Source organism: Tateyamaria sp., from assembly GCF_039940735.1.
Lineage (GTDB): Bacteria > Pseudomonadota > Alphaproteobacteria > Rhodobacterales > Rhodobacteraceae > Tateyamaria.
This window is the reverse complement of the sequence record NZ_JBDVGB010000015.1, coordinates 1-42,573: the sequence shown is the minus strand read 5'-3', so window position 1 is coordinate 42,573 and position 42,573 is coordinate 1. Positions and strand designations below refer to the sequence as shown.

Annotated in this window: 42 protein-coding genes, 1 tRNA gene and 3 pseudogenes; 27 read left to right on the top strand and 19 right to left on the bottom strand. The window is 55.5% G+C overall.

The genetic code is table 11. From position 1 onward, the window contains the following. The coding region (tig, locus tag ABJF76_RS02855; protein WP_413822504.1) for a trigger factor at positions 1-1,127 on the bottom strand (1,127 nt) is incomplete at its 3' end. A gap of 764 nt (positions 1,128-1,891) precedes the next feature. On the opposite strand from tig, the gene ABJF76_RS02850 reads away from it, so the two are divergent. From ABJF76_RS02850 to ABJF76_RS02835, 4 genes and pseudogenes are all read left to right on the top strand, one after another. Then, positions 1,892-5,176, top strand: a complete 3,285-nt coding sequence (locus ABJF76_RS02850; RefSeq protein WP_413820715.1) for a chemotaxis protein CheB — start codon at positions 1,892-1,894, stop codon at positions 5,174-5,176. 8 nt (positions 5,177-5,184) lie between these two features. After that, positions 5,185-5,365: pseudogene (locus tag ABJF76_RS02845) on the top strand (transposase); the annotation flags it as partial. Between the two features lie 129 nt (positions 5,366-5,494). Then, positions 5,495-6,118, top strand: a complete 624-nt coding sequence (locus ABJF76_RS02840; protein WP_413820716.1) for a glutathione S-transferase family protein — start codon at positions 5,495-5,497, stop codon at positions 6,116-6,118. 82 nt (positions 6,119-6,200) lie between these two features. Continuing rightward, positions 6,201-6,920 carry a serine aminopeptidase domain-containing protein gene (locus ABJF76_RS02835; protein WP_413820717.1) on the top strand — a complete coding sequence of 240 codons (720 nt, stop codon included), beginning with the start codon at positions 6,201-6,203 and terminating at the stop codon, positions 6,918-6,920. A 137-nt stretch (positions 6,921-7,057) separates the two neighbouring features. On the opposite strand, the gene ABJF76_RS02830 is transcribed toward ABJF76_RS02835, so the two are convergent. After that, positions 7,058-7,432 carry a hypothetical protein gene (locus ABJF76_RS02830; RefSeq protein WP_413820718.1) on the bottom strand — a complete coding sequence of 125 codons (375 nt, stop codon included), beginning with the start codon at positions 7,430-7,432 and terminating at the stop codon, positions 7,058-7,060. A 95-nt stretch (positions 7,433-7,527) separates the two neighbouring features. After that, positions 7,528-7,603, bottom strand: a tRNA-Thr gene (locus ABJF76_RS02825). Between the two features lie 132 nt (positions 7,604-7,735). Between ABJF76_RS02825 and ABJF76_RS02820 the strand changes: the two genes are divergently transcribed. Then, positions 7,736-8,611 carry a hypothetical protein gene (locus ABJF76_RS02820; RefSeq protein ID WP_413820719.1) on the top strand — a complete coding sequence of 292 codons (876 nt, stop codon included), beginning with the start codon at positions 7,736-7,738 and terminating at the stop codon, positions 8,609-8,611. 39 nt (positions 8,612-8,650) lie between these two features. Here the strand turns inward: ABJF76_RS02820 and ABJF76_RS02815 are convergent, their stop codons facing one another. Then, entirely contained in the window at positions 8,651-8,914 is a 264-nt protein-coding gene (locus tag ABJF76_RS02815) for a DUF2312 domain-containing protein (RefSeq protein WP_413820720.1), read from the bottom strand. Positions 8,915-9,019: 105 nt separating this feature from the next. On the opposite strand from ABJF76_RS02815, the gene ABJF76_RS02810 reads away from it, so the two are divergent. Genes ABJF76_RS02810 through ABJF76_RS02795 form a run of 4 tightly spaced genes read left to right on the top strand, consistent with a single transcriptional unit; the run spans position 9,020 to position 10,570 of the window. After that, positions 9,020-9,262, top strand: a complete 243-nt coding sequence (locus tag ABJF76_RS02810; RefSeq protein ID WP_413820721.1) for a hypothetical protein — start codon at positions 9,020-9,022, stop codon at positions 9,260-9,262. Between the two features lie 15 nt (positions 9,263-9,277). Further along, positions 9,278-9,697 carry a YeeE/YedE family protein gene (locus tag ABJF76_RS02805; RefSeq protein WP_413820722.1) on the top strand — a complete coding sequence of 140 codons (420 nt, stop codon included), beginning with the start codon at positions 9,278-9,280 and terminating at the stop codon, positions 9,695-9,697. Then, positions 9,694-10,128 (top strand): DUF6691 family protein, encoded by a 435-nt coding sequence (locus ABJF76_RS02800; RefSeq protein WP_413820723.1) that lies wholly within the window; start codon positions 9,694-9,696, stop codon positions 10,126-10,128. Before ABJF76_RS02805 ends, ABJF76_RS02800 begins: the two co-directional genes overlap by 4 nt. Positions 10,129-10,138: 10 nt before the next feature. Then, a complete protein-coding gene (locus ABJF76_RS02795) occupies positions 10,139-10,570 on the top strand; it encodes a TIGR01244 family sulfur transferase (protein WP_413820724.1) in 432 nt (143 codons plus the stop codon). Between the two features lie 7 nt (positions 10,571-10,577). On the opposite strand, the gene ABJF76_RS02790 is transcribed toward ABJF76_RS02795, so the two are convergent. The 5 genes from ABJF76_RS02790 to ABJF76_RS02770 form a co-directional block, all read right to left on the bottom strand. Next, positions 10,578-11,894, bottom strand: a complete 1,317-nt coding sequence (locus tag ABJF76_RS02790) for a hypothetical protein (protein WP_413820725.1) — start codon at positions 11,892-11,894, stop codon at positions 10,578-10,580. A 105-nt stretch (positions 11,895-11,999) separates the two neighbouring features. Continuing rightward, a complete protein-coding gene (locus ABJF76_RS02785) occupies positions 12,000-14,675 on the bottom strand; it encodes an ATP-binding protein (RefSeq protein WP_413820726.1) in 2,676 nt (891 codons plus the stop codon). Beyond that, positions 14,676-14,972: a hypothetical protein gene (locus ABJF76_RS02780; protein WP_413820727.1), complete on the bottom strand. Its 297-nt coding sequence runs from the start codon at positions 14,970-14,972 to the stop codon at positions 14,676-14,678. It lies immediately after the preceding gene. Then, positions 14,969-15,343, bottom strand: a complete 375-nt coding sequence (locus ABJF76_RS02775; protein ID WP_413820728.1) for a response regulator transcription factor — start codon at positions 15,341-15,343, stop codon at positions 14,969-14,971. The genes ABJF76_RS02780 and ABJF76_RS02775 overlap by 4 nt, the downstream gene beginning before the upstream one ends. 89 nt (positions 15,344-15,432) lie before the next feature. Continuing rightward, a complete protein-coding gene (locus ABJF76_RS02770; protein ID WP_413820762.1) occupies positions 15,433-16,728 on the bottom strand; it encodes a short-chain fatty acyl-CoA regulator family protein in 1,296 nt (431 codons plus the stop codon). A gap of 234 nt (positions 16,729-16,962) precedes the next feature. On the opposite strand from ABJF76_RS02770, the gene ABJF76_RS02765 reads away from it, so the two are divergent. The 10 genes and pseudogenes from ABJF76_RS02765 (at position 16,963) to aat (ending at position 26,438) form a co-directional block, all read left to right on the top strand. Beyond that, positions 16,963-18,300 carry a substrate-binding protein gene (locus ABJF76_RS02765; protein ID WP_413820729.1) on the top strand — a complete coding sequence of 446 codons (1,338 nt, stop codon included), beginning with the start codon at positions 16,963-16,965 and terminating at the stop codon, positions 18,298-18,300. Between the two features lie 98 nt (positions 18,301-18,398). Next, the gene (locus ABJF76_RS02760) at positions 18,399-19,430 is read left to right on the top strand and encodes a branched-chain amino acid ABC transporter permease (RefSeq protein ID WP_413820730.1); all 1,032 of its coding nucleotides are present in this window, start codon (positions 18,399-18,401) and stop codon (positions 19,428-19,430) included. A gap of 3 nt (positions 19,431-19,433) precedes the next feature. Continuing rightward, complete coding sequence (locus ABJF76_RS02755; RefSeq protein ID WP_413820731.1) at positions 19,434-20,633, top strand: branched-chain amino acid ABC transporter permease; 1,200 nt, start codon at positions 19,434-19,436, stop codon at positions 20,631-20,633. An 11-nt stretch (positions 20,634-20,644) separates the two neighbouring features. Beyond that, a pseudogene (locus ABJF76_RS02750) lies at positions 20,645-21,163 on the top strand (ABC transporter ATP-binding protein); the annotation flags it as partial. A 15-nt stretch (positions 21,164-21,178) separates the two neighbouring features. After that, complete coding sequence (locus tag ABJF76_RS02745) at positions 21,179-21,409, top strand: hypothetical protein (RefSeq protein WP_413822505.1); 231 nt, start codon at positions 21,179-21,181, stop codon at positions 21,407-21,409. A 93-nt stretch (positions 21,410-21,502) separates the two neighbouring features. Beyond that, on the top strand, positions 21,503-22,258 hold the full coding sequence (locus ABJF76_RS02740; protein ID WP_413820732.1) for an ABC transporter ATP-binding protein: 756 nt from the start codon (positions 21,503-21,505) through the stop codon (positions 22,256-22,258). 169 nt (positions 22,259-22,427) lie between these two features. Continuing rightward, entirely contained in the window at positions 22,428-23,654 is a 1,227-nt protein-coding gene (locus ABJF76_RS02735) for a calcium-binding protein (protein WP_413820733.1), read from the top strand. A 108-nt stretch (positions 23,655-23,762) separates the two neighbouring features. Next, positions 23,763-24,263: an acetyl-CoA carboxylase biotin carboxyl carrier protein gene (gene accB, locus ABJF76_RS02730; protein WP_413820734.1), complete on the top strand. Its 501-nt coding sequence runs from the start codon at positions 23,763-23,765 to the stop codon at positions 24,261-24,263. Positions 24,264-24,273: 10 nt separating this feature from the next. Continuing rightward, positions 24,274-25,620 (top strand): acetyl-CoA carboxylase biotin carboxylase subunit, encoded by a 1,347-nt coding sequence (gene accC, locus ABJF76_RS02725; RefSeq protein ID WP_413820735.1) that lies wholly within the window; start codon positions 24,274-24,276, stop codon positions 25,618-25,620. 176 nt (positions 25,621-25,796) lie between these two features. Continuing rightward, complete coding sequence (gene aat, locus ABJF76_RS02720; protein ID WP_413820736.1) at positions 25,797-26,438, top strand: leucyl/phenylalanyl-tRNA--protein transferase; 642 nt, start codon at positions 25,797-25,799, stop codon at positions 26,436-26,438. Here aat and ABJF76_RS02715 read toward each other — a convergent pair. From ABJF76_RS02715 to ABJF76_RS02685, 7 genes are all read right to left on the bottom strand, one after another. After that, a complete protein-coding gene (locus ABJF76_RS02715) occupies positions 26,402-26,770 on the bottom strand; it encodes a DUF2155 domain-containing protein (protein ID WP_413820737.1) in 369 nt (122 codons plus the stop codon). The genes aat and ABJF76_RS02715 overlap by 37 nt on opposite strands. Beyond that, a complete protein-coding gene (gene mlaD / locus ABJF76_RS02710; RefSeq protein ID WP_413820738.1) occupies positions 26,767-27,219 on the bottom strand; it encodes an outer membrane lipid asymmetry maintenance protein MlaD in 453 nt (150 codons plus the stop codon). The genes ABJF76_RS02715 and mlaD overlap by 4 nt, the downstream gene beginning before the upstream one ends. Before the next feature lie 13 nt (positions 27,220-27,232). Then, entirely contained in the window at positions 27,233-27,616 is a 384-nt protein-coding gene (locus ABJF76_RS02705; protein WP_413820739.1) for an NADH:ubiquinone oxidoreductase subunit NDUFA12, read from the bottom strand. 80 nt (positions 27,617-27,696) lie between these two features. Further along, entirely contained in the window at positions 27,697-28,056 is a 360-nt protein-coding gene (locus tag ABJF76_RS02700) for a RidA family protein (RefSeq protein ID WP_413820740.1), read from the bottom strand. A gap of 126 nt (positions 28,057-28,182) precedes the next feature. Then, on the bottom strand, positions 28,183-29,451 hold the full coding sequence (gene clpX / locus ABJF76_RS02695) for an ATP-dependent Clp protease ATP-binding subunit ClpX (protein WP_413820741.1): 1,269 nt from the start codon (positions 29,449-29,451) through the stop codon (positions 28,183-28,185). 189 nt (positions 29,452-29,640) lie between these two features. Then, a complete protein-coding gene (locus tag ABJF76_RS02690; protein ID WP_413820742.1) occupies positions 29,641-30,279 on the bottom strand; it encodes an ATP-dependent Clp protease proteolytic subunit in 639 nt (212 codons plus the stop codon). Positions 30,280-30,540: 261 nt separating this feature from the next. After that, positions 30,541-31,578: a zinc ABC transporter substrate-binding protein gene (locus tag ABJF76_RS02685; RefSeq protein ID WP_413822503.1), complete on the bottom strand. Its 1,038-nt coding sequence runs from the start codon at positions 31,576-31,578 to the stop codon at positions 30,541-30,543. 94 nt (positions 31,579-31,672) lie between these two features. Here ABJF76_RS02685 and ABJF76_RS02680 point away from each other — a divergent pair, with 94 nt between their 5' ends. The 7 genes and pseudogenes from ABJF76_RS02680 (at position 31,673) to ABJF76_RS02650 (ending at position 37,062) form a co-directional block, all read left to right on the top strand. Beyond that, positions 31,673-32,158 carry a transcriptional repressor gene (locus ABJF76_RS02680; protein ID WP_413820744.1) on the top strand — a complete coding sequence of 162 codons (486 nt, stop codon included), beginning with the start codon at positions 31,673-31,675 and terminating at the stop codon, positions 32,156-32,158. Beyond that, positions 32,149-32,886 (top strand): metal ABC transporter ATP-binding protein, encoded by a 738-nt coding sequence (locus ABJF76_RS02675; protein WP_413820745.1) that lies wholly within the window; start codon positions 32,149-32,151, stop codon positions 32,884-32,886. Before ABJF76_RS02680 ends, ABJF76_RS02675 begins: the two co-directional genes overlap by 10 nt. After that, a complete protein-coding gene (locus ABJF76_RS02670) occupies positions 32,879-33,673 on the top strand; it encodes a metal ABC transporter permease (protein ID WP_413820764.1) in 795 nt (264 codons plus the stop codon). Before ABJF76_RS02675 ends, ABJF76_RS02670 begins: the two co-directional genes overlap by 8 nt. A 327-nt stretch (positions 33,674-34,000) precedes the next feature. Beyond that, positions 34,001-34,816 (top strand): annotated as a pseudogene (locus tag ABJF76_RS02665) (AMP-binding protein). Next, a complete protein-coding gene (locus ABJF76_RS02660) occupies positions 34,813-35,088 on the top strand; it encodes a hypothetical protein (protein WP_413820746.1) in 276 nt (91 codons plus the stop codon). Before ABJF76_RS02665 ends, ABJF76_RS02660 begins: the two are co-directional and overlap by 4 nt. Next, complete coding sequence (locus ABJF76_RS02655) at positions 35,025-36,863, top strand: phosphopantetheine-binding protein (RefSeq protein ID WP_413820747.1); 1,839 nt, start codon at positions 35,025-35,027, stop codon at positions 36,861-36,863. Before ABJF76_RS02660 ends, ABJF76_RS02655 begins: the two co-directional genes overlap by 64 nt. Then, complete coding sequence (locus ABJF76_RS02650; RefSeq protein ID WP_413820748.1) at positions 36,835-37,062, top strand: hypothetical protein; 228 nt, start codon at positions 36,835-36,837, stop codon at positions 37,060-37,062. Before ABJF76_RS02655 ends, ABJF76_RS02650 begins: the two co-directional genes overlap by 29 nt. A 919-nt stretch (positions 37,063-37,981) precedes the next feature. Here ABJF76_RS02650 and ABJF76_RS02645 read toward each other — a convergent pair. Genes ABJF76_RS02645 through ABJF76_RS02635 form a run of 3 tightly spaced genes read right to left on the bottom strand, consistent with a single transcriptional unit; the run spans position 37,982 to position 41,247 of the window. Further along, on the bottom strand, positions 37,982-39,166 hold the full coding sequence (locus ABJF76_RS02645; RefSeq protein ID WP_413822502.1) for a calcium-binding protein: 1,185 nt from the start codon (positions 39,164-39,166) through the stop codon (positions 37,982-37,984). Beyond that, positions 39,129-40,922 (bottom strand): beta-propeller fold lactonase family protein, encoded by a 1,794-nt coding sequence (locus ABJF76_RS02640; protein ID WP_413820750.1) that lies wholly within the window; start codon positions 40,920-40,922, stop codon positions 39,129-39,131. The genes ABJF76_RS02645 and ABJF76_RS02640 overlap by 38 nt, the downstream gene beginning before the upstream one ends. Further along, positions 40,870-41,247, bottom strand: coding sequence for a hypothetical protein (locus ABJF76_RS02635; RefSeq protein WP_413822501.1), 378 nt, complete (start codon positions 41,245-41,247; stop codon positions 40,870-40,872). Before ABJF76_RS02635 ends, ABJF76_RS02640 begins: the two co-directional genes overlap by 53 nt. Positions 41,248-42,017: 770 nt before the next feature. Between ABJF76_RS02635 and ABJF76_RS02630 the strand changes: the two genes are divergently transcribed. Further along, positions 42,018-42,374 (top strand): hypothetical protein, encoded by a 357-nt coding sequence (locus ABJF76_RS02630; RefSeq protein ID WP_413820752.1) that lies wholly within the window; start codon positions 42,018-42,020, stop codon positions 42,372-42,374. The last annotated feature ends 199 nt before the right edge of the window (positions 42,375-42,573 follow it).

The following is a 42,573-nucleotide window of genomic DNA, read 5'->3' as shown; positions in this document are numbered from 1 at the left end:
ATGGCTTGGCTCATCTCGGCATCGGTGACTTCGACCTTGGCAAGTTGACCCACTTCTGCAAGCAACAGACCCAGACGCACGCGGCGCTCGGCGAGTGTGGTATGCTCTTCGGTGGTTTCGATCTCGGGGTGATCGTGCCCTTCGACATCGGGGTTTTCTTCGTGCCACAGCTGGTGTGCGATCTGCTTGGCTTCGGCGTCCAGCAAGCTGGGTGGCAATTCAAACGAAACGGCTGTGTCCAGCTGATCCAGCAATGCGCGTTTCATCACTGCGCGGGCGGCACCGGCGTATTCGCCTTCGAGTTGCTCACCGATGCGGGTTTTTAGACCGGCAAGGTCGTCTGCACCGTAGTTTTTGGCCAACTCGTCGTTGACTTCAGCGGCTGCTGGTTCTTTGACTTCTTTGATTGAACAATCAAACACGGCCTCTTTGCCAGCAAGATGCTCAGCCTGATATTCCTCGGGAAATGTTACAGTTACAGCCTTTTCTTCATCCGCTTTTACGCCGACAAGCTGTTCTTCAAAGCCGGGGATAAACTGGCCAGAGCCCAGCACAAGCGCGTGCCCTTCGGCTGAACCACCGTCAAACAATTCGCCGTCCACTTTGCCCGCGAAATCGAACACAACTTGGTCGCCGTCTTTGGCTTTTGAGCCCTTCTTGCGCGCTGTGAAAGTCTTGGCGTTTTCGGCCAGCGATGTCAGGGTTTCGTCAATGGAAGCATCATCCGCTTTGACCACCAGACGTTCCAGCGTCAGCTTACCCATGTCCAGTTCAGGAATGGCAGGCAGCGCTTCGTAGGACAGGTCAACAAGAACGTCGTCGCCCTCTTTCCAGTCCTCGTTGGTCATTTTGACCTCGGGCTGCATGGCTGGGCGGTCGCCGGACGCTTCAAAGTGATCCGACATCGCGCCGTCGATGCTTTCTTGCATCGCTTCGCCCATCAGGCGTTGGCCAAATTGCTTTTTCAGCAGCGCCATCGGGACTTTGCCCTTGCGAAAGCCCTTCATTTCGATGCCGGGCTGTGCCTCGACCAGCTTTTCGTTGACTTTTGTCTCAAGCTCGGCGGCGGTTACCGTGATGGCATAGCCGCGTTTCAGACCTTCGTTCAGCGTCTCGGTGACCTGCATGTGTGCTCCCATGGGGTATAGGCCCCGCGTCAGGGGCTAATCGGAAATTCGCGCCCTTCTATGCAGGGCGTGAGCGGTGTGCAAGGGAATAGGGCGCATGCGGCCAAAAAGGCAATAATATCCGCGCGCAAATATAGCGCAAATACACGCAACGGCCGCACAATGGCCCTGCCCTTCTTACACGTACTTTAACTGCGCCGAAAAAACGGGACAGCACCGTCGCGCGACAGCATTAATGCGCGATCAACTTTGTAAGACACCACGCCCATGTCTCAATCCATCCACAACCGCCCTCAAACCGGGCTTGCGGCGCAAAAATGTAAGCTTCTGGCCAGAATGAATACCAAGGCGCTTGGACTAAAATTTAGCTTACGCCTTCGAACATGAAAGAGATCATTGATGATTTAGGTGTGGCCGCCGGAATCACGTCTAATGACTGCGAGGGCTGTCAAACTTTATGGGAAAATCCTGATGCGTATGGTCTGATACTTATGGACCTTCATGTGTCTGGCATCGACGCATCCGATGCCATTTGACGTTTTGAGACGAAACCATTTGATCAGGCGCCGATCATCGCGGCGACTGTGGAGGTGAGTTATTGCGACGACGCGCGGGTTGAGCCACTGGGCAAGAATGGTTTTGCCTGCAAACTTGTGTCCTCAAACCACTTGCCGAACTTGATTGATCTGTATTGCGCACCGGCATAAATCCGCCTATCCTCCCGCATAGCGTGAATTTTCTACACCCCACAGAGGTCTCGCATCGTGTCAGACAACCTGCCTAAACAAGACGCGCTGGCATCGCATCAGGATGAAACCGCCGATACCCCACTTCCCCGCATTATCGCCATTGCCGCCTCGGCCGGCGGGCTTGAGGCGCTGTCTTTAATGGCGCAAAACCTGCCAAAGTTTGCCAACGCGGTCTATGTGGTGGCGCAACACATGTCCCCCATGCACAAGAGCATTCTGTCGACGCTGGTCGCCCGCGAAACGGACCTGCCAGTGCGCGAGATTGTGGCCGAAACAACGCCTGAGCCTGACACCATCTATGTCACGCCGCCCAACAGCGATGTCACCTATGAAAATGGTCTTTTGCATCTGCGCGCACCTGCCGGGCATGCCGCTTCGCCCAAACCTTCGGCGGATCGGCTTTTCAAAAGCATTGCCGTCGAATGTGGCGAGCGCGGTATAGGAATCGTACTTTCCGGCACCGGTTCGGATGGCAGCGATGGCATTCAAGCCATTCGCGAAGTTGGCGGGATTACAATTGCCCAAGACCCTGCGACTGCCACATATGACGGCATGCCCGCATCCGCCATTGAAACAGGGTGCATCGACTTAACCCTGTCGCCCAAGCAAATTGGCACTCATCTCGAAAAGATCCTGACCCGACCGCGTGGCTTCAACAGCTTATGCGCTTTGTGGGACGAACCAAATCCGCTGGATGAGTTGTTTGAAATCCTTTTGGCCCGCACGCAGGTGGACTTTACCGACTACAAAGAAAATACTCTGAACCGCCGCATTACGCGCCGTATGACGGTTCTCGATATCGATAATTTTGACGGGTATATCAATTATTGCCGCTCAAACGTCAGCGAAGTGGACGCGCTGCACCGCTATTTGCTGATCTCGGTCACGCGTTTCTTTCGCGATCCAGAACAGTTTGAAAAGCTCGAAAACGAGCTGCGCGCCACCCTCAAGAACCACGGCGATGGCCCTTTTCGCATTTGGGTTGTGGGCTGCGCAACGGGGGAAGAAGCCTATTCCATCGCCATTACTCTGGCTGAAGTTCTTGGAGGCATCCATACGCTTGCGTCTAAACACGTGCAGATCTTTGCCACCGACATCGACCAAAAGGCCATCGAAGTGGCGCGTCGCGGCGTGTATCCGATTGCCGCCGCGCAAGACATTCCGCCCGAGTTGCTTCAGGAATATTTCATCATCAGCGACACCTATATAAAAGTGCGCCCCGAGTTGCGCGCAGCCACCCTGTTCTCGCATCACAACGTCTGTCAGGATCCGCCATTCATCGACGTTAATTTGGTCAGCATCCGCAACTTGCTGATCTATTTCAACCTTGCCCTACAAGAACACGTCCTTAGCCGCTTGCACTACGCCATGGGCAAAGGCGCGCTGTTGTTTTTAGGCACGTCCGAAACCGTTGGGGAAATGGGTGTCTTTTTTGAAGGCAGGCAAGACGCGGACAAAATATTTGTCAAACGCCGCGGGATGTCCGGCGAATTGTCGATCGATCCCGGCAATCGAATTCATCAACGCAAACGACGTGCAATGGGCGGTTCACGCAATCAACCCAGCAAGGAAGAGGCTAATTCGATTTCCGAAATGTCACTGGCCCGCGTTGTCGCGCCCAATGGCATGATCTGCACCAAAAATGGCAATATCATCGAAGTATTGGGCGATCTGAGCCCTTTCATGGAAATCCGTGCGGGGGCTTCAACGGCGCTAAACCTAAGGATGTTGATCGAACCGCTGCGCGCCGAAGCCAGCAGTCTGATTGCCGTGGCGCTACGCAGTCAATCGCGCCGCATTGGGCGTTGGCATTCTGTGTCCCTGCCAGTGGGCAACCGCATTCAATTGCAAGTGTTTCCCTACAACAGCACGAAACGCGGCGAACCCCATTGCCTTGTCGGCATCGATGCACGGTTTGAGGATGCGAAAGACGCCAAGATCGACGACATCACAGACGAAGAACATCGCGCCTATGTCGGACAGATGGAGCATGAAATTCGCGCGACCCAAGAGGCTTTACAACGAACAATTGAAGAATTGCAGACCGCCAACGAAGAACTGCAATCGGTCAATGAAGAACTGCAATCTACCAACGAAGAATTCCAAGCCACCAACGAAGAACTTGAAACTTCAAACGAAGAGCTTCAGTCCAGCAACGAAGAACTGACGGCCCTCAACGAAGAACTGCAAATCAGTTCAGCGGAACGTCAGGCGCTGGCCTCTGAACTTGAGGCCACCATGACTTCGGCCCCATACGCCGTCGCATTGGCGGATCAGGCATTGATGGTGCGCCGCCTGTCACGGGTTGCCCTTGATCTGTTCGGCTTAAACGACATTCCTCCGACGGGTATTCATCTAAGCCAGTGCAATCTGCCCGTGGGCTTCCCTGCCCTCGTCCCGCTTGCCAACACCGTGTTGCGCGTGCAGGAAAATCGGCGTGTGCCGATCGTGTCGCGTGGCAAATACTATGCACTTGTGGTGTCGCCTGTGCACGATCAACACCGCAAACTGATTGGCCTGTCGATCACCGTCACCCAATATGACAGTGAACCGCTGTCGCGGATTGTCGAAATGATGTGCGATATCAGCCATGTCGCGCATTGGTCCTACAACCTTGATACAGGCGAACTGTTCTGGTCCCCCGAAATGTTTGCCATCTACAAGCGCCCCGAGTCTGGGCATATGCCGTCTTGGGAAGACACGTTGAACATGATCCACCCCAAGGATCGCGAAAGCGCAATGAAATCGGCCGATAAGCTGATCGCCGAAGGTGGCAGCATCGAATATAATCGTCGGATCTTTGACAGCTCGGATAATATCATTTCCGTCAGCGGAAAAACGACCCTCGTCCGCAGTTCCGAAGGTGACCCGACCCAATTGGTTGGCGTTGTGTGGGACACTGCCAACGAAACCGAACGCAGTATCCGCCTTGCCAGCCTTGAATCGGTTCAAGAAGACCTTGGTATCGGCTTTTTCTCGTTCGATGTGGAAAACAAAGCACCGCGCTGGAACCAATCTATGTACAATATCCTCGGCTATGACCGAGAACACCACCACCCCTCGCTCGAAAGCCTTTTGTTGCGGATGGAACCCTGCCAGCGCAGCCGAATTGGTTCATATTTTCAGGCCGCATTAGAGCATGGCAAATCGTTTGACATCACGTTGTCGGTGATGCGCAAGGATGGTTCGATGCACGCATGCGAGTGTAAAGGTCAGGTCCATCGGCGCGAGGACGACGGCAAGGTCTCTCATATTTTTGGCAGCCTAAGGCAAGTGGTGTCGCAACAAGAGGTGGCCTAAGCCCCCCCCGCAAGACGCGCCAAGCCTATCCGGCGGAAGTGAAGATCCGCATCGTTCTGACGGGGCAACGTGGTGAAGAAAGCCTCAGAACTGTGTCGTCGTAAAGGTATCGCGGAAAGTCTTTATTACAGCTGGTCGAAGGAGTTCTTCCAAACTGGCAAGCGTCGGTCGTCTGGCGTTATGACGCGGTAATTCAACAAGCAAACGACCTCGGCAAACTGATGGGCTTTGTGCCTTTTCGCTGCGCTTATGCAAATGACTGGTTTCTAAACAGGAGCTATATAAACCAGTAAGGCCCGAAACGAGGAGACACCCATTATGCCTGCGCTTTTGTATCATTGTCCGTTCAATTGTTCTCTCGCAGTGCGTTTTGCCGCAGCAGAGGGCGATGTTCCCTTGGACATCGATCTTGTCGACTTTACGACCAAGGCGTTGGCCTCAGGCGGGTCACTCCTTGATGTGAACCCTTTAGGGCAGGTATCGACCCTGCGGCTTGAGTCAGGAGAGCTACTGACGGAAACCTCCGCCTGCCTGCTTTGGGTGCAATCAAAAACACAGACGGATATGCAGATCGCCGCGGACAATCCGGCATATTTTCAATTGGTCCGATGGTTGAGCTTTACGGCCACGGAACTACACAAACAGATTTTACGCGTGGTGTTTTACCCGGAAGCAACCGATCCAGTAAAAGACAACTTTCGCGCCCTTGCACCAGATCGTTTCGCGCTGATGAACGAGCACCTGAGCAAACGCGATTTTCTTGTCGGCCATCGCTTTACAGCGGCAGATGCCTATCTTGTCTGGTTCCTCGTGCTCTCGGCGCGCGCACAGGTGCCGATAACAGGTTATCCGCAACTCGAGGCCTATTTTGCAAAGCAGGTAACCCGCCCAAAGATCGCGGCGTTGATTGCTGAAGATCAAGCGACGCGCGCCAAAGCGTAAGTTCATCGCGCCTCGCACAATCGTTATTCGCGGGTCGCAGCGTGGCTCTTTAGGCTGACCAGCAACACCGAAAGGATCTATCATGAAACGTCTGCTTATTGCGCTTACATCGGCACTTTTGCTCAACACTCCCGCACAGGCTGAGATTGTGCGGTTTCCCGCGTCCGATGGTGTAACCGTTACCGCTGACTTCAACACACCCAGTGCTGCGGCCAAGACGGTGATTGTGCTTTATCACATGGCTGGGGCCAGCCGGGGGGAATACCTAAAGACTGCCGAGAGGTTGAACGCCCTAGGCTATGCCACTCTGGCCGTGGATCAACGCTCTGGTGGGCAGTTCAACGGGGTAAAGAATGACACCGTTGTCGCGGCCGGGGGCAGCAAGAACTTTGTCGATGCAATCCCTGATCTTGTTGCAGCGGCTGCGTGGGCGCGCAAAACGGCGGGTGCACAGAAGGTTGGCGTGCTTGGTTCGTCTTATTCGGCTGGGCTGGTGCTGGTGTTGTCTGCAAAAGATCGCGGCTTTGCTGATGCGGTCATGTCGTTTTCGCCCGGAGAATATTATGGGGTACGCGATTATGTTGCACGCGAGGCTGGCAACATCGCGGTGCCCGTCTTTTTGACCGCTGCCCGTGGCGAAACAGGGCAATGGAAACCACTACAAACGCGGATCAAGAGCCCTGTTGTCGGCTTCGTGCCAAACGGTTCCGGGCGGCATGGTGCATCAGCCCTCGATAGTGGTGATGGTGCAGAATATTGGGAAGCACTCGAATTGTTCTTGGCGCAACACCTATCACCCTAACGCCACCGGCTCATATGTATGTAGCGGCTGCTGTTCGCAAATGATTTCTGGCATGTTCTCGGAAGTCGCTCATATGTATTCCGCCTGTTGATCGACACGCGGATCAAATTCGTCAAATACCTGTTGATTGCATGGCCCTACTCGCCTGTAGTGTGATCTTGATAGCGACCTACAAGCTGTTCTGCGGCCTCTCCGCGCCACGTTCGTTCGTTGTCATCTCGCCCAGCGCTGTACGGGTTTGCCCCCCGTTCGGTCAGCAATGCTGTGAGTCGGTCACGCTGTTCTGCAGGTGACAATCCGGTCACGCCACCCTTTGCCAAGGCGATAAGGTGTTCAATGTGATTGTGGTAAGGCCCGTAGACTAGTAGCGCATCCGCTTGGGTCTTGCCCAGCACTTTGATGAACTCAGTTTTACCAATCCGTGCCTGCAACACCTCAGGGACACGCCTGCGGTAAGTCAAATTGCCACTCTTGGGCGCTGGGCTGACGTATTTCACGGTGACTTTCCACATGTTCGGACCTGCTTTGTGTATGCAGGCGTGTATGTAATGAGTCACTCATTACCAGAGATTATCCATTAGAGGTCAATCACTTAGGTTGGATTTTATGGTGCCCCCACACGGACTCGAACCGCGGACCTATTGATTACAAATCAATTGCTCTACCAGCTGAGCTATAGGGGCATTGGCGCGGGGTCTAATCTGAGTTGGGCGGACTGGCAAGACCAAATTTACATCTTCGACAGAGGTTTCTTCCCACCACCAATTTAGTATAGCTACGCAGCAACCCAAACGCTGACAATGAGGCAAGGTACGATGCAACTGGTCCTGCATGCAGGCGCGCACTTTACGGAAGAAGAACGGCTCTTGCGCTGTCTGTTGCGCAATACACAAGACTTCTCTCGTCGCGGGGTCGCGGTACCTGGCCCTGGAAAATATCGCGGCCTTCTCAAAGAAACGATGACCGCTTTGCAGGGCGCGGCGCCCTCACCTGATGCGCGGGATATATTGCTTGATGTCATTCTAGATGACGACAGTGCGGACCGCATGATTTTGAGCCACATGTTTTTGTTTGGCGCGCCCCGCGAAATTGTCCGCGATGGGGCGATCTATAAACACGCACCAGAACGCATGGCCCGTCTTGCTGCCCTTTTTGAACATGACGACGTTGAACTGTTTCTTGCGATGCGCAATCCCGGCACCTTTCTACCAGCCATTTTCGAACACGCCCCGCAAGAAGACATGGACAGCTTTTTGCGCGGGGTTAGCCCGTTTGAGTTTAAGTGGTCCAATACACTTGCCGAAATTCGCGCGGCCGCGCCGAGCGTAAAAATCACAACGTGGTGCTTTGAGGACATGCCGATGATTTGGGCACAGATCATCCGCGCCTTGGCGGCGCTTGAAACTGACGAAAAGATTGTTGGTGGCTTTGATCTGTTGTCAGACATCATGTCAAAGGAAGGCATGACACGCTTTCGCGCCTATCTGAAGGCGCACCCGACGATAACTGAAAAACAGAAACCCCGCGTGATATCGGCGTTTCTGGACAAATTCGCCATCGATGATCAAATCGAAGAAGAATTAAACGCCCCCGGCTGGACCGAAGACGACATTGATGATCTGACAGAGCTTTACGAGCAAGACATGGACGCTGTCGCGCAAATCCCCGGCGTTACGGTCATCGCACCCTAAAGGCCTGATGCGCACAGGCGCATCAGACGCCGCAAGGTTTTAGCCCATGCCCAGCGCTTCTTTGTACATCTCAAGTACGGCTTCTTCTTCGGCAATGTCATCCTTGTCGCGCTTGCGCAAAGCGACGACCTTACGAATCACCTTTGTGTCGTACCCACGCCCTTTGGCTTCGGCCATGACCTCTTTTTGCTGATCAGCCAAATCTTTCTTTTCCATGTCCAGACGTTCGATGCGTTCGATGAACTGGCGCAACTCGTCTGCGGTGACGCGGTAGCTTTCGGCATTGGTGGCAGTATCAGACATTGGGCGGCTCCTGTTAGCGATATGCGCCTCGATAACGGCGTGATGGCAACGCTGCAAGGGGCAACCCGGCTTGCCAAGGTCACACCACTGCGCTAGCCCTTCGCCATGGAAAACAGTTCAAAATTCACCCTATTTGATGGTCTGATCTGGGGCGGCGCAGGCTTGTCGTTGCTGGGCCTTGTCGGTTTGATGTGGTGTGTTGTCATCGTTTGGCGCGCGCGGCGTGCACAATTGCCCGACGAAGACATGCGCGCTGTTATGGCACGCGTTCTACCGTTGAATTTGGGTGCGCTGTTTGTGTCCGTGATCGGGTTGATGCTGGTGATCGTGGGGATTTTCCTAAACTAAACAACGGGGTGCGTGATGGACATCGCTTGGATTTATGGGTTGATCGGGGGCTTGGTGATTGGAACCGGAGGAGCCGTTCTATTGCTGGGCACCGGGCGGATCATGGGGGCAAGCGGAATTGTTGGCGGCCTTGTGGACGGCAGCGGAACGGATCAACGCACCACAATTGCATTTCTGGTCGGCCTGATCGGGGTCCCTGCCCTGCTTTCTTTGGCGGGCTGGACGGTTGCGACACAAACCACGTCACAAATTTGGCTTTTGGCACCGGGCGGTCTGTGCGTCGGCATCGGGACGCGGTTTGCTAACGGCTGCACTTCGGGCCATGGGGTCTGCGGTTTGTCCCGCTTTTCGTTGCGCGGACTGGTTGCGACACTCACTTACATCGCAGCGGGCGCTTTGATCGTCACGGCACTGCGCATGGGGTTGGGCCTGTGAAGCGCGCGGCGCTGGCGCTGCTGAGCGGGGCACTTTTTGGTGCGGGATTGCACATTTCAGGCATGACAGACACAGCACGCGTGCGTGGATTTCTGGATTTTGCCGGTCAATGGGATCCGACCTTGGTCTTTGTCATGGGCGGCGCGATTTTGCCAATGTTGTTGGCGTGGCGCTTTACCCATGGGCGCAAACCATTGACGGGCGGCACATTTCCAAAGCAACCCGATCCCGACATGTCACGGTCTTTGATCTTTGGGTCGGTTCTGTTTGGTGTCGGGTGGGGGCTGGTTGGTCTGTGCCCCGGCCCTGCGTTGGCATCACTGACCTATGGCGGATGGCAAGGTGCGGCGTTTCTTTTCGCGATGTTGGCGGGCATGTGGGCTGTCCCACCGCTGCGACGGGCGCTGGACAGCCGCGCTGCGCGCGCTTAATCTTGCCTTCATGAATATCAAACAAATCACCCCGACCTATTTCGTAGCTCCGCAACTTGACCCTGCCGATATGGCGGAGGTCGCCGCCGCCGGGATCACCACAGTGATCTGTAACCGCCCCGACGAAGAAGTCCCGCCGCCCTTCCAAGCTGATGCATTGGAAGCCGCCGCCAAAGCAGCTGGATTGGCTTTTGCGCGCTTGCCGCTGACCCATCAGACGATGAACCCGGAAAATGTGGCGACCCATATGGGGCACATCCAAAACTCTGCCGGACCGGTTCTTGCCTATTGCGCGTCAGGAACACGCTCGACTGTTGTATGGTGTTTGGGCCATGCCGGAAGCATGTCAACAGACGATATTTTGGCAACGGCTCAAAATGGTGGGTACGAACTTAGCAATCTGCGCCCCACACTTGACGCATTGGCGCAGGCCAAAGGGTAACGCGCCCCTACCCTGCTGATTGCATTTGCAAATCCGGCAAATCGGCAAGATCTGGCAGATCCTCAAGATCGGGAAAATCGTCGAGTTCAGGCAGCCCATCGTTGTCTGAACTTGCCGCCAAGTCCGGTAAGTCCTCAAGGTTTGACAAGTCTTCAAGGTCAGGCAAAGCGTCGGTTGCAGACATATCAACCATTGCGGGCGAGTCTGTGACAACGTCTGGAATGTCGCTTGGAGGTGGTAGCGCGACTGGCTCTGATACGCCGTCCGGTCCATCCAATTTAAGCGACAAAGCGCGCATTGCTTCTTCTATTTCAGCATCATTGACATCTAGTTCGCGCGGCACAGTTGATCGCCGCCCGGTCGAACTAAGCACTTCGACTTGTGGCAAATCGATATTAGGCCTATCGCTTTCGCGCCGCAACGGTTGCGACGCATGTGTCGGCGGGCGCGTCGGCATGACCGCGCGTATTCCGTCAACTTGTCCGACCATCCCGCGCGCCAGAACACGACCCAAACGCGTGGTAATTTGCACCGACGGAAATGTGCCGGGCGTAAGGGGTAGTGTCTGCCCTATTTCCCAAGCCTGAAGCGTGTTCAACGGCAGCTGCAACGTGCACACGATCATATCTAGATCGGCGTTCAGCCCCATCACCGCACCAGCCAGTTCCCCACCAAGGTCGCTTTCGGGTTCATCGGCTTCATCCCCTTCGCCGTCAACTGTGTCTTGTCGCGCCTGCAACGTCGGCAACAGCAGTGTTATGGTGCCCTGACGGCTGCCTCGGTCAATATCAAGAGTTAAGCGGATCGACACATAGTCCGCAGCATCCAACACCAAAGCCAAGATACGGGCATCTTCGGCCTTAGCGCCAAATGTGAACCCTTCGATGAGTGCGCGGTCGTCTTCTTCATCCGCTATACGCGCTGCACGCGCGATCAGCGCATCGATCAAGGGCGCGCAGATCGCGGCATCGGTGCGCGTCATTGGTCGTGTGTCGCCCATATCCGGTTGAACCGATCCAATCGTCTGTTGTTGGATAAATGCGCCAACAACGCCCGGGTCAATCACCACACCGCCCGTGCATCTGGCCGGACCATCGAGCAAAAGCAAAAGCGCTGCATCGTCAAGCGCGGCCTCAACATCGTCCCCCGCCACCGACTGCACCACAACGCCAATGACAGAGACAGGCAAATCCATCACCTGATCCGCCACCTTGGCCATGGTGACGCGCATCGCCTTTTGCAACGTCATGGCGCGCGCTTTGCGCTGTTCACGACCCGCGGCAGTTTTACGCCCCAAAATGGATTGTTCTTCGGTTTCGCTCATATCCCCCGCCGGTTTCCGGCCTGTAATGACACAAGCCACATCTACGCGAGATTGGTTACCAACCGCTTTATACGTACCAGGTTAAACAATAAATTTGATCAGAGCCTATTGCGCGGCCAGCGCTTCTTGGCGCGGCAAATGCACGATGAATGTGTTGCCCTTTGCCCCCGGCGCATAAGACACATCGCCCCCAAGCCGCGTCATGATCTCGCGACAAATCGCAAGGCCAAGCCCAGCGCCAGACCCATCCTGATCACCGATACGCGCGAATTTTTCAAAGATTAAGGTACGCGCATCTTCAGGGATCGGCGTCCCATTGTCGGCGAAAACCACTAAAACATCTGGCCCATCGCGCCGGACGCTTATTTTAAGTTCGGGCGCTTCTGCATCACAATATTTTCCAGCATTGGTGATCAGGTTGATAAACACTTGGCCCAATCGATCCAAATCAGTGGTCAGCGTCACCGTTTTTTGCACATCGCGACGAACCGTCAAATTCCGCGGGCTGCTTGCCTGCCCAGTCTGAATCGCCTTTTCCAACAACGCGTTCAACACACCCGTCTCATAACGCAGGGACACCTGCCCGTTTTCCAACACACTTAGGTCCAAAAGATCGTCCAAAAGCCGCGTTAGGCGGATCGCTTCACCATGAATGATCGAGGCATACCGGGTCTTTTCCTGCTGCCCCATGCCTTCGGTATCGCGCAAAATCTCGGAAAACGAGCGGATAGATGTCATCGGCGTACGCAGCTCGTGACTGATCTGGGACAAAAACGCATCCTTTTGCACCGAAAGCGCCGTCAACTTGGCGTTGGCTTCACGAAGCTGGCCGGCCGTGCGAGTCAATTCGCCGGACTTGGCTTCCAATTGGCTGGAATACTCAAGGATTTGCGCAGATTCGTCGGCCACAGCCATCAAGTCCTGCACTGACACCGACGCCCCGCCCACAAGTTGGCTGATCATCGCATGCGCCGTCGCCGCCCCAACCGAGGCTGCCAATTCCCGCTCAAGACGCTGTAAAAACTCCTGTGACGGTTCAGGCAAAGTGCCAACAAGACCTTGGGATCGCGCCTCGGATCGGAACAAGGTTTGCGCCTCTTCCGCGCCTAAAATACGTTGCGCCATGACCATCAAATCTTCGGACGTCGCGCGCGCCGCGTCCCAACCGCGCGCTTGGGTCGAGTGATCAAAAATGTTAACAAATTGCGCGCCCTGTAGCCGTTCCAACGGGCCCGGGAATGTCATCAGCGACACGCCCACAAACGCAGCCAAATTCAACGTCAAAGACCACGCCACCGCATGCACGGTCGGATCGACGCCCTCGATGCCAAAAAGCGCGTGAGGGCGCAGCCACCCAAGGCCCCACAACCCGTTTTCAAAGGTCGCCACGGACAGAACGGCCCCGGGCCCAAAACTTGGCAAAAGCGAGCAATAGACCCAGATCGCAAACCCAACCACAAGCCCAGTCAGCGCGCCCCAGCGCGTAGCCCCGCGCCACAAAATACCACCCATCATAGCGGGCAAAAACTGCGCCACAGCGGTAAAAGAAATCAAACCGATCGCGGCAAGCGCCGCACCACCGCCAGAAAAGCGGTAATAAAGGTATCCAAAGCCGATAATCATCAAGATCGACGCGCGCCGCGACAAGATCACGACATTGCGCACATCGCCTGACACCTGTGCGCCCGCACTGCGCGAACTTAACCAGACCGGCATCACCACATGGTTTGAAACCATCGTCGACAGCGCCAGCGTCGCAACGATCACCATCGATGTGGCCGACGAAAACCCTCCAAGGAAGCTCAGCGTCGCCAAGCCAACCCGCCCTTCGGCCAACGGCACAGTCAACACGAACAAATCGGGATTGGCCCCGGCCGGCATCAGATCAAGGCCAATCACTGCGATTGGCACAACAAAGAGGCTCATTAACATAAGGTACAGCGGAAAGGCCCAAGCGGCGATTTGCAGGTGCCGTTCATCTTCGTTTTCGACGACCATGACTTGAAACATACGTGGCAAGGTCAGGAAAGCGGCCGCCGACAAGGCGGTCAGCGCAACCCAACGGCCGCGGTCCATATCCCATGCGCCAATGGGCGAAGCATCGATGCGGTCCATCATCGGGGTGATGCCCCCGGCAATGCCCCAAACGACAAAAACGCCGACCGCCAACAGTGCGATCAGTTTGACAACCGCCTCGACCGCGATGGCGATGACGACCCCGTCATGACGTTCATTTGCATTAAGGTTCCGCGTGCCAAACAGCACGGTAAAGATCGCCAAGCCAAAGGCGATCCAAAACCCGGCAGTGCCCGCGTTCAGATCGCCACCCTCGGGGCCAGCAAAGATTGAAAAAGACAGCGTAACTGATTGTAATTGAAGCGCAATATATGGCGTCACGCCGATAACGGCCATAACAGTGACCACGATGGCCAACAGGTTTGATTTACCAAACCGCGCCGAAATCAAATCCGCAACGGACGTCGCTCTTTGCACTCGACCCACGCGGACCAGTTTGCGCAGTGCCCACCACCAGCCGATCATTACAAGGCTTGGACCAAGGTAAATGGTGACAAATTCCATACCCGACCGCGCGGCATAGCCCACGGCGCCGTAAAACGTCCACGCCGTACAATAAATCGACAACGACAGGGTATAAACAAGCGGGGACCGCAACCATCGACCGCCCCCCCGCGCAGCAGCGCGTTCGGCAAAGAACGCAATCGCAAATAGAAAGGTCACATAGACCAAAGAGACCCCAACAAGCAGGTTGACGGAGGTCATTTAGCCATCCTCGCGCTTGGTCAAATCGTCAGAAGCATCAGCCCCCGCACGCAACAGCCACCACAAGGCAAGGCCCGCGCCGATCAAAATCAGCCAGATCACAAAAACATAGACAATCGCATCCGACATCGCCATCGCGGCGGGCGCATCCGGCCCATCAGATGCAGTGGGCCAAAACAACGGCACCATCCACAAAAGCACGCCCACCACGGGCAAAACACGCAAAGCATCCATCATACGGCGGCGCCGGTAGCTGCGCCGCTCAAGAAAGACCGGAGACGCCCCCTGCCTGCTCATTGTGCCAATTGCACCAAGTCGCGCACCGCGGTGATCACTTCAGTGTTGGAAAAGGGTTTGGTCATGAACCGGCTGACGCCTGCTTTTTCGGCCTGCTCACGATCGCGCGCTTGTCCGCGCGCGGTTAGCATAAGCACCGGTAAATCCACAAAATTATGGTCAGCACGCAATTCAGTCAAAATGTCCAAGCCACTTTTACCCGGCAACATATGGTCCAGCACGATCAAGTCCGGGCGCTTGGCGCGGATCACGTCCATTGCATCCGCCCCATCCGAATGGGTGTCGACCTGCCAGCCCTCGCGGGACAGCAAAAAGCGCAACGCCTCGATGATATTGACCTCGTCTTCGACCAGCAAAACATGCTTGCCCATAGTGCGGCTTCCTCCCCTAAGCACACCAAGGTCGCAGAGAATGGTTTATCTTTGGTGCGCAGCAAGTATGTGCCCATTTGCAGGGCCTGTCAAAACCCCTCACTTAAGATCGAAGGTTCGCGGCGCGCCGCACAACCAGCGGCTGCACAGATACGGCAGGCAGGTCCAACGGTCATCGGCACCGTGCCTGCATCACCGTCATCTGGCTGAACCGGAACAACCAGCATCGTCGATTGCACCAAAGGCGGCGCGTTCAATGCGAAGTGCCCCATCGTTTCCGCCGCAGCATAGCAATCAAATACCGCCGAACTGCGCCCCGGCATTTGCACCCGTTGATACAGCACTTGGCCCGGCAGTCCCAACGCCTGAAACAGCGTCCACAGCGGGCACGCCGATCCATAGCGTGGCACCGAAAACCCTTCGGCGGCCTTGCGAAACAACAGACTTCCGGCGCGGTCCGCCACCACCAGCCCAAAGCCAAGGTCGGGCACCGCCGCCAGACGGCGCAAGATCATCGGAACATTCACACGAAACCGTTCAGCCAGCGCGGGCGGGTTCAACCCCGTCGTATCCAGGGCCGCGCACAGATCAGGCAACGGCACATGGGCGGCATCGGCTTTGATGCGATCCAGCACACCCCGTGCAATGTGGCGCCCCGCGACCGAGGACAATTCCGGGGCGGCATCAATCAAGGGCACAACATCTGTCTGTCCCTTTTCTAGGGCGGCAAAGGCATAGTCATTGGCCTCAAGAAACGCTTCGACTTCGTCTTGAGGCGTGCCGGTCACTGCCGCTTCGCCGGTTTCAGCGTCCAGAAACCCAACAAGTGATTTCGAACTGTCCGCAAGGCGGCGGCTGTCTGCATCAATGTTGGCGTGAAAACGGTCGCGCCATTCGGGGTCAAGGTCCTTATCTTGCGCAAGAATAGACGCCGTTGCGCGAATGGCGGCGGCAGTCGACAATACCTCATGGACTGACGCGGCAAGTTCGGGGTCGTGGGCCAAACGATCACTCAGAATTTCGACTGTATTTTCAAGCGCCGCCAATTTGCGGTGCGCCCGCGCAGACGCCGCGGCCCAAGCCGGAAAACGGCCAGCAAAGTCTTCGGCACTGTCCAATTCAGCATCGGGCATAGCGCTGCCAGCGCCAAATTCACGTAAAGAAGACACCAGTGCCGCCTCTGCCCCTTCGGTCAGGGCCGAGACCTCAACCCCAAGGGCCGCAGCGATGTCCAAAAGCAATTTACCCCCGATTCTGCGCCGGTTGTGTTCGATCAAATTGAGGTAGGAGGCCGAAATGCCGATCTGACGGGCCAATTGCGATTGTTTAACCCCAATCATCACGCGCCGCTCGCGTATTCGTGTGCCCGTCAGAGTCTCGCGCATGTCGCCCGTCCCGTCCTTGTTTGTCAGCTTTTTCAACACGTTTCTGCGTTGCAACATAAGAAAATTTACAAAAAGCGCCATACACTTGTGGATATGTTTACAAAATAACCGTGAGAAACAAGGGGTTTATTGCGCAATTTTCAATCTTACCCACATAACGTATTTGCATCAAAAGATGTCGTGTCATCCGGTTGAGGAGCAGGATGGCGCATTTCAACTATAGGGAGGATTTTCATGTCCAAGATGAATCTGACACGTCGTGGTCTCATCAAAACTGGTACGCTCGCCGGTGCTGGTTTGGCCGCTCCGACGATTTTCACAGCGCAGTCTGCCGCTGCGTTCACCAATGACCCAACCGGTTCGACCGTAACACTGGGCTTCAACGTGCCACAGTCTGGCCCCTACGCCGACGAAGGCGCAGACGAACTGCGCGCCTACGAACTTGCTGTTGAGCACCTGAACGGTGGCGGCGATGGCGGCCTGATGAACACGTTCTCGTCCAAAGCCCTGCAAGGCAACGGCATCAACGGCAAAAAAGTCGAATATGTCACAGGCGATACACAGACCAAATCTGACGCCGCGCGCGCTTCTGCCCGTTCGATGATCGAAAAAGACGGCGCAGTGATGATCACTGGTGGTTCGTCTTCGGGTGTTGCTGTTGCTGTGCAAGCGCTGTGCCAAGAAGCCGGCGTTATCTTCATGGCGGGCCTCACGCACTCCAACGACACAACGGGTAAAGACAAGAAAGCCAACGGCTTCCGTCACTTCTTTAACTCGTACATGTCTGGTGCGGCCCTCGCGCCAATCCTTGCTGGCAACTACGGCACGGAACGTAAAGCCTATCACCTGACGGCGGACTACAACTGGGGTTACACCACAGAAGAAGCCGTACGCACATCGACCGAAGCCATGGGTTGGGAAACTGTTGCAGCTGTGAAAACACCGCTGACACAGACTGACTTCTCGTCCTACATCGCGCCTGTTCTGCAGTCCGGTGCCGACGTTCTGGTTCTGAACCACTACGGCGGGAACATGGTGAACTCGTTGACCAACGCGGTTCAGTTCGGCCTGCGTGCCAAAGAAGTGAACGGCAAGAACTTCGAAATCGTTGTTCCGCTGTACTCGCGTCTGATGGCCAAAGGTGCTGGCGCCAACGTTAAAGGCATCTTCGGCTCTACAAACTGGCACTGGTCGTTGACCGACGAAGGCTCCAAAGCGTTCGTTAAATCCTTCGGCACCAAGTATGGCTTCCCACCCAGCCAGGCGGCGCACACATGCTACGTGCAAACCTTGCTGTATGCAGATGCTGTAACGCGCGCCGGTTCGTTCAACCCATGTGCGGTTGGCGAAGCGCTTTCCGACTTCGAATTCGACGGCATGGGCAACGGCAAAACGCTGTACCGTGGCGAAGATCACCAGTGCTTCAAAGACGTTCTGGTTGTGAAGGGTAAAGAGAACCCAACATCCGAGTTCGACCTTCTGGAAATCGTAGAAGTCACACCTGCCAGCCAGGTGACTTACGATGCGTCGATCTTTGGCGGCGAACTGGGTGCTTGCAACCCAGGCGCATAAGCCACTGAAACCATTGGGTGGGCAGTTTGCCCACCCTACTCTGCCCCGGCGTCATGACGCTGGAGAGGCGCTAATTGTTCCAACCAAAGGTCAGACCGATGGACGCAATCATCCTGCAAATTCTAAACGGGCTCGATAAGGGCTCTGCCTATGCGCTGATTGCGCTGGGACTTACACTGATCTTTGGCACATTGGGCGTTGTGAACTTCGCCCACGGGGCGCTGTTCATGATCGGTGCATTCTGTGCTGTGACCTTCAGCCGGATCATTTCGATCAGCCACGAAGTCATTGACGAAACCCAAACTGACTTTTTGGGCAACGCATTGGTGGTCAAAGTGCCCTATGTCTACGACTGGTTCGGAGAGGCTGCGGGCAACACGATAATCGACTGGGCTGTGCCGCTGTCGATCATCTTTGCCATTCCTGTGATGATCCTGATCGGTGTCATCATGGAACGCGGGCTGATCAAGCACTTTTACAGCCGACCCCATGCTGACCAGATCCTTGTGACCTTTGGTCTGGCCATGGTTCTGCAAGAAATCATCAAATATTACTACGGTGCCAACCCTGTTCCGATGCCGGCACCTTCGGCGTTCACAGGCTCGTTTGATTTTGGCGCTATGCTGGGCTTTGATCCCAACACTATCATCTATCCCTACTGGCGGATCGTGTACTTTGGCTTTGCGGCTGTTGTGATCGGTGCTGTCTTTGCCTTTCTACAGTTCACCACCTTCGGGATGGTTGTGCGCGCTGGCATGGCGGACCGCGAAACGGTGCAACTGCTGGGCATCAACATCGACAAGCGGTTCACGCTGATGTTCGGGATTGCCGCCGCTGTGGCCGGGGTTGCTGGGGTCATGTACGTGCCTATCAACTCACCTAACTACGATATGGGCATGCACTTTCTGGTGCTTAGCTTTGTGGTTGTGGTTGTGGGCGGCATGGGCAGTTTGCCCGGTGCTGTGCTGGCCGGATTTGTCCTTGGGATTTTGGAAAGCTTTGCCTCGATGCGCGAAGTTCTCGAATTTTTGCCCGGTATCAACCAGATCATCATCTACCTGGTTGCGATCATCATTCTGCTCACGCGCCCTCGTGGCTTGATGGGCCGCAAAGGCGTGATGGAGGAATAACCCATGCTTGGTCTTGATAAAAAACACACACAACTTCTGCTGCTAGTCGCTGGGCTGGTCATCTTTGCCCCCTTCTTGCTGAACCCCTTTCCGTCGGATTCAGGGTTAGCACAGTTCAACGCGGGCTATCCTGATCTGATGCAGCGGTTCGTGATCTTTGCGATCTTTGCCATCGGGTTCAACATTCTGTTCGGTCTGACAGGGTATCTGTCCTTTGGACACGCCGCGTTCTTGGGTGTCGGTTCTTATGCCGCGATGTGGATGATGAAGTTGCTGACGATGAACATCATCCCAGCGATTATCGTTTCGGTGGCAATTGCGGGTCTGTTTGCCTTGCTGGTGGGGTGGATTTCGCTGCGCCGCTCAGGCATCTACTTTTCGATCCTGACGCTGGCTTTTGCACAGATGTCATATTCGCTGGCTTATTCGGTACTAACACCGATCACGGGCGGCGAAACGGGCCTGCAACCCAAACTGGCCGATCCACGTATCCTTGATGGTGCATTGGCCGAAGGTGCATCACCCAAGGCAAACCTGTTTGGCCTTGAAATGGGATCGAGCTTTGAATGGGAAGTTGGCGCATGGTTGTTCACGTTCAACGCTGGTTTCTACGTCGCTGGGGTCGCGATGCTGGCCGCCTTTTATCTGGCGATCCGCATCTTTAATTCGCCCTTTGGCATGATGCTGCGTGCGATCAAATCCAACCAACAGCGTCTGAACTATACAGGCCTGAACGCGCGCCCCTACACGCTGGCTGCCTTTGTGGTGTCGGGCATGTATGCCGGTCTTGCGGGTGGTCTGATGGTTGCAATGGACACCCAAGTGGGCGCGGAACGTATGTTCTGGACTGCATCGGGCGAAGTCGTTCTGATGACCATCCTTGGCGGTGCAGGCACGCTGATTGGCCCTGTGCTGGGCGCTGGTATGATCAAGTACATGGAAAACATCATGTCCAAGATCAACGAGACGATCTTGCACCAATGGTTCGCCTTCCTGCCCGATGGGCTGGAAAATATTCTGGTTGCTTTGGTCTATCCCTTCATCGGGAAAGGCTGGCACCTGACGCTGGGTTTGATGTTCATGCTGGTCGTGATCTTCCTGCCCGGTGGGTTGGTCGAGGGCGGACAACGCATCGCGGGTCTGTTCAAGCGCAAAAAGCCGACCACCAACACGCCTGACGGCACAACCACACCTGCGGAATAAGGAACCTTAAGATGGGTATTCTCGAAGTCAAAAACGTAGGCAAACGGTTCGGCGGCCTTCAGGCGCTGGGGGACGTGAACCTAAGCGTGGCGGAAAACACCGTTCATGCAATCATCGGCCCCAACGGCGCGGGCAAGTCTACGCTGCTGAACGTGCTGGTGGGCAAACTGATCCCGGATACGGGGTCAGTGATGTTCGACGGCAAATCGGTGCTGGGACGCAAACCGTTTGAGATTTGCCAGATGGGCATTTCTCGGGTGTTCCAAACACCGGAAATCTTTGGCGATCTCAGCGTGCTTGAAAACATGCTGATCCCCTGCTTTGCCAAACGAGACGGGGCGTTCACGCCAAATGGGTTCACCACGATGATGAAGGACGGTGAAATCCTTGATCAGGCGGCACACATGTTGGAAGAAATGAACATGGCCGACAAAAAGGACATGCACGCAGCATCCCTGTCGCGTGGTGACAAACGTCGCCTTGAGATCGGCATGTGCCTGTCGCAAGAACCCCGTTTGCTGCTGCTCGATGAACCAACGGCCGGCATGGCGCGCGCGGACACCAACAACACCATCGATCTGCTCAAACAGATCAAGGACGAGCGTGACATCACCATCGCCATCATCGAACACGACATGCACGTGGTGTTTTCGCTGGCCGAACGGATCACGGTGCTGGCCCAAGGCACTCCGCTGGTCGAAGACACGCCGGACAAGATCAAAGGTCACCCCAAAGTGCGCGAAGCCTATCTGGGCGAAAGCCAAGACGCGGCCTAAGCGCTATGGCGGACGACACGTCCGCCTTACTGCACCCAACTCAGTAAGGCGGAGGTGTCCTCCGCCCCTACCCCGCCCAGCGAGGACAACGACATGAATGCAAAACCCGACATGGCAAAAAACGCCAATCACGCGCAAACCGCCCCCGCCTTTCTAAGTGTGTGGGACATGCACGCTTACTACGGCGAAAGCTATATCGTCCAAGGCGTCAGCTTTAACGTCCATGAAGGCGAAATCCTCGCGCTTTTGGGACGCAACGGGGCGGGCAAAACCTCTACCTTGCGCTCAATCGCGCGCATCGGTGACCCGCTCGTGACACACGGTGAAATCTGGCTCGATCACCAACCGCTCCACAAAATGAGCAGTCACGAAGCCTCGCAAGCCGGCTTGGGTCTTGTCCCCGAAGATCGCCGCATCATTCCGGGCCTAACGGTCGAGGAAAACCTGAAGCTGGCCCAAATCGCACCGCCCATCGGGTGGTCAATTGAACGGCTCTATGACCTGTTCCCACGCCTAGGTGAACGTCGCGCCCAAGAAGGCACGACATTGTCGGGCGGCGAACAGCAAATGCTGGCCATCGCCCGCGCGCTTGCCCGTGACATCAAGGTTCTGCTTTTGGATGAACCCTATGAGGGTCTGGCCCCCGTCATCGTGGACGAGATCGAAAAGACCCTGTCAATCATCAAAGACCAAGGTATCACGACCATCCTTGTGGAACAAAACGCCGTACGCGCCCTGAAGCTGGCCGATCGCGCCTTGATCCTCGACACGGGCGGAATCGTCTTTGACGGTACAGCCGCTGAGGTTCTAGACAACGCCGAACTACGTGCCGAGTACCTAGCTATTTAAGAGGGAAGTCTTCCGTCACACCCTGAAAACCCGGCCTTTTAGGTCGGGTTTTTTCTTAGTGCCACCATTTTGTCGGTATTGTTTCCGAGATAGCCCCATGCGCACGCAAGAGTAGCAACTACGGCCAAATTAAGGCAAAGATGAATCAGTTTTTCTGGGGAATCATCTTATGGCACGCGCAATACGCGATTTAATCGACCTTACAATTTTACGAGATACATTTTTCGATCCGTTCGCACCGATATCCACATTCACCCCAACACTTGAAGTCGAACAGGTCGTCGGTGAAACCCGTAACTTCTTATTTCTGGGCAACAATGAAAGCTTGTTTTTGAATGATGGAATTGTACGAGATTTCGTTTCGGGACGTGGGGACTCGGATGTATTGATCGCCAACACCGGGATCATTGGCGAAAGTGACCGAAATGATACATCGATTTTCGTGACCGGCACCGGTGACCGCGCAGTACTGAACGCAGGCGACATTCTGGGCGGCATTCAATTGGGCGGTGGGGATGATCTGGTGTTCAACACCAACCTGATTGACGACGATGTGCGAACAGGTAGCGGCGACGATATTCTGTTTAACACAGGCGTTATTGACGGCGACGTCTGGACCGGTGCTGGGGATGACCTTATCGAGAACTCTGGCTTTCAATCTGCGGCAATTACCGGGCACCTGAACACGGGGGCTGGTGATGATGTTGTCGAAAACACAGGAGACATCGACCGTGTATCACTGGGCAACGGCGACGATCTGTTTCTTGGCTTTAACGGTGGCGGCACAGTCGGTCAAATCTCTGCGGGGACGGGCAACGACACCGTTCGCGGTCACGCAAGCAATGATGTCGTTTTCGGCGGCAACGGGCGCGACTTGATCCAAGGCATTGGTGGCGATGATTCCCTGTTTGGAGGGAACGGCGCAGACCTATTGCAAGGCGCCAACGGCGAGGACCTGCTGGTCGGTGGCCAGGGCAGTGACACGTTGTTGGGTGGCCGCGACACTGACGAATTGCAGGGCGGAAACGGGACCGATCGCCTTGTTGGCGGTCGCGGAGACGATGTCTTATCGGGTGGCAGCGGCGCGGATACATTCATATTTGGGGCGCAATCGGGCGACGATACCATCACGGATTTCAACGATGGTGATGTGATCACAATTTACAACGTCGGCCGCGGCGACAGTGAAACCGGTCTTATTGTCCGGTTTTTCACATACGAGACGATCGAAGAGTTCACGACCTATGAAAACGGGAACGCCTTTATCGATCTGGTTGGGGCCGCGAATGCTTCCGAAATCGAACCCGTCTTTTCATACGGCGCGAACCACTCGATTCTGTTGCTTGATATCGAACCCGACAGTCTGACGGAAAATGATTTCGATTTGGGCTATTGATCATCCTCACGTGACGGCTTGACGTAAGGGCGCTTTTCACCGCTTGCTTGCCTCGCTATAAGCGGTACGAACAAGCGGGCAACGCCCCCAGAGCGGTCGAGGACAAGAATGAGCAAAAAGAACCATGACGCGGATGTCGCCTTTATTCAGGCACTGGCAGAGCTGCTGCGCGAAAATGATCTGACGGAATTGCAGGTCAAACGGGAATACGGCGAAGACGACAGCCTGAATGTACGCGTGTCGCGCCATATGGCCCAACACGTTTCTGCCGCGCAAACAGTGGCAGTTGCCGCCGCACCTGCCCCAGCTGCAGCACCGATTGCCGCAGCCTCAGCGCCAGCCGCCGCAGCAGCACCAGCTGACCCAGCCGATGATCCCGGTGCTGTGCCCTCGCCCATGGTTGGCACTGTGTATTTGCAGGCCGAACCCGATGCGCCGTCCTTCATCAGCGTCGGTCAAAGCGTCAACGAAGGCGACACGTTGTTGATCGTCGAGGCGATGAAAACGATGAACCACATCCCCGCCCCACGGGCCGGTACAATCAAGCGCATCCTCGTAGATGACGGGGCAGCGGTCGAATTTGGCACGCCTCTGGTCATCCTCGAATAAAGGGCTGACAATGTTCAAGAAAATCCTGATTGCCAACCGCGGAGAGATCGCGTTGCGCGTCATCCGTGCGGCCCGCGAAATGGGTATTGCCACTGTGGCGGTGCACTCCACCGCAGATGCTGATGCCATGCACGTGCGTATGGCCGACGAATCCGTTTGCATCGGCCCGCCCGCGTCGGCGCAGTCTTACCTTAGCTTTCCGGCGATCATTTCGGCGTGCGAAGTCACCGGCGCCGAGGCGATCCACCCCGGTTATGGTTTCCTGTCCGAAAACGCACAATTTGTGCAAATCGTTGAAGACCACGGCCTGACATTCATCGGCCCAACGGCTGAACACATCCGTACCATGGGCGACAAGATCACGGCCAAGGACACGATGAAAGCCCTTGGCGTGCCTTGTGTGCCCGGATCCGACGGTGGCGTGCCCACATTGGAAGAAGCCAAAGCGTTGGGCGCCGAGATGGGCTATCCCGTCATCATCAAAGCCACCGCCGGCGGCGGCGGGCGTGGGATGAAAGTTGCGCAAACCGCAGCCGACATGGAAAGCGCATTTCTGACGGCCCGTTCTGAATCGAAAGCGGCCTTTGGCAACGACGAAGTCTATATCGAAAAATACCTGACCACACCGCGCCACATCGAAGTGCAGGTGTTTGGTGATGGCAAAGGGCGCGCTGTGCACTTGGGCGAACGCGATTGTTCATTGCAACGGCGCCACCAAAAAGTGTTCGAAGAGGCCCCTGGCCCCTGCATCAGTGCCGAAGAACGCGCGAAAATCGGCAAAGTCTGTGCCGATGCATGCGCCGCGATCAACTATACAGGCGCTGGCACCATCGAGTTCCTGTATGAAAAGGGCGAATTCTTTTTCATCGAGATGAACACCCGTCTTCAGGTGGAACATCCCGTGACCGAGGCGATCTTTGGCGTTGATCTTGTGCGCGAACAAATCCGCGTTGCATCCGGTATGGACATGACGTTCCAACAAGATGACCTAACGATCAACGGCCACTCAATCGAAGTGCGCCTGAACGCCGAAAAACTGCCGAGCTTTTCGCCCTGTCCCGGTCGGATCACGCAATACCACGCCCCCGGCGGGTTGGGTGTGCGTGTGGATTCAGCGCTTTATGATGGGTATTCAATTCCGCCCTATTACGACAGCTTGATCGGGAAGCTGATCGTGCACGGTCGTGACCGGGCCGAAGCGCTCGCGCGGTTGAACCGCGCCTTGGGAGAGCTGATCATCGACGGTGTGGATACCACAGTGCCGTTGTTTCACGCTTTATTGGCCGAACAGGATATCCATACCGGAGATTACAATATCCACTGGTTGGAACATTGGTTGGAGACCAACCTTACCTGATACGCACCAACGGTTTGCTTGATAATCAGCCACTTAACAGGGATGCAACGGCGCGTTAATTCGGCGCCGTTGCCATTCTTTACCAAGGCATGCGTGCACAGGGGTTGGATCAAGGCCGCAGGCTGTTTACGGTCCAGACAGGCCTGCACGTTTTTTGTGCGGGCAAGGTGACTTATATGACGGACCTCACACTGACGCCTGACTTGCTGTTACAAGGGTATGCCGCTGGTATTTTCCCCATGGCTGAATCGCGCGATGACCCCGAAGTCTTCTGGGTTGATCCGAAAATGCGCGGTGTGTTGCCTTTGGACGGGTTCCACATGTCGCGATCCTTGGCGCGCGCGATGCGGCGCAGCCCTTGGACGTTGCGGTTGAACAATGACTTTACAGGCGTCGTGGATGGCTGTGCAGATCGCGCGGACACGTGGATAAACACGGAAATCTACGATCTTTACGCGGCCTTACACGACAACGGTTATGCGCATTCGATCGAAATCTGGGACGGGCCCGCGTTGGTGGGTGGTGTCTATGGCGTGTCTCTAGGGGCTGCGTTCTTTGGCGAAAGCATGTTCTCACGCGCGACAAACGCATCAAAAATGGCGCTCGCCGCTGCGGTCGACCACCTTGGGCGCGCTGGCTTCATGCTGTTTGATACGCAATTTATCACACCGCATCTTTCCAGCCTTGGCGCTGTAGAAATCAAGCGGTCGCGTTATCATCAACAGTTAGAACAAGCCGTGCGCTCATATGGGCGTTTTGACGCGTTGCCCGCCGCCACGCTTCAGGACGTAGTACAGCGCATGACCCACACGTCATAACGCGCGTGTTCCATCGCGCTTAGCGCCGGGGCCGAGGCGATCATCCAGCCAGAAAACACAGCGCCAGTGCGCCCGATTTCAGAGATCTGCAAACCCGCATAGGCATTGCCAGACGGGTTACCTGCCGGATAGCGACATTCGGTCAACGTGATGTTCAGCCGCTCAAAGCGCACCGTGCTGCCTGCTGGCAATTCGATGTCCACCACCCTGCCGCTGAACTTATCAAGACCGCGCAAGACAGCCCCGGAGGCACTGTTGGTTTGTTGTTGGGCGACGGCTGCGCCGCACATGCCAAATGCGATCAGCGTGCTTAAGGCGAACCGCCGCATCATTCTGAATCGCCTCCAGAGACGAATTTCAGCAGCAACGAAATCAAACTAACCGCCCCTTGGGTGTCTAGGATTTCGTCGCCCGGTCCAAAATAGAACGGCGAGCCGCCGGGTACAATTTCGACAAAATTTCCGCCCAGCAACCCTTCGGAGCTGATGATGATCGAACTGTCGTCGGGCACTTTGGTTGTGCTGCGCAAAGACACTGTGGTGTCGGCGCGGTAAGTTTCGGCATTCAGCGCTACATCGGTGACAGAGCCGATCTTAACGCCCGCAAGGCGCACATCGGTGCCAACATTAACGCCTTCAAGGCTGCGAAAACTAGCCGTCAGCGGATAATCAGAGCTACCGCCGCTACCCACACCGGCCACTTGCGCACCATAGATGGCAAAGCCGATGGCGGCCGCCAAAACGACGCCGCCGACCAGAACTTCGGAGGTATTTTCTGCCATGACGCGGCCAGCCTTATTCGGGAGACCAGGCTTCGTAGTCTGCCCGATCCGCTGGTTTGGCGTGCCTAATCGAACCCGCCGGGGCATAGGCCATGGCCGTGCCTGTCAGATTGGGTTGGTGCGGTTTTTCCCACTCTTTGCGGGCAAGTGGTTTTTCGGTCGGCGGCTCGTCCCAAGTGCGGTGCAGCCAGCCATGCCATTCAGGGTCAACCCGCGAGGCTTCGGCTTCGCCATTGAATATGACCCAGCGCTTTGCATCATCTTGGGTTTTAAAGAACCTGTTGCCTTGGGCATCCTCGCCCACTTTCACGCCTTTGCGCCACGTAAACAGTTGGGTGTTGAGCGTCTGCCCATCCCACCACGTCACGGCCCGCAAGAGAGAATTGAAAATACCCATGGTTCGCCTCCGAAGGTTTCTTTTGTCTATGCCGCATCGCGCAGGCGACGTCCAGAGGACTCGCAGTCGCGGGTGCTGATCTAGGTGGGCAAAAGTGCGGTGACTTCAATTTCGATACGGAATTGCGGGGCCAGCAAGGCGCATGAGATCATCGTGGCGGCAGGCGGATTCGCGCCAAAGGTTTGTTCCAGCATCTCCCAACAGGGTTCGAATTCGTCCGGGTCTGGTAGCATATAGGTGACACGCACCACATCGGCCCAGTCGGCCCCGGCCTTTTGCAAAGCGGTGTGGATGGTGTTGAGCGCATCAGCGCATTGTTCGGTGACCGTGTCGCCCTGCCCTACGGTGCCTGCGACATGCACCCAGCCCCCAGCGACAACCGCACGGCAATAGCCAACTTTGGCCTCAAAGGCCCCGCCAGAAGAAATACGTTTGATCATTTTTGGACCTTTGCTGATGGCGCAGCCAAGCTACGCCTTACGTTAAAGTTATTCCTTCGTCATTTGCGACGAAAAAAGGCGGACCTGAGGTCCGCCTTACTTATTAGGTTCATCGCCATGATGCCGTTAGCCTGCTGATGCTGGTTCTTTTTCCGCATCGGCATGGATCATCAGCGGTGCTGCATCCGAATTCACAGCTTCTTCATTGACGACAACTTCGGTGACCGATTCAAGACCCGGTAATTCGAACATCGTATCCAGCAGGATATCTTCTAGGATCGAGCGCAGGCCACGTGCACCAGTTTTCCGTTCGATCGCCCGTTTGGCGATGGCGCTTAGCGCGTCTTCGGTGAAGTTGAGTTCGGTATCTTCCAGTTCGAAGAGGCGTTGGTATTGTTTAACCAGCGCGTTCTTGGGTTGCGTCAGGATCGTGACAAGCGCGTCTTCGTCCAAGTCTTCGAGTGTCGCCAGAACCGGCAAACGGCCAACGAATTCGGGGATAAGACCGAATTTCAGCAAATCCTCTGGTTCGAGATCCGTAAAGATTTCGCCAACGCCGCGCGCATCACTGTCGCGCACATCCGCACCAAAGCCCATCGCCGAGCCTTTGCCACGCGCCGCAATGATTTTGTCCAGACCGGCAAAAGCACCACCACAGATGAATAAGATGTTGGTCGTATCGACTTGCAGGAATTCCTGCTGCGGATGCTTGCGCCCGCCTTGTGGCGGCACAGACGCGACGGTGCCTTCCATCAGTTTCAGCAGTGCCTGCTGCACACCCTCACCCGATACGTCGCGGGTGATCGAAGGGTTTTCAGACTTGCGCGTGATTTTGTCGACTTCGTCGATGTAAACGATACCGCGTTGTGCCCGTTCAACATTGTATTCCGAGCTTTGCAGCAACTTGAGGATGATATTTTCCACATCCTCACCCACGTAACCTGCTTCGGTCAAAGTGGTCGCATCCGCCATTGTAAACGGCACATCCAAGATACGCGCCAGCGTTTGTGCCAGCAGCGTTTTACCGCACCCCGTTGGGCCCATCAGCAGAATATTGGATTTCGCCAGTTCAATGTCGCCGCCGTTTTTCTGGGCGTGGTTCAGACGCTTGTAGTGGTTGTGTACAGCAACCGACAGCACGCGTTTGGCTGTGGCCTGACCGATCACATAGTCGTCAAGCACACCGCAAATGTCGCGCGGCGTTGGGACGCCTTCCGTGGACTTAAGGCCGGAGGCTTTGGTTTCCTCGCGGATGATGTCCATGCACAGTTCAACGCATTCATCGCAGATGAACACGGTGGGGCCCGCAATCAATTTGCGCACCTCATGCTGACTTTTTCCGCAGAAACTGCAGTAAAGCGTGTTTTTGCTGTCGCCGCCCGATGTCGTGGCCATATCGCGTCCTTCCCGGCAGATGCCGCAATTTACAGTGCCGAACCGTCTTCGGCATGTCCCCCGCGTTTGGTCTCAGCTTAGGGCAGGCCTGCGGGGGCCACAATCGTCTTTTTATCATTCGCCGGCATCACCTAGCGTCCGATGTGCGTGCATGCCCAAAGCTTGATCTTTGGGCATGCTGTCATGCGCTTAGGCCTCTTCGTCGTCCTTGACGCGGTTTGCCACGATCTCGTCGATGTGACCCCAGTCTTTGGCCTCTTCCGGGGTCATCCAGGTGTCACGATCCAACGCCTTTTGCACAGTTTCGTAATCCTGCCCCGCATGTTTGACATACATCTGATAAAGCCGTTCCCGCGTGCGTTCGATGTGCCGAGCAGAGATCAACATATCTGTCGCCATGCCGCGCGACCCACCCGAAGGCTGGTGCACCATCACTTCGGCGTTGGGTAATGCAAACCGCATCCCCGGCTCGCCACCGATAGCAATCACAGAGCCCATCGACGCAGCCATACCACAGATCAGAGTCGACACTTTGGGTTTAATGTATTGCATGGTGTCATAAATCGCCAAACCTGCGGTCACCTCGCCGCCGGGCGAGTTGACATACATGCTGATTTCCTTGGATGGGTTTTCCGCCTCAAGGTGCAACAATTGTGCGACGATCAAATGGCTCATTCCCGAATGAATCGGGCCATTGATAAAAATGATCCGCTCTTTCAGCAGCCGCGAAAAGATGTCGTAAGCCCGTTCGCCACGGCTGGTTTGCTCCACAACCATGGGCACTAAGTTGTTGGTAAAATTCGCATATTCGTCAATGGGGTCGCGCATGAGCTTCTGCCTCGTCAAAGATTTGCGAGACCATACCCGCAAACTGGTTACTTGAGTCTTAGTATCGCCGCGATGGAGCCGCAAGAGCACGCTGACGCTTGAAACAGCTATCGTGTCAACGCGCGTGATGATCCAGCGACGTTTTGCTAACAATTTTAAAGAGAAACGCATGCCCCCAAGCCAACCACGGGACGCATCACTTTATGTGACACCCGCCAAAGGCCCGGGGACATGCGCAGATTGCGATCAATTAAGTTCGCTTTATTTCAGACAGTTAGAGATAGAAGCTGCCATATTCGTCAGCAATTGCCCGTAAAGGTCCGGACCGACTTCCAGCGTCGCGCCCAAGGGGTCAACTTCGCCCAACTTGACCTCACCCAACGCGTCCAGAATAGCCGGATTAAATTGTGGTTCCGTCAAAGCGCAGACAGCGCCAAGACTTGCCACTTTGTCGCGGAGTTCGGACACACGTGCAGCACTTGGTGCGGCTGCGTCAGTCGCCGAGATCGCACCAACAGCTTCGACATCAAAGCGGTGTTCGAAATAGTGGTAGGCGTCATGAAACACCACAAAGGGTCGTCCACGGATAGGCCCGACAATTGCCTCAACCTCATCCGTCAATTCATTGATACTATTTGAAAACGCGGCCGCATTTCTTGCGTATTCCGCAGCATTATCTGGGTCCATCACCGACAGTTCATCCGCGATTACAGCTGCCCAAGCACGGGCGTTTTCTGGGTCCAACCATGCATGTGGATCGACGACTTCAGCGTGGTCATCGTGATCGTCGTGGTCATCACCGTGGTCATCATGATCGTCGTGGTCATCACCGTGGTCATCATGATCGTCGTGATCATCGCCATGGTCATCAAGATCGTCGTGATCATCGCCATGGTCATCATGGTCGTCGTGATCATCGCCGCCGTGCCCATGATCGTGATCATCGGCTTCGAACGTTGCCCCATCACGCACTTCTAATACCTGCGTTTCAGGACGGGCCAATAAATCCAACGCCGTTGCGTCGCCTGCAAGGCTTTCGATCGATCCTTCCAACCATGGAGAAAGGCCACTTCCCATCCAAAAGACCAAATCAGCCTGATCCAATGCGCGCGCTTCAGATGGGCGCATGCTGTAACCATGGGGCGACGCGCCGGGGGGCACGATCAAGTCTGGTTGACCCAACTCACCCATCACCGCCGCCACAATCGAGTGCACAGGCGCAATATCCACTGACACACGCGGCACCTCGGCCCATGCGCCATTTGCACACACGCCAAAAATCACAACCAGATTCCGCATTCCCATCTCCATTCCTAATTCCAATGCAGGCTTGCTAAGTGTTATGGTATAACATATCAATGCCAAAAGTTATGCTGCCCCAGGAAGGCGTTCCATGTCCGCTTTAGGCTTTGAAGCCCATGATCACGCGCGTTGCGTCAGTGGCACGCTTGCGCAGGCCGAGGCCTATTGCGCAGAAAACAAACTGAAACTCACACCAATCCGGCGGCGCGCGCTTGAGCTGCTTTTGGCGGAACATCGCGCGCTTGGGGCGTATGACTTGCTGGCTTTGCTGGCCAAGGATGGGTTGGGCACTGCCCCGCCGGTTGCCTACCGCGCGCTCGATTTTCTGACCTCTGCAGGGTTTGCGCACAAGATCGAAGGTTTGAACGCATACATCGCCTGCGCCCATACGGGCGGCGATCATGCCCCTGCATTCCTAATTTGCACCCAATGCAGATCCGTCGCCGAGATCGAGACTGGAAATAGCCAAGGCCGGCTGGACGAAGCGGCACGCAGCGCCGGTTTTGCAATCAAACACACCGTGATCGAAGCTTTGGGCTTGTGCCCAAGATGCCAGTCGGATGCCACATGCGCCTAATCACAGCGACCAACCTCAGCCTGCAACAAGCGGGCAAAACCGTTATGCGCGACGTAAATATGCACATCGACCGAGGCGAGATTGTGACTTTGGTCGGGCCAAATGGATCGGGAAAATCGACACTCGTCAAAGGCTTAATTGGCGCACTCAACCCATCACAAGGCAGTGTTGAAACCGCGCACGGCCTGCGCGTTGGCTATGTGCCGCAAACGCTTCATATGGATGGGCTGCTGCCACTGACTGTCAGCCGCTTCCTTTGCCTGCCTCACCGTCACAGCTTTGAAGCGATGGCGCGCGCGTTGAACGAAGCCGGTGTACCGGATTTGGCGCAAACCCAAATGCGTTCTCTTTCAGGGGGACAATTTCAGCGTGTGCTGTTGGCCCGGGCCCTGCTCATTTCACCTGATATTTTGATCCTCGATGAGGCGACACAAGGCCTTGATCAACCCGGCGCCGCTGATTTCTACCGCAAGATCGCCCATGTGCGCAGTCACCTGAACTGTGCAGTGCTGATGGTCAGCCATGATTTACACGTTGTGATGGCCGCCTCGGACCGGGTGTTGTGCCTGAATGGCCATGTGTGCTGCGAAGGAACGCCGGACGTGGTGCAAGACGCGCCGGAATATCGGGCACTTTTTGGTGCTGGCAGCAATGGCGCTTTTGCTATTTATCGGCATGAACACGATCACAATCACCACGACCACAAAGATGGGCCTCACGATGCTTGACGATTTTTTGGTGCGCGCGGGCTTGGCCGGGGTCGGCACATCGCTTGCGGCAGCACCTTTGGGCTGTTTCGTGGTGTGGCGCCGGATGGCCTACTTTGGCGATGCAACGGCCCATGCTGCCCTGTTGGGCGTGGCACTTTCACTGGCGTTTCAGGGGCCGATCATGTTGGGCGTATTGGCCGCAGCACTGCTGATGGCCCTTTTGGTCCAAAGCTTGTCCGGTCGCGGTTTGGCCGAAGACACACTGCTGGGCGTTCTGGCCCACGCATCCCTTGCCATCGGGCTTGTGGCTGTGTCCTTTCTGTCAGGGGCACGGCTGGATCTGATGGGGTACCTTTTTGGCGACATTCTGGCAGTTACAGTCTCTGATCTGGCGTTGATCTGGGGCGGTGCGGTTGCGGTCATCGCCTTGTTGGCATGGCGCTGGCAACGATTGCTGACAGCCACGCTGAACCCTGATCTTGCGCAGGCCAGCGGGATTTCATCACGCACCGAACAATTGGTGTTGACTGTCGCGCTGGCCCTGACTGTGGCTGTCGCAATCAAAGCCGTCGGCGCATTGCTGATCGGGGCATTGCTGATCATCCCACCCGCAGCCGCACGCCCTCTCGCGCGCACGCCCGAAGCCATGGCCTTGATAACTGCTGTATTTGGCAGCCTATCTGCGATTGCAGGTCTGGCCGCATCATTCCATTTCGATACGCCAACAGGCCCCACAATTGTGTGCGCTGCCGCAGCTATGTTTTGCATAACGGCCCTTGCAGCACGTGTGAAGATCAAGCGCTAAGCATATATGATCATTTAGGACTTTGGGCAAAACTTTTGGACGCGACAGCCTTTGGGACATCACTGCCCCGCTGTTTCACAACACAACTTTGAACGTGTGATTTTGCGCTTGTTTGCGTCAGGTTTTTCCTTGTAGTTTCGCCGGCGCTCAACATTGAATAAAACTTCGTTCCTCGGGATAATTTATGACTTTTCCTGATGCGGCGTTAACGCCGCCGATCCGTTCATATTGTCTCTTCCCCCCGCATTGTTACGTCCTTCAAGCGCCGTTATCCTAGCCTGTAGCGATCCGTCCAAAAACACAGCCGCCTTGATCGGTAGCATATCGATGGCTTCCACGTTTCCTGTGTCGCCTTTCATCGGAGCCGCACAAGCAGAACGATTGCTAGACCACCTGCGTCCGGGTTTGGTTGTTGTCGATGACGCCGCATGTGCCGTGGCAACGGCCGCCTTTGCCACAGGTTGGCAGGTTGCATTGCTGAAGGACGACATGACGCTGGACATCATCGCAAAAAGCAGGCGCGCAGATGTCACCGAATACGAAGAAAATATCGCCCTTTTGCTGCAAACATCCGGTACGACGCGTGAGCCAAAGCTGGTCGGGTTGACCCGCGAAAATCTGCAAGCCTCATTTGACGGGGTAAGCGACGCGTTGACGCTGAGCCCCGAGGACCGCACCCTGACGTTGATGCCACTGACACATATACATGGCATCGTCGCCGTCCTTGGCGCAAGCCTGCCGGTCGATGCCAAAGTTGGGATTATCCCGCCACGCGACCCCGAAGCGTTTTGGGCCAGTATTGCCAAGGTTCAGCCGACCTGACTTTCGATGGTGCCGACATTGCTGCAAAGTATCCTTGCCAAGGCCCCCACCGAACGCCCCGCAGCACTTGCGCATTTGCGTTTTATCCGCACGTCATCGTCCGCACTGCCCGCCAGTTTACGTGCAAAAGCCGAAGCCTATTTCGGTGTGCCAGTCCTCGAAGCCTATGGGATGACCGAAGCCAGTCACCAGATTGCGAGCGCGCGCATTGACGCCACGCGCCCCGGCGCCGTTGGCCCCGCCAGTCGAAATGTCGACATCAGTTTACGCCATGCGATGGTTCTCGGGTTGCGTCGGAGGTCATCGGCGAAGTCTGCGTGAGGGGACCAAACGTCATAAAAGAATACATCTGGTCCAATGATGCCAATGCGGCCGCCTTTCACGGCGATTGGTTTCGCACCGGCGATCTTGGCACGTTAGCCGAGGACGGACGGATCAAACTAACGGGGCGGATCAAAGAGCAAATCAACAGAGGCGGCGCAACTCTTTCGCCTGTCGACATTGAGGATGCGATTTTACAGCACCAGACGTGGCCGAAGCCGTCGTCTTTCCCCTGCCCCATGGCACTTTGGGCGAAGAAGTCGCAGCTTTAGTGGTGCCCGTTTTGGGACGCGACATTTCTGTCGCCGCCCTTCAATCGCAATTGTCAAAAGCGCTTGATTTCGAGCATTGCCCCAAGTTCATCTTTTTCGCCAAAGGTCTGCCCAAGCAAGCAAGCTCTGGCAAGGTCAGCTGGACAGCGATTGCAAAAGTTTATGCAACAAAGGCCCAAACACAGGCCACCGCACCATCGACACCGGCCGGAACAGACGGCAACATCGCGCAGTTGTTGCAGATCGCTTCGGACATTTTGGGGCGTACCGACATCGCAGCGGATACTTCCCTGTTTGCTTGCGGCTTGACCTCTCTCGAAGTTTTTCGACTGTGCGCACATGTCGAACGGACGTTTGGAACACGCCTGGCGCCTACAGATGTGCTAAGCGCGCCGACTTGCCGCGCATTGGCGCAAAAAGTCACCTTGAAACATTCGACGCCGCAAGACCAAATACACACCGCTCAAGCGCATGTTGGTCCGATGCTCAAAGCGATCGCGATACGCCAAAACACGTCCCAAGCGGTGATGTCGAACATGGCGACCCTTGTGATTGATGTGCCAACATCTGTTACCGAACAAGCGATCCAGTCCGCATGGGATACAGTGTGCGCAACCCACCCCATGCTGCGTGCTAAACCCAATATAGCCGCGGAAAACGTAACGCTTGGCACCGCCGCTGCACCTGTCTTGATCCTGCGCCAAACCAAAACCACATTGGCGAAACTGCAATCCGATACAGACGCGCTACTGCACCTTCTTGCGCCACAAAGAAAGGCGTTAGTGCAGCCCTTTTTGGTGACCTGCGGGGATGGCGTGCGTTGCCTTGTCGTCTTGATCCATCAATTCATCGCGGACGGTTTTGCCCATCACATTCTTGTCCGACAGTTGAACGCGACCCTTGCGGGCCAAACGCTGCCTAATACGGACACACATTTGGAATTGTGCCGCGGCGATATCGACCCGCAAATGGCAGTGCCTATGGACACGATTGCACCGCTGAACCCGGGCCAGCAGGCGGACTTTCGCACCCTTTACGCCCCTATGCCGAATGACACCTGGGATCAGATAAGCAATGTCGCGCAAACCTCTGACACGACGCCGTTTGCGATTGGGCTGGCTGCGTTTTCACACCTGTTAGAACGCCTGTCTGGCCGCGCATTTCCTGTTTGCTTTGCTTTGCAAAAGCGACAAACGATCCAAGACTTTGACGCCATCGGGAACGCCACGCGGCCACGTTTCACCCAGACACAAGCCAAGGATGGCACGCTTGCCAACTGTGCAAGCGCGCTGCTTGGCGAAATTTTATCTGACACCAAACACGAGGCCGTTCCGCATCCCGACAGCACGCCGTGCTGGTTCGAGATCGCAAATGAAGGGGCAAGCCTTGTCAGGATGCAGGGCAAAGAAACCGGGCTTTTGCGTGTGCTGGCCGTCAAAACTGTGGATCCCGGGCAACCCGGTATCGAGCTGTCGATCTGCCCTGAAACCGCCTATCAGGCCGGCACATTTGCTTTGCACTATGATCGCAACCTTTTGACCCAAGATCAGGCGCAGGCCATGCTTGACGGGTTTGTGTGTCTTTTGACCCATGCGTTATCCGCACCGGATGCCCCGCTGGCGACGCTGCCAACGACACCCAAAGCTGAGCCATTGCCGATCTGGCCAACGGCCAAGCCGAACCGATTTGGCGCGATTTCGTCTGACTTTGAACAACTGTGCAAAGACCAGCCCCAAGGCGCGCGCGGTGCGCACTGCGGCCCGCGACATGACTGATGCGGATTTGCAAAGCACCGTGCAAAGTTTAAGCGATCTGTTTGCAAAACATGTCGGAAAACACAGCTTGCGCGGTGCTATCATTGCGGGACGCACAGATTTCGCCGCCCAGTCGCAAGTCGCCGTCTTGGCAGGCTTTCTGGCCGCACAAAACATGCGCGCGATCTGCATGCCGATCGGGGCGCAAACACCAAGGTAGCAATGTGCTTCCGATTTGACCGAACTGGGAATCGATATTGCCGTCGGATTGCTTGATGATCCAAGGCTGTGAGCAATGATGCCGTATCTCACTTCCCGTTACAAAAGAGTGCGCGGGATAGTGCGCATGGCAAGGCGGTTTTGCCAATTGTGCCATAAAGGCTGGCGCTTCGTCACCGTCGTAATAGGCCCACCAAGCCAAGAACCAGATCATCAATTGGCGTGGGAAGCATTTGGTCGTTCCTGTGAGCAATCGCTCTTTTTTACATGTGGCAGTTATATCGACATACCTAACGGGAAATAACTCATCCGAACTGTTGGGCACTACTTTTCGCAAATCTCGTTACGCGTTTTGCGGAAAACACATGTAACCATCTATTGAGCAACCCACCCTGCGGTTTGGATTGGATTTGTCATAGGTGGAATCACCTAATTGCTTTGAGTATCGACAAAAACAAAATGAAAGACAAAATATGACGTATTGGTTTCGCTCGCATCCCAACGCCAAAAGGCAAGGTCTTCTATTCGCGACGCGCAACCCAAATCACCCATCGAAAGCCAAGGGACGCGCTACGCTCGCTGTGGCCTCCCTCCGGCTCCGGCCTCCGTCATCCCGCTGGCACCAAGCCAATCATGCACGAACATCCGAACTGGCCAATTTGGTTCGGTTGGACAATCGGTCAGCAGATCGGAAAGCACTGCAAACAGGGTGTGTCCGCACTAACATGGCCCATATATGCGCGTCATTTTCCCTTTTACATGTCAGCGACAGGTCAGGCGATTTGTAAACCTTAGCACCAGTTCAGCGGCGCTAGATCGTACCCCGGTGTCAAAGATGTTACGTTGCACGACCCAAAGTGGGGCAGCCCGTCGTCAAAGACGCATCCCTTAAGGATTGGCTGCCCCAAAAAGCCCAACGATCAGAGCAAATCGATATCTGCCAGCAAACCAACAGTCGACGTCACCCCGTTCAGCGTCAGGCTGTCACCGTTATCAAAGTCAAACACCAAATTGTCGTTCTGAACGCTGGTCAGCGTATTCAGTCGACCTTGGGTTAGCGCACCGTTCCAAAGCCCTGCGTCGATATCAAGCTCGTCGGTGCCCAAGTTGAAGTCCGTGATCACGTCATCATCGATGTTACGCGCCAACACGAACGTATCCGCCCCAGCACCACCAGCCAACGTATCATCGCCACCACCCGCATTGATCGTGTCATTGCCGTTGCCGCCAACCACAAAATCATTGCCGAACTGGTCCTGATCATTGTCGAACCACCGATCATTTCCGTTGCCAAGGAAAGCCCGGTCAGCACCGTTGCCGCCTGCGACGGTGTCAGCACCGTCGCCACCTTCGATCGTGTCGTTCTGATTGCCACCAAACAACACGTCATTGCCAAGCCGCCCTTGCAGCAAATCATTGCCGTCCTGCCCTTCAAAGCGGTCATTGCCAGCGCCACCACTGATGGTGTCATTGCCGCCATTGGCAAGAACCGTGTCCGCGCCATTCGCACCACCCTGCGCGTTGTCGATAAACAGGTCATTGTCATCGCCCAAGAATGCGATGTCGCGCCCATCACCGCCATAAACGGTGTCGTTGCCTGTGCCCGCGCCGATCGAGTCGTTATTCGAGCCGCCAAAAATAATATCGTTGCCGTTGCCTCCAAACAAATCGTCGTTGCCGCCCTCACCAAAAAGCCGGTCATTGCCAGCACCGCCAAAGATCGTATCGGCACCCAAGCCGCCATTTAGGTCATTGTTTCCGATGTTGCCTGCAAGTCGGTTGGCGCTACTTGTGCCCGCTACGTCGGTGTCGGCTACTCCGGTCAATTGGGCGCCCTCAAACGTGCCCAACAAGGACGCTGCGCCAAGGTCGATCGACAGTCGGCTTACGATTGTGTCGAAATCCGCAGCGGTGCCGCCGCTTTCATCCACGACATCGAAACGATCGATGTGGTAAACGTCATCGCCCGCGCCGCCAACAAGTGTATCTAGACCGCCGCCGCCAATAAGCGTGTCATTGCCGCTGCCAGCAAGAATGACGTCATCGCCGTTGCCGCCTTGGGCAAGGTCATCGCCCGCCCCCCCCAACAAGCCCATCATCGCCATTGCCACCGATCAGGCTGTCATTGCCGCTGTTGCCTTCGATTTGATCGTTGCCATTGCCACCAATCAATACATCATCACCCACGTCCTGAACGGCGTTGGGTACGGTCAGCGACACGGCAACCTCTGTCGCACCGGTGTCCGAGGCCACAAGGACGACTTCGATCACGTCACCAGCCGTCGTCGACAGCCCGTTCACGACCAGATCGTATCGCAACCCAAGTGGGGTGATCGCAAATTCCGTATCATCAAGTGTCCGTTGCAGCACGCCGTTCACGCGAATTTCAAGCCGATCCACTTCACTCGTGGCAACGGGAGACCCGGTGATGCCTGCAGTCAGCGTGCTGGGGGTCAGCACCTGAATTGCACTGTCATTGAGAAGCCCGTCATCGACCAGATCGAGTTGTGGTAAATCCACGTCAGTTCCAAGGCCGATAGAGTTGATCGTGGCATTCAGACCGTTTGGATCGATCAGCGTGGCCACTTCGTCGGCAAAGCTTCCGCCCAAAAGGTTTTCTCCGTCAGACAGGAAGTAGACGACATTCTCGCCTTCGCCGGCGTTGTTCAGCCCAGTGATGGTGGTTTGTAACGCTGCTTCGAAATTTGTTCCGCCATCGACGCGCAGGCTGCTCAAGGCATTGTCGATCCCAAAGAGAGCGGTGCCGTCAAAAAAGACACTGGACGCATCGTCGAATATCACCACCGAGCCGTCGGAAGATCCAAAACCAGCATCCACAATCGAGCTATTGAGGGCCTGAAACGCCGCAATAGTGCCATCAAGTAGCGTGTTACTGCTTCCGTCACCGTTGAGATCCCCGACCGTTTCAGTGCCGACAAACTGGTCTAACATTGATCCTGAGATATCGATCACATAGACAATGTTGAATTCACTACTTTCTGCTGGCCTGCGGTTGATGACGCCTGAAATCTCGATGGTCGAGCCGTTGTTACTATCAGGCAGGGTGACCGTCAGGGCGAGGTCCTGACCGGTTTCCGTGATTGTCTCGACGTTGGATCCGGTTTGGCTTTGATCGCCGTCGCCTCGGATGACGTCGTCTCCGTCGCCCCCAGTGATCACGTCACTGCCACCTTCACCGTTCAACGTATCATCGCCATCAATACCGACGATCTCGTCGTCGCCACCTAGGCCATTGATCTCATCATCGCACAAAGTCCCAACAAGAACATCCGCGACTTCGGTTCCAACAATCGGCCCGTCGTCGGCGTCGACCTGAAAAATCGTGATCGAATCTTCGAATTCGCCGGTGACGGCAACAAAGCCTTGCCCGTCCACCTCGAAAAATTCGGCTTCGATGATGCCGTTCAACGCAAGAGACACGTCATCGCTATCAAAGACACTGTCGAGCAAAGTCAGATCGCCATCTGTGCCGATCTCGAAGTAGCTGACTCCATCACTGTTCTGGCCCGTCACAACCAGGAAATTTGTCCCGTTGAAAGTAAAGGTGTCAATGTCGCGCGCGCCGTCAAGCGCTAAGGTGCTATCGTTGGCTATATTGCCGATGTTGGTCGACGTTCCGTTGGAGTCTAGCTCGAAGATGGAGATCCCGTCATCGGTATTGCCCGCAACATAGATATAGGCGGTCCCGCCGATAACGATCGACGCAACGCCAGACGCACCATTGAGTTCCAACGTTGTATTGTCCGCAATGCTAGAGCGTAAAAGCAGGGTCCCAGACGCAGTCAGTTCAAAAACGGTGAGCGCATCGTCGAAGTCGCCAGTCGCCAGTCGCCAAAACAAATGTCGTATTTCCGATCTGCACTGACTCCGTATCGTAGACGCCGTTTAGACCAAGGCCCAACGCTGCGCTGTCGTCCACGTTAAAAGTACTTGTCAGCTGGCCGTCATTTCCAATTTGAAAGACACTGATACCGTCATCGTTAAAGCCATGAACGATCAGGAATTCAGCGCCACCAGCTGTGGCTATCGTAAATTCGCCAAAGTTGTTGTCTAATTCCAATATGGCATCGTCGACGATTAGCTGAACTTCGGAAAGGGTGCCGTCTGGTGCCAGCTCAAGAACACGCACCGTATCCTCGCCCGAGCCCCCGACGTAGACATACACAGTGCCATTGATGAGCGTTGTGGCAAGCGCAAAGGGGTTGGAAAAAAGGTGCCCGTGAAAGAGGGCGAGTTTGCGTCGAAAGTGCTAACAAGGTCCAATGTACCGTCGGAAAACGCTTCGAAAACAGAGACGTTTCTAGCGGACTCGGAGGTAACGTAGACGAACGTGCGATCCCCAACGCTTTGCGAAGTGATGCCCGCTGCGCTGTTCAGGGTTACGCTGTCTGCAATGGTTTGGGTCAAAATAAGTTCGGTCGTCATGAAAGCCCTCAAGCTTTGAAATGTTACACTAAATTACGAAAAATAACCTAGGCAAAAGGAATACCCGTCAGAGTTTTCTCAATGCTCGCTATTTTGGGCGGGAATTAAATGAAGTAAAAAGAAACAGCCGAACCCAAATCGCAACTCAATCACATTTAGTAACGTTTTCCTGTTCGCCTGAAGGACTTGAATGTCAAACCTTCACTTCAGAAATGTCACCTTGTCAAAGATGCAGATGCGACATTCAACTCTATGTCTCTTTTGGGATTTCTTCAGCTCACTTTTTCGATGCGACCTAGCGGACTTGTTGCGCCATATGAGGTGCCCGTAGTTTACTAGACACCTACTTTTCCAGTTTGAGCCGTCTTTGTTCGAAGTCAACGGGCGACAGCATTCCGTTGTTCGTATGAGCGCCAATGTTGTACGGTCTCAGTGCATCACACCGGATTGAATTCGGCCTGTGTCCGTCAAAGACCGGAACACACACATATAGAACTGGATGCTGATTAAATGACCCTTACATCCCTCTTACGCGCGAACATTGCGGCTTTTGAAGCTGCGTCTAAGGCTCCTGAAGGCATCGTGACGCCGCCCCCCGAAGAAACCACTGCCATCGTTGGAGGGACCTCCGTAGCGGATACGAGCAGCTCAGATACTGAGGGCAACGAAGGTGATGAAGGCGACGAAGCCGCAATGGCCTTTATCTCAGGTGGGTTTGCCTGCGGAGCTGACGGCGGATGGGATGACGGCGACGCCTGCGGTGCCGACGCCTGTGCCATCGATGCCGGAGGAGCCAATAGCAGCGATGATCTTGAAGATGTCATCGGTGCCGACCTCGGGGCTGGCGTGGACGATCTCGACGTCTAAGCCACTGGCCGCCTGACAGGATTGGGCAATGATCCGCAAGGGTTGTGCCCAAGCCAAGGCCTTTGAAACAACAAAGCCGCCCTTCGGGGCGGCTTTTTCATTTTGTTGTGACAATTGAGCGATCTTCACCGTCTTGTTCTCAGTGCTGAAAGAAAACTCAAGGAGACAATCAAATTCCAAATGGTGGGTGAAATGGGGG

Excerpts from the sequence above, each read along its gene's own strand:
- ABJF76_RS02840 (WP_413820716.1), top strand. The coding sequence starts at position 5,495 with ATGCCTGCGCTTTTGTATCATTGTCCGTTCAATTGTTCTCTCGCAGTG.
- ABJF76_RS02835 (WP_413820717.1), top strand. The coding sequence starts at position 6,201 with ATGAAACGTCTGCTTATTGCGCTTACATCGGCACTTTTGCTCAACACT.
- ABJF76_RS02830 (WP_413820718.1), bottom strand. The coding sequence starts at position 7,432 with ATGTGGAAAGTCACCGTGAAATACGTCAGCCCAGCGCCCAAGAGTGGC.
- ABJF76_RS02820 (WP_413820719.1), top strand. The coding sequence starts at position 7,736 with ATGCAACTGGTCCTGCATGCAGGCGCGCACTTTACGGAAGAAGAACGG.
- ABJF76_RS02815 (WP_413820720.1), bottom strand. The coding sequence starts at position 8,914 with ATGTCTGATACTGCCACCAATGCCGAAAGCTACCGCGTCACCGCAGAC.
- ABJF76_RS02810 (WP_413820721.1), top strand. The coding sequence starts at position 9,020 with ATGGAAAACAGTTCAAAATTCACCCTATTTGATGGTCTGATCTGGGGC.
- ABJF76_RS02805 (WP_413820722.1), top strand. The coding sequence starts at position 9,278 with ATGGACATCGCTTGGATTTATGGGTTGATCGGGGGCTTGGTGATTGGA.
- ABJF76_RS02795 (WP_413820724.1), top strand. The coding sequence starts at position 10,139 with ATGAATATCAAACAAATCACCCCGACCTATTTCGTAGCTCCGCAACTT.
- ABJF76_RS02790 (WP_413820725.1), bottom strand. The coding sequence starts at position 11,894 with ATGAGCGAAACCGAAGAACAATCCATTTTGGGGCGTAAAACTGCCGCG.
- ABJF76_RS02785 (WP_413820726.1), bottom strand. The coding sequence starts at position 14,675 with ATGACCTCCGTCAACCTGCTTGTTGGGGTCTCTTTGGTCTATGTGACC.
- ABJF76_RS02780 (WP_413820727.1), bottom strand. The coding sequence starts at position 14,972 with ATGAGCAGGCAGGGGGCGTCTCCGGTCTTTCTTGAGCGGCGCAGCTAC.
- ABJF76_RS02775 (WP_413820728.1), bottom strand. The coding sequence starts at position 15,343 with ATGGGCAAGCATGTTTTGCTGGTCGAAGACGAGGTCAATATCATCGAG.
- ABJF76_RS02770 (WP_413820762.1), bottom strand. The coding sequence starts at position 16,728 with ATGCGCGAGACTCTGACGGGCACACGAATACGCGAGCGGCGCGTGATG.
- ABJF76_RS02765 (WP_413820729.1), top strand. The coding sequence starts at position 16,963 with ATGTCCAAGATGAATCTGACACGTCGTGGTCTCATCAAAACTGGTACG.
- ABJF76_RS02760 (WP_413820730.1), top strand. The coding sequence starts at position 18,399 with ATGGACGCAATCATCCTGCAAATTCTAAACGGGCTCGATAAGGGCTCT.
- ABJF76_RS02755 (WP_413820731.1), top strand. The coding sequence starts at position 19,434 with ATGCTTGGTCTTGATAAAAAACACACACAACTTCTGCTGCTAGTCGCT.
- ABJF76_RS02745 (WP_413822505.1), top strand. The coding sequence starts at position 21,179 with ATGGCGCGCGCGGACACCAACAACACCATCGATCTGCTCAAACAGATC.
- ABJF76_RS02740 (WP_413820732.1), top strand. The coding sequence starts at position 21,503 with ATGAATGCAAAACCCGACATGGCAAAAAACGCCAATCACGCGCAAACC.
- ABJF76_RS02735 (WP_413820733.1), top strand. The coding sequence starts at position 22,428 with ATGGCACGCGCAATACGCGATTTAATCGACCTTACAATTTTACGAGAT.
- accB (WP_413820734.1), top strand. The coding sequence starts at position 23,763 with ATGAGCAAAAAGAACCATGACGCGGATGTCGCCTTTATTCAGGCACTG.
- accC (WP_413820735.1), top strand. The coding sequence starts at position 24,274 with ATGTTCAAGAAAATCCTGATTGCCAACCGCGGAGAGATCGCGTTGCGC.
- aat (WP_413820736.1), top strand. The coding sequence starts at position 25,797 with ATGACGGACCTCACACTGACGCCTGACTTGCTGTTACAAGGGTATGCC.
- ABJF76_RS02715 (WP_413820737.1), bottom strand. The coding sequence starts at position 26,770 with ATGATGCGGCGGTTCGCCTTAAGCACGCTGATCGCATTTGGCATGTGC.
- mlaD (WP_413820738.1), bottom strand. The coding sequence starts at position 27,219 with ATGGCAGAAAATACCTCCGAAGTTCTGGTCGGCGGCGTCGTTTTGGCG.
- ABJF76_RS02705 (WP_413820739.1), bottom strand. The coding sequence starts at position 27,616 with ATGGGTATTTTCAATTCTCTCTTGCGGGCCGTGACGTGGTGGGATGGG.
- ABJF76_RS02700 (WP_413820740.1), bottom strand. The coding sequence starts at position 28,056 with ATGATCAAACGTATTTCTTCTGGCGGGGCCTTTGAGGCCAAAGTTGGC.
- clpX (WP_413820741.1), bottom strand. The coding sequence starts at position 29,451 with ATGGCCACGACATCGGGCGGCGACAGCAAAAACACGCTTTACTGCAGT.
- ABJF76_RS02690 (WP_413820742.1), bottom strand. The coding sequence starts at position 30,279 with ATGCGCGACCCCATTGACGAATATGCGAATTTTACCAACAACTTAGTG.
- ABJF76_RS02685 (WP_413822503.1), bottom strand. The coding sequence starts at position 31,578 with ATGCGGAATCTGGTTGTGATTTTTGGCGTGTGTGCAAATGGCGCATGG.
- ABJF76_RS02680 (WP_413820744.1), top strand. The coding sequence starts at position 31,673 with ATGTCCGCTTTAGGCTTTGAAGCCCATGATCACGCGCGTTGCGTCAGT.
- ABJF76_RS02675 (WP_413820745.1), top strand. The coding sequence starts at position 32,149 with ATGCGCCTAATCACAGCGACCAACCTCAGCCTGCAACAAGCGGGCAAA.
- ABJF76_RS02670 (WP_413820764.1), top strand. The coding sequence starts at position 32,879 with ATGCTTGACGATTTTTTGGTGCGCGCGGGCTTGGCCGGGGTCGGCACA.
- ABJF76_RS02645 (WP_413822502.1), bottom strand. The coding sequence starts at position 39,166 with ATGGCGATGATGGGCTTGTTGGGGGGGGCGGGCGATGACCTTGCCCAA.
- ABJF76_RS02630 (WP_413820752.1), top strand. The coding sequence starts at position 42,018 with ATGACCCTTACATCCCTCTTACGCGCGAACATTGCGGCTTTTGAAGCT.